The organism is Hymenobacter sp. (assembly GCF_036388155.1).
Lineage (GTDB): Bacteria > Bacteroidota > Bacteroidia > Cytophagales > Hymenobacteraceae > Hymenobacter.
In genome coordinates this window covers 57,436-108,662 of record NZ_DASVSI010000121.1, presented here as the reverse complement: position 1 = coordinate 108,662, position 51,227 = coordinate 57,436, and the positions used below count along the sequence as shown (strand labels likewise).

51 protein-coding genes and 1 pseudogene (1 of these 52 running past the window's edge) are annotated in these 51,227 nt (G+C 61.2%); 25 read left to right on the top strand and 27 right to left on the bottom strand.

Features of this window, described 5'->3' with window-relative positions; all coding sequences use genetic code 11:
- Window positions 1-973 (bottom strand): annotated as a pseudogene (locus VF629_RS16785) (hypothetical protein); the annotation flags it as partial.
- A 186-nt stretch (window positions 974-1,159) separates the two neighbouring features.
- Between VF629_RS16785 and VF629_RS16780 the strand changes: the two are divergent.
- The 3 genes from VF629_RS16780 to VF629_RS16770 all read left to right on the top strand — a co-directional run bounded on the left by VF629_RS16780 (window position 1,160) and on the right by VF629_RS16770 (window position 3,174).
- Window positions 1,160-1,411 (top strand): hypothetical protein, encoded by a 252-nt coding sequence (locus VF629_RS16780; RefSeq protein WP_331059645.1) that lies wholly within the window; start codon window positions 1,160-1,162, stop codon window positions 1,409-1,411.
- Between the two features lie 532 nt (window positions 1,412-1,943).
- Window positions 1,944-2,162 (top strand): CsbD family protein, encoded by a 219-nt coding sequence (locus VF629_RS16775; RefSeq protein ID WP_331059644.1) that lies wholly within the window; start codon window positions 1,944-1,946, stop codon window positions 2,160-2,162.
- A 178-nt stretch (window positions 2,163-2,340) separates the two neighbouring features.
- Complete coding sequence (locus VF629_RS16770; RefSeq protein ID WP_331059643.1) at window positions 2,341-3,174, top strand: DUF1206 domain-containing protein; 834 nt, start codon at window positions 2,341-2,343, stop codon at window positions 3,172-3,174.
- A 71-nt stretch (window positions 3,175-3,245) separates the two neighbouring features.
- Here the strand turns inward: VF629_RS16770 and VF629_RS16765 are convergent, their stop codons facing one another.
- Window positions 3,246-4,475, bottom strand: coding sequence for an NAD(P)-dependent oxidoreductase (locus tag VF629_RS16765; protein WP_331059642.1), 1,230 nt, complete (start codon window positions 4,473-4,475; stop codon window positions 3,246-3,248).
- A 190-nt stretch (window positions 4,476-4,665) separates the two neighbouring features.
- Here VF629_RS16765 and gcvP point away from each other — a divergent pair, with 190 nt between their 5' ends.
- Window positions 4,666-7,581, top strand: coding sequence for an aminomethyl-transferring glycine dehydrogenase (gcvP, locus tag VF629_RS16760; RefSeq protein ID WP_331059641.1), 2,916 nt, complete (start codon window positions 4,666-4,668; stop codon window positions 7,579-7,581).
- Between the two features lie 81 nt (window positions 7,582-7,662).
- Here the strand turns inward: gcvP and VF629_RS16755 are convergent, their stop codons facing one another.
- Entirely contained in the window at window positions 7,663-7,971 is a 309-nt protein-coding gene (locus tag VF629_RS16755) for a hypothetical protein (protein ID WP_331059640.1), read from the bottom strand.
- A gap of 230 nt (window positions 7,972-8,201) precedes the next feature.
- Here VF629_RS16755 and VF629_RS16750 point away from each other — a divergent pair, with 230 nt between their 5' ends.
- Window positions 8,202-8,798: a DUF4136 domain-containing protein gene (locus tag VF629_RS16750; RefSeq protein WP_331059639.1), complete on the top strand. Its 597-nt coding sequence runs from the start codon at window positions 8,202-8,204 to the stop codon at window positions 8,796-8,798.
- Window positions 8,799-9,029: 231 nt separating this feature from the next.
- Here the strand turns inward: VF629_RS16750 and VF629_RS25890 are convergent, their stop codons facing one another.
- From VF629_RS25890 to VF629_RS16740, 3 genes are all read right to left on the bottom strand, one after another.
- Window positions 9,030-9,260: a DUF805 domain-containing protein gene (locus VF629_RS25890; RefSeq protein WP_422653717.1), complete on the bottom strand. Its 231-nt coding sequence runs from the start codon at window positions 9,258-9,260 to the stop codon at window positions 9,030-9,032.
- A gap of 31 nt (window positions 9,261-9,291) precedes the next feature.
- On the bottom strand, window positions 9,292-10,185 hold the full coding sequence (lipA, locus tag VF629_RS16745; protein ID WP_331059638.1) for a lipoyl synthase: 894 nt from the start codon (window positions 10,183-10,185) through the stop codon (window positions 9,292-9,294).
- Between the two features lie 143 nt (window positions 10,186-10,328).
- Window positions 10,329-11,147 (bottom strand): hypothetical protein, encoded by an 819-nt coding sequence (locus VF629_RS16740; RefSeq protein ID WP_331059637.1) that lies wholly within the window; start codon window positions 11,145-11,147, stop codon window positions 10,329-10,331.
- A gap of 105 nt (window positions 11,148-11,252) precedes the next feature.
- On the opposite strand from VF629_RS16740, the gene VF629_RS16735 reads away from it, so the two are divergent.
- A complete protein-coding gene (locus tag VF629_RS16735; protein WP_331059636.1) occupies window positions 11,253-11,660 on the top strand; it encodes an OsmC family protein in 408 nt (135 codons plus the stop codon).
- Between the two features lie 103 nt (window positions 11,661-11,763).
- Here the strand turns inward: VF629_RS16735 and ytxJ are convergent, their stop codons facing one another.
- From ytxJ to VF629_RS16705, 6 genes are all read right to left on the bottom strand, one after another.
- On the bottom strand, window positions 11,764-12,105 hold the full coding sequence (ytxJ, locus tag VF629_RS16730) for a bacillithiol system redox-active protein YtxJ (protein ID WP_331059635.1): 342 nt from the start codon (window positions 12,103-12,105) through the stop codon (window positions 11,764-11,766).
- 149 nt (window positions 12,106-12,254) lie between these two features.
- A complete protein-coding gene (locus VF629_RS16725; RefSeq protein WP_331059634.1) occupies window positions 12,255-12,596 on the bottom strand; it encodes a hypothetical protein in 342 nt (113 codons plus the stop codon).
- The gene (locus VF629_RS16720) at window positions 12,559-12,990 is read right to left on the bottom strand and encodes a hypothetical protein (protein WP_331059633.1); all 432 of its coding nucleotides are present in this window, start codon (window positions 12,988-12,990) and stop codon (window positions 12,559-12,561) included. The genes VF629_RS16725 and VF629_RS16720 overlap by 38 nt, the downstream gene beginning before the upstream one ends.
- Window positions 12,991-13,183: 193 nt before the next feature.
- Complete coding sequence (locus VF629_RS16715) at window positions 13,184-15,184, bottom strand: dehydrogenase E1 component subunit alpha/beta (protein ID WP_331059632.1); 2,001 nt, start codon at window positions 15,182-15,184, stop codon at window positions 13,184-13,186.
- Window positions 15,185-15,346: 162 nt separating this feature from the next.
- Entirely contained in the window at window positions 15,347-17,005 is a 1,659-nt protein-coding gene (locus VF629_RS16710) for an FAD-binding dehydrogenase (protein ID WP_331059631.1), read from the bottom strand.
- 301 nt (window positions 17,006-17,306) lie between these two features.
- Window positions 17,307-17,897, bottom strand: coding sequence for a hypothetical protein (locus VF629_RS16705; RefSeq protein WP_331059630.1), 591 nt, complete (start codon window positions 17,895-17,897; stop codon window positions 17,307-17,309).
- Between the two features lie 238 nt (window positions 17,898-18,135).
- Here VF629_RS16705 and VF629_RS16700 point away from each other — a divergent pair, with 238 nt between their 5' ends.
- Both VF629_RS16700 and VF629_RS16695 read left to right on the top strand, forming a co-directional pair.
- A complete protein-coding gene (locus tag VF629_RS16700) occupies window positions 18,136-19,626 on the top strand; it encodes an ArnT family glycosyltransferase (RefSeq protein ID WP_331059629.1) in 1,491 nt (496 codons plus the stop codon).
- 84 nt (window positions 19,627-19,710) lie between these two features.
- Window positions 19,711-20,946 (top strand): pitrilysin family protein, encoded by a 1,236-nt coding sequence (locus VF629_RS16695; RefSeq protein ID WP_331059628.1) that lies wholly within the window; start codon window positions 19,711-19,713, stop codon window positions 20,944-20,946.
- A gap of 13 nt (window positions 20,947-20,959) precedes the next feature.
- Here the strand turns inward: VF629_RS16695 and VF629_RS16690 are convergent, their stop codons facing one another.
- The 3 genes from VF629_RS16690 to VF629_RS16680 all read right to left on the bottom strand — a co-directional run bounded on the left by VF629_RS16690 (window position 20,960) and on the right by VF629_RS16680 (window position 22,786).
- Window positions 20,960-21,331 carry a hypothetical protein gene (locus tag VF629_RS16690; RefSeq protein WP_331059627.1) on the bottom strand — a complete coding sequence of 124 codons (372 nt, stop codon included), beginning with the start codon at window positions 21,329-21,331 and terminating at the stop codon, window positions 20,960-20,962.
- A 197-nt stretch (window positions 21,332-21,528) separates the two neighbouring features.
- Window positions 21,529-21,960 carry a hypothetical protein gene (locus VF629_RS16685; protein WP_331059626.1) on the bottom strand — a complete coding sequence of 144 codons (432 nt, stop codon included), beginning with the start codon at window positions 21,958-21,960 and terminating at the stop codon, window positions 21,529-21,531.
- 211 nt (window positions 21,961-22,171) lie between these two features.
- Window positions 22,172-22,786 (bottom strand): hypothetical protein, encoded by a 615-nt coding sequence (locus tag VF629_RS16680; protein ID WP_331059625.1) that lies wholly within the window; start codon window positions 22,784-22,786, stop codon window positions 22,172-22,174.
- A gap of 96 nt (window positions 22,787-22,882) precedes the next feature.
- Here VF629_RS16680 and pheS point away from each other — a divergent pair, with 96 nt between their 5' ends.
- The 8 genes from pheS to VF629_RS16640 all read left to right on the top strand — a co-directional run bounded on the left by pheS (window position 22,883) and on the right by VF629_RS16640 (window position 31,230).
- Window positions 22,883-23,962, top strand: a complete 1,080-nt coding sequence (pheS, locus tag VF629_RS16675; protein ID WP_414653898.1) for a phenylalanine--tRNA ligase subunit alpha — start codon at window positions 22,883-22,885, stop codon at window positions 23,960-23,962.
- Between the two features lie 178 nt (window positions 23,963-24,140).
- A complete protein-coding gene (locus VF629_RS16670) occupies window positions 24,141-25,298 on the top strand; it encodes an acyltransferase family protein (protein WP_331059623.1) in 1,158 nt (385 codons plus the stop codon).
- Window positions 25,299-25,427: 129 nt separating this feature from the next.
- Entirely contained in the window at window positions 25,428-26,741 is a 1,314-nt protein-coding gene (rimO, locus tag VF629_RS16665; RefSeq protein ID WP_331059622.1) for a 30S ribosomal protein S12 methylthiotransferase RimO, read from the top strand.
- A 206-nt stretch (window positions 26,742-26,947) separates the two neighbouring features.
- Window positions 26,948-28,540, top strand: a complete 1,593-nt coding sequence (gene bshC / locus VF629_RS16660; protein ID WP_331059621.1) for a bacillithiol biosynthesis cysteine-adding enzyme BshC — start codon at window positions 26,948-26,950, stop codon at window positions 28,538-28,540.
- 22 nt (window positions 28,541-28,562) lie between these two features.
- Complete coding sequence (locus VF629_RS16655; RefSeq protein ID WP_331059620.1) at window positions 28,563-28,973, top strand: Imm50 family immunity protein; 411 nt, start codon at window positions 28,563-28,565, stop codon at window positions 28,971-28,973.
- The gene (locus VF629_RS16650) at window positions 28,966-29,556 is read left to right on the top strand and encodes a 5-formyltetrahydrofolate cyclo-ligase (protein WP_331059619.1); all 591 of its coding nucleotides are present in this window, start codon (window positions 28,966-28,968) and stop codon (window positions 29,554-29,556) included. Before VF629_RS16655 ends, VF629_RS16650 begins: the two co-directional genes overlap by 8 nt.
- 307 nt (window positions 29,557-29,863) lie before the next feature.
- Window positions 29,864-30,391 (top strand): biopolymer transporter ExbD, encoded by a 528-nt coding sequence (locus VF629_RS16645; RefSeq protein WP_331059618.1) that lies wholly within the window; start codon window positions 29,864-29,866, stop codon window positions 30,389-30,391.
- Window positions 30,388-31,230 (top strand): energy transducer TonB, encoded by an 843-nt coding sequence (locus VF629_RS16640; protein WP_331059617.1) that lies wholly within the window; start codon window positions 30,388-30,390, stop codon window positions 31,228-31,230. Before VF629_RS16645 ends, VF629_RS16640 begins: the two co-directional genes overlap by 4 nt.
- A 219-nt stretch (window positions 31,231-31,449) precedes the next feature.
- On the opposite strand, the gene VF629_RS16635 is transcribed toward VF629_RS16640, so the two are convergent.
- The 3 genes from VF629_RS16635 to mnmD all read right to left on the bottom strand — a co-directional run bounded on the left by VF629_RS16635 (window position 31,450) and on the right by mnmD (window position 34,350).
- Entirely contained in the window at window positions 31,450-32,016 is a 567-nt protein-coding gene (locus VF629_RS16635) for a GDYXXLXY domain-containing protein (protein WP_331059616.1), read from the bottom strand.
- Window positions 32,009-33,292 carry a DUF2157 domain-containing protein gene (locus tag VF629_RS16630; protein ID WP_331059615.1) on the bottom strand — a complete coding sequence of 428 codons (1,284 nt, stop codon included), beginning with the start codon at window positions 33,290-33,292 and terminating at the stop codon, window positions 32,009-32,011. Before VF629_RS16630 ends, VF629_RS16635 begins: the two co-directional genes overlap by 8 nt.
- A 347-nt stretch (window positions 33,293-33,639) precedes the next feature.
- Complete coding sequence (gene mnmD / locus VF629_RS16625) at window positions 33,640-34,350, bottom strand: tRNA (5-methylaminomethyl-2-thiouridine)(34)-methyltransferase MnmD (protein ID WP_331059614.1); 711 nt, start codon at window positions 34,348-34,350, stop codon at window positions 33,640-33,642.
- A gap of 21 nt (window positions 34,351-34,371) precedes the next feature.
- Between mnmD and VF629_RS16620 the strand changes: the two genes are divergently transcribed.
- Window positions 34,372-34,800 (top strand): thioesterase family protein, encoded by a 429-nt coding sequence (locus VF629_RS16620; protein WP_331059613.1) that lies wholly within the window; start codon window positions 34,372-34,374, stop codon window positions 34,798-34,800.
- Here VF629_RS16620 and VF629_RS16615 read toward each other — a convergent pair.
- Entirely contained in the window at window positions 34,789-35,352 is a 564-nt protein-coding gene (locus tag VF629_RS16615; RefSeq protein WP_331059612.1) for a hypothetical protein, read from the bottom strand. The genes VF629_RS16620 and VF629_RS16615 overlap by 12 nt on opposite strands.
- Window positions 35,353-35,467: 115 nt before the next feature.
- Here VF629_RS16615 and rlmN point away from each other — a divergent pair, with 115 nt between their 5' ends.
- Entirely contained in the window at window positions 35,468-36,547 is a 1,080-nt protein-coding gene (rlmN, locus tag VF629_RS16610) for a 23S rRNA (adenine(2503)-C(2))-methyltransferase RlmN (RefSeq protein ID WP_331059611.1), read from the top strand.
- A 69-nt stretch (window positions 36,548-36,616) separates the two neighbouring features.
- On the opposite strand, the gene VF629_RS16605 is transcribed toward rlmN, so the two are convergent.
- Window positions 36,617-37,780, bottom strand: a complete 1,164-nt coding sequence (locus VF629_RS16605) for a hypothetical protein (protein ID WP_331059610.1) — start codon at window positions 37,778-37,780, stop codon at window positions 36,617-36,619.
- A gap of 470 nt (window positions 37,781-38,250) precedes the next feature.
- Here VF629_RS16605 and VF629_RS16600 point away from each other — a divergent pair, with 470 nt between their 5' ends.
- Together VF629_RS16600 and VF629_RS16595 are read left to right on the top strand one after the other, a co-directional pair.
- Entirely contained in the window at window positions 38,251-38,850 is a 600-nt protein-coding gene (locus VF629_RS16600; protein WP_331059609.1) for a DUF3575 domain-containing protein, read from the top strand.
- A gap of 93 nt (window positions 38,851-38,943) precedes the next feature.
- On the top strand, window positions 38,944-39,513 hold the full coding sequence (locus VF629_RS16595) for a DUF3575 domain-containing protein (protein ID WP_331059608.1): 570 nt from the start codon (window positions 38,944-38,946) through the stop codon (window positions 39,511-39,513).
- A 97-nt stretch (window positions 39,514-39,610) separates the two neighbouring features.
- Here VF629_RS16595 and VF629_RS16590 read toward each other — a convergent pair whose 3' ends face one another.
- Entirely contained in the window at window positions 39,611-40,579 is a 969-nt protein-coding gene (locus VF629_RS16590; protein ID WP_331059607.1) for a YihY/virulence factor BrkB family protein, read from the bottom strand.
- Window positions 40,580-40,821: 242 nt separating this feature from the next.
- Here VF629_RS16590 and VF629_RS16585 point away from each other — a divergent pair, with 242 nt between their 5' ends.
- A complete protein-coding gene (locus VF629_RS16585) occupies window positions 40,822-41,661 on the top strand; it encodes a hypothetical protein (protein ID WP_331059606.1) in 840 nt (279 codons plus the stop codon).
- Between the two features lie 9 nt (window positions 41,662-41,670).
- Here the strand turns inward: VF629_RS16585 and VF629_RS16580 are convergent, their stop codons facing one another.
- From VF629_RS16580 to VF629_RS16565, 4 genes are all read right to left on the bottom strand, one after another.
- A complete protein-coding gene (locus VF629_RS16580; protein ID WP_331059605.1) occupies window positions 41,671-42,408 on the bottom strand; it encodes a DUF3891 family protein in 738 nt (245 codons plus the stop codon).
- 184 nt (window positions 42,409-42,592) lie between these two features.
- A complete protein-coding gene (locus tag VF629_RS16575; protein ID WP_331059604.1) occupies window positions 42,593-43,150 on the bottom strand; it encodes a hypothetical protein in 558 nt (185 codons plus the stop codon).
- A gap of 19 nt (window positions 43,151-43,169) precedes the next feature.
- Complete coding sequence (locus tag VF629_RS16570; RefSeq protein WP_331059603.1) at window positions 43,170-44,144, bottom strand: AAA family ATPase; 975 nt, start codon at window positions 44,142-44,144, stop codon at window positions 43,170-43,172.
- Window positions 44,116-44,448 carry an AAA family ATPase gene (locus tag VF629_RS16565; RefSeq protein WP_331059602.1) on the bottom strand — a complete coding sequence of 111 codons (333 nt, stop codon included), beginning with the start codon at window positions 44,446-44,448 and terminating at the stop codon, window positions 44,116-44,118. Before VF629_RS16565 ends, VF629_RS16570 begins: the two co-directional genes overlap by 29 nt.
- 89 nt (window positions 44,449-44,537) lie before the next feature.
- Between VF629_RS16565 and VF629_RS16560 the strand changes: the two genes are divergently transcribed.
- Window positions 44,538-45,455, top strand: coding sequence for an alpha/beta hydrolase (locus VF629_RS16560; RefSeq protein WP_331059601.1), 918 nt, complete (start codon window positions 44,538-44,540; stop codon window positions 45,453-45,455).
- A 269-nt stretch (window positions 45,456-45,724) separates the two neighbouring features.
- The gene (locus tag VF629_RS16555; protein WP_331059600.1) at window positions 45,725-46,528 is read left to right on the top strand and encodes a TerC family protein; all 804 of its coding nucleotides are present in this window, start codon (window positions 45,725-45,727) and stop codon (window positions 46,526-46,528) included.
- Window positions 46,529-46,697: 169 nt separating this feature from the next.
- On the opposite strand, the gene VF629_RS16550 is transcribed toward VF629_RS16555, so the two are convergent.
- Window positions 46,698-48,431: an alkaline phosphatase D family protein gene (locus tag VF629_RS16550; protein ID WP_331059599.1), complete on the bottom strand. Its 1,734-nt coding sequence runs from the start codon at window positions 48,429-48,431 to the stop codon at window positions 46,698-46,700.
- Between the two features lie 192 nt (window positions 48,432-48,623).
- Between VF629_RS16550 and VF629_RS16545 the strand changes: the two genes are divergently transcribed.
- Complete coding sequence (locus VF629_RS16545; protein ID WP_331059598.1) at window positions 48,624-49,631, top strand: bestrophin family protein; 1,008 nt, start codon at window positions 48,624-48,626, stop codon at window positions 49,629-49,631.
- A gap of 224 nt (window positions 49,632-49,855) precedes the next feature.
- Here the strand turns inward: VF629_RS16545 and VF629_RS16540 are convergent, their stop codons facing one another.
- Window positions 49,856-50,851 (bottom strand): NAD-dependent epimerase/dehydratase family protein, encoded by a 996-nt coding sequence (locus tag VF629_RS16540; RefSeq protein WP_331059597.1) that lies wholly within the window; start codon window positions 50,849-50,851, stop codon window positions 49,856-49,858.
- Between the two features lie 149 nt (window positions 50,852-51,000).
- On the opposite strand from VF629_RS16540, the gene VF629_RS16535 reads away from it, so the two are divergent.
- Window positions 51,001-51,227, top strand: partial view of a patatin-like phospholipase family protein gene (locus VF629_RS16535; RefSeq protein WP_331059596.1) — the 5' end (the start) only. The gene runs 880 nt beyond the window's last position; 227 of the gene's 1,107 nt are visible here — the first part of the coding sequence; the start codon lies at window positions 51,001-51,003; its stop codon lies off the right edge, out of view.

The window sequence follows — 51,227 nt, the reverse complement described above, 5'->3', positions numbered from 1 at the left end:
GAAAGGCAAAGTTGGCGGCCAGCAGGAAAGTAAACCGCGGGCCAAACTCGCTGAATTTGCGGCCAGACGCGGCCTGAATAAGCGCCCGCCCCTGCTCCAGGTACGCCACCGACTGCGCAAAATGCCGCGAGCGGTACAGCGCGTGCGCCAGCATATAAAGCAGGCGCAACTGGTAGCTGCGCTGGGCCGGCGCAAACCTGTGGCGCCGCTCCATGAGCCGGTAGCAGCGCTCTATAAACACTGCAAACGAGGCAAAGTCGCGGCGCACGAGCATGGCACTGCGCGCAATGGACATGAGCCGGCACAGCAGCGAGGGCGAGCGGGCAAAGGCCTCCTGCAAGTCGTACTCCACCAAAATTTCCTGCATCAGGGCGTCGAGCGGGGCGCCGGCGCGGCCTTTTTTGCGGGCCTCGCCCAGGCGCTGGCGCAACAAGCTGTCGGCAATATTGGCGCGCTCCTCTTCGTCAGCAGCTTTTTTGTTGACGTGGCGCCGGGCAATGATTTCGGCCAGCGGCTCGGCGTGCGGCGAGTTGGCGTACTGAATCTGGAGGTTGTACACCGCGTTCAGGGGCTCGTACTGCTCGTTGTCGTGCGCCAGCTTTTCGGCTTTGCGCAGCGTGCTCCACGCCAGGCGCGGTATGCCGGCCTCGAATAGGTACTGAGCCAGGGTGAGCTGCCCCCGCACCGAGGCCGCGGCAGTGGTATCGAGCTGGCGCTGGCGCAGCAGCAGGTAGTCGGTGAGGTGGCGCAGCAGGCGCTTGCGGAGCGCATAATAGGCCACGGGGTTGGGCTCGTCGGGGTAGAGCTTGGCAATGAGTTGGGCGCCGGTCAGTTCCTTGGGCTGCACCAGCAGCTCGTAGAGGCGGGAGTCTTGCCGGCCCGCCACCTTGCGCCGCTGCCGCTGAATGAACACCCCGAAGTCTCGCCGCTCGTCAGAGCTTAGGGTTAAAAGCGTGGTGCGCAGGTCGTCCATGGCGCCAAATTACGGTGCGAGCACCGGCTGTGCGCTACGCGTTTACCTGGCAGGCAGGCATTTTTCCTGCGCTTCCCAAGCGCTACGGGTTGTTGGCGCCGGCAGGCTGGCGCTAGCTGGCGGGTTACCTTTTCGGTTTTTGCTCATTAACCAAAGATTTTCAACCATCCTTTTCTTTCCAACATCATGAAAACCTCCTTTAAAACCCTGCTCGTGCTGGCTGCCTTCGGTGCTTTCGCCACCACTTCTTGCTCCGAAAAACAGGCTGAAAACGCCGCTACGACCACCGAAAACGCCGCCGAAAACGCAGGCACCGCCATGGACGGCGCCGTTGACAGCGCCAAGGCAGACTTGGCCCGCGAACCCGGTGACACCGCCGTTGTGCGCGACCAGCCCGCCGACAAAGTAGTGGAAGAAACTCCTGCCACGCAGAAGTAAGCTTCACCCTTTTTGCATTACGCAAAGCCCCGCTGCGAAAGTAGCGGGGCTTTCTGTTTACAAGCGGCCGTTTGCAGCGTTGCAGGCAGTTATACATGATATTGCTAATTTATATCACAAAACTATCTTAATCAATATCTTACATACAGTGCTTACGCTTTCAGGAAGTAGGGGCATGAACAAAATGCGCTGGTACTTGAGGTTGCGGGCTTCCACCTTTACCGGATGGTTTCACCTCACTCCCATTCACTTATTTACTCCTTGCATTGCAAACGGCGCGAATTTTCCCCTCAATCTAACCGTGGTGCCGGGCAAAGAGGGCGTGCGCGCAAGCTTGGCTGCTGCTTGGCTTCAACGCCCGCTGGCGGTAAGGGTGCGTTGTGGGCGAAAGTACTCGGACTGGCGGGAGCGTGTACAACATTCCGGCATTATGGCCGGGGTTTCGGCGCCGCGGTCTGCATGGGCGTACAAGCCCAACTATTTGACCCTCCCCACCCACATTTCCTTTCCCTTTCATTTAAACAACTGCGTCATGGACCTCAATCAGAATAACCTGAACGACCAGACCGAGCTCAAAGCTCGCGGCAACTGGAACGAGCTCAAAGGCGAAGCCAAGCAGAAGTGGGGCAACCTCACCGACGACGACTTGACCTACGAAGACGGCAGGCAGGACGAGTGGTTCGGCCGCTTGCAAGAGAAAACCGGCCACGCTGTCGACGACATCAAAGCTTGGTTCAACCGCACGTTCTAAGAACAATATCCTTCCCCTGACGAGGAAACGCGCCTTCCAATCCACACGCGCTACTTGTCAATAGAAAGCCCCTTCTGGCAACAGGAGGGGCTTTTTTATGGCAGCGCCTACGGCTAGCTCAACCTTCACCACTGCTTCACGTGTAAGTAGCCTTTCCTTCCTCCTTCATCCTACTGCTATGACTGCTGCTGATACCCTCCGTTCCGCCGTTCCCACTTCCCCGTCGTCTGGCATCAAAACGATGGCCCGGCTGGGCTTTGCTGCCATTGGGGTAGTGTATTTGCTCATGGGAATTCTGGCCCTGCTGGCCGCCACGGGCCAAAGCGAAGGTGCCCGCGCCGACAAAGAAGAAGCCGTGCAGCGCGTCCAGGACTTGCCTGGGGGCAGCATTCTGCTGGGGCTCATCGCCTTTGGGCTGCTGGGCTACATCATCTGGCGCTTCACCCAGGCCATCCGCGACACTGAGAGCAAGGGCTCTGATGCCAAAGGCGTGGGCAAGCGCATTTGGTACATCATCAGCGGGTTGTTTTACAGCGGCCTTGCGCTCTACGCCGGCCGCTTGGCGTTGAACGGCAGCGCCCAAAAAAGCGGCGACAACGCCTCCCAAACCCTCACCGCCAAGGTGCTGAGCTGGCCCGGCGGCAACTGGATAATCATGCTGGTGGGCCTCATCATCATCGGTGTCGGGTTTTACCAGATTTACCGCGCCTATTCCGGCCGCTTCCAAAAAGACGTCAACGCCAGCAGCTTGCCGGCCGGCCAGCAGAACCTGGTGTATCGCGCGGGTCAGGTGGGCTTCACGGCCCGGGCCGTGGTGCTGGGCATCACCGGCTACTTTTTCCTGCAGGCGGGGCAGCAGTCACGCGCCGGCGCCGTGGGCAGCACCGGCGAAGCTTTCGACTTCCTGGCCGCGATGGGCCCTTTGGTGCTCGGCATTGTAGCGGCCGGCCTGGTAGCCTACGGCTTCTACATGCTGGTGCAAGCCAAGTACCCGGTGCTGCGCGGCATCTAGGTTAGTAGCAAGTAGCGGGTAGCAAGTAGCGGGTAGCAAGACTGTGCTACTTGCTACTTGCTACCCGCTACTTAACTACAGACCGGTACTTCCTCCGCCACGTAATCAGCCAAATATTGATAGCGCGGCATCAGTTCGCCGCCTTTGGCAATGGTGGCGCGGGCCACTACGCCTTCCGTGTCACCGCTGAGCAGGTGCGGCAGCACGTTGTCGAGCAGTTGCCGGCCAAAGTCCCGGCTAGCATTGCGCGGCAGCTCGCAGGGCAGGTTGTCTACGGCCATCACTGTGATGTTGCTGGGGCGCGAATACGGTGGTTCCAATTCTCCCGTTTGGCAGTTGTAGTCGAAGGCTGGCGCCGTGATGCTGCTGGCGCGCTTGGTGGTTGGCACCGAGCCGTTCACGTCGCAGGTCACGTCGGCAATGGTGTTGATGCGGAAGTCCGAGCGCTGGGTGTCGGCTTCTTCGAAAAGCCTGGGTGCCGCCGGGTGCCAATAGGCGCAGGCAATGAGCAAGTCGGTGACGGGCAGAAAAATGCCGAAGGTTGACTCGTACTCCTGCGGGTTGTTGTGGAAGTCGACGGTGTCCCACACGCGGCCATCACGGCGGCGGTTATAGTCGGAGCTGCGCAGTTGGGTGTACACCGGCTCGTTAAAATCGAGGTAGAGGTAGTCATACACACTCACGCGCCGAATGCTCATGCGGTCAAGTACTTCCAGCGCACCCTGCGCTACCCGGCCCGAGCCCGTCACCACCATTTTGATGGGCGGCAGCTTTTTTACCTTGAAAAACTCCTCCTGCATGTCGTCCATGTCGAGGCATTGGTAAGCGGGCTTCAGGTCGTAGAGCCCGTGCTTGCGGCCGTAGGTCAGCAGGCCGTTGTAGGCGCCCACAATGCCTGCGTAGCGCCCAAAAGCCACAATTCGCTCGCTGCGGGCGTTGGTAAGTAGCTCGTAGTCGATGAGGGTGATGTTCTTTTTCAGCACGGCGCGCAGCAGGTTGCGGTTGGCGGGCTGCTTTTTAACGGTGTGCGAAAAAATGAGGTAGGTTTTGTTCGGAATGAGCTGTTCTACCGGTACCTCCTTCACGCCCATCAGCACGTCGCAGTCCGCGAGGTCGTCGCCTACCTCCACGCCTAAATCGCGGTACTCCTGGTCCGAATAGCTCCGCACGGGGCTGCTTTGCACCAGCAGGCGCAGGTTGGGAAAAGTGCTGAGGGCTTCCACGCATTTCTTGGGGGTGAGCGGGACGCGCTTATCGGGCGGAACTTTGCCCTCGCAAATGAGGCCGATGGTGATGGACATGGGTGGGAAGGGGTGGGAGTGAACTAAGCCGTGCGCCGACGCATTTTCTCAGCAGTAACCGACGCCTCGCCGGCCAAAATTACGGTTTTAACGGCAGGACGCCGGGCCTTTTCGGCCGTACCTTTGTTACGGTATCTGAACCTGAAAATCAACACGTCAAAACCGCTTCTATCCCATCATCCCCGCTTTTATGACGCTGAAACCACAGCTTGCCGACGTTTTTGAAGACCGCCACAACGCGCCGGGTGCCGACGAACAGGCCGCCATGCTCCGCGCCATCGGCGTAAGCAGCATCGAGCAGCTTATCGACGAAACTGTGCCGCCTGCCATCCGTCTCAAGCGCCCCTTGGAGCTGCCCGCAGCCCTGAGCGAGCGCGCCTTCCTGGCCAAGTTCAAGCAGATTGCCAGCCAGAACCAGGTGTTCAAGAGCTACATCGGCCTGGGCTACCACGACACCACCCTTCCCCCCGTTATCCAGCGCAACATTCTGGAAAACCCCGGCTGGTACACTGCCTACACCCCCTACCAGGCTGAAATTGCCCAAGGCCGCCTCGAAGCCCTCATCAATTATCAGACGATGATAATTGACCTCACGGGCCTCGAAATTGCCAACGCCAGCTTGCTGGACGAAGGCACCGCCGCCGCCGAAGCCATGCACATGCTGCACAGCCAGACCAAGAAGAAAGGTGCCCACCAGTACTTCGTGTCGGAGCAGGTACTGCCCCAAACCATTGACTTGCTGCGCACTCGCGCCACGCCGGTGGGCATTGAGTTGGTAGTAGGCGACCACCGCCAGATTGACTTGAGCGGCGAAGGTTTCTTCGGCGCCATGGTGCAGTACCCGGCCGCCGACGGTGAGGTGTTCGACTACAAAGACTTCATCGCGCAAGCCCGTCAACACAACGTGTTTGTGGTGATGGGCGCCGACCTGTTGGCCCTCACGCTGCTCACCTCGCCCGGCGAACTGGGCGCCGACGTGTGCGTGGGCAACTCGCAGCGCTTCGGCGTGCCGATGGGTTACGGCGGCCCGCACGCGGGCTTCTTCTCCTGCAAAGACCAGTTCAAGCGCGTGATTCCCGGCCGCCTCATCGGTCAGAGCATCGACGCGGCCGGCAACAAGGCCTACCGCATGGCCCTGCAAACCCGCGAGCAGCACATCCGCCGCGAAAAAGCCACGTCCAACATCTGCACCGCCCAGGTGCTGCTGAGCGTGTTGGCTGGCATGTACACCGTGTACCACGGCCCGCAGCGCATCCAGCAGTTTGCCGTGAACACCCACAGCCTGGCCCAAACCCTGGAAGCCGGCCTGAAGAAGCTGGGCGTGGAGCAAACCAACGAGAACTACTTCGACACTCTGAACCTGCGCCTGGAAAGCGCCGAGCTGCAGCAGGCACTTCGCAAGGAGGCTGAAGCTGCTCGCATCAACTTCCGCTATTTTGACGAGGTGCGTGTGGGCATTTCGCTCAACCAGAACACCGAGCTGCACGATGTCAATGACATTCTGGACGTCTTCGCGAAAGTGTTGGGCAAGGAAGCCGACGCGGTTGAGTTGGCCCAGGAGCTGGAGCTGACTTGGCCGAAGAGCCTGATTCGCACCAGCGAATACCTCACGCACCCCATCTTCAACACGCACCACGCCGAGCACGAGATGCTGCGCTACATGAAGCAGCTCGAGAACAAAGACCTCAGCCTGGCGCACAGCATGATTCCGCTGGGTTCGTGCACCATGAAGCTGAACGCCACCACCGAAATGATTCCGGTGACCTGGGCTGAAATCGGTGGGCTCCACCCCTTTGCCCCCGTGGAACAAGCCCAAGGCTACCAGCAGATTTTCTCGGACCTGCAGGCGTGGTTGTGCGAGGTGACCGGCTTTGCCGCCGTTAGCCTGCAGCCAAATTCCGGCGCGCAGGGCGAATACGCCGGCTTGCTGGCCATCAAAGGCTACCACGACGCCCGTGGCGACCACCATCGTAACGTGGCTTTGATTCCGGCTTCGGCCCACGGCACCAACCCTGCTTCGGCCGTGATGGCCGGCATGCAGGTAGTGGTCGTGAAGAGCACCGAAGACGGCAACATCGACGTGGCCGACCTCAAAGCGCAGACCGTAAAGCACGCCGCCAACCTGAGCTGCCTGATGGTGACGTACCCCAGCACGCACGGCGTGTACGAGGAGACCATCATCGACATCTGCAACCTGATTCACGAGCACGGCGGCCGCGTGTACATGGACGGTGCTAACATGAACGCCCAGGTAGGCCTCACTTCGCCCGCCAACATCGGCGCCGACGTGTGCCACCTCAACCTGCACAAAACCTTCTGCATTCCGCACGGCGGCGGCGGCCCCGGCGTGGGCCCCATCGGTGTAGTAGCTGACTTGGCCCCCTACCTGCCCGGCCACGCCGTGGTGCCCGTGGAAGGCCGCACCGAAGGTTCGGTATCGGCTGCGCCGTGGGGTTCGGCCAGCATCCTGCCCATCAGCTACGCCTACATTTCGATGATGGGCGGCGACGGCCTGAAGCGCGCCACCGAAATTGCCATTCTCAACGCCAACTACATCAAGGCCCGCCTGGAGGCGCACTACCCGGTGCTCTACACCGGCAGCCACGGCCGTTGCGCCCACGAAATGATTCTCGACTGCCGCCACTTCAAGAAGGCCGGCATTGAGGTAGAAGACATTGCCAAACGCCTGATGGATTACGGCTTCCACGCCCCCACCGTGTCGTTCCCCGTGGCCGGCACGCTGATGGTGGAGCCCACCGAAAGCGAAAGCAAGGACGAGCTGGACCGTTTCTGCGACGCCATGATTTCCATCCGCAAGGAAATTGCCGCCGTGGAGTCAGGTCAGGCCGATGCGAAGGACAACCTGTTGAAGCACGCGCCCCACACCGCCGCCACCGTGCTCACCAACGAGTGGACTCGCCCCTACACCCGCGAGCAGGCCGTGTACCCCATGGAGTACGTGCGCGCCAACAAGTTCTGGCCCACCGTGAGCCGCATCGACTCGGCTTATGGCGACCGCAACCTCATCTGCAGCTGCACGCCCATTGAGCAGTACGCCGACCAGGAGGAGGAGCTGGTGCAGGCCGACAAAGGCCCGTCATACTAGTAGTTGAGGATTAAAAGCAAAAAGGCCCGTCTGATAAATCAGACGGGCCTTTTTGCTATAAGCAGCTTAGGTGCTCCTACCTTACTTATCACCTCGCAAGCCGAAGCAGCGGCGGTCCATGTAGCCGGTGCGGGTCAGGCCATCCTTCTCGAGCCGTACGCGCACAAAATAGGCGTTGATGGTGTCCAGAACCTGGACTTCGTTGCCGGCTGTGGTTTGCACGAGGACGGTGGAAGATTTTTTCATGCCATCGTACACGGGGCAGTTGACGATGGTGTTGTGTGGTACCGGCACACTATTCGACGAGGTTTGGCGCATTTCGTCGCGGGTGGTGGTGCAAGCCGACAGCAGGCCTACTGCTGCCGAAACCAACAAGACGGTACTTTTCATTGACGAAGCAGGAATCATGTAATGGGAATTCGAGGGTAAGGTAGGACAAAATCCGGTTATCCCAATAATTTACCGTAGCGCTAAACAATAATTGCGAGTAGTTTCGCGCTAAGAAAAGTGGAACGTCGGGCGTGGGTTTTTCGTTAGTAAGTCAGCCCCCTAAACTGCTTAGTTTGTCCCGAGAAACAGCGTTTTAGGTCCCTCTTTTTATCTCGTCTATTTTCGCTCATATGAACCGCATCACCCGATTATTGGCCCGTCCGGTTGCTTTAGCGGCCGCTGGCCTTATGCTACTGCTGGGCCCCAGTGCCTGCACCACCGCCGCGCGCGTGGGCGTCACCAACGATTTTGACCACGCCGTGAACTTCCGGGCCTACAAAACCTGGGCATGGTACCCGCAGCAGCCCAAAGACACCGAGGGCGGCCCAGCCAAAGGCTACCAGTCGTTTCTGGACAAGCGCATGCGCGCTGCCGTAACTGCTGAGATGACCAGAAAAGGCCTCACCGAAACCACCACCGCTCCCGACATCTACGTGGCTTACAGCGCCCGCGTGGAAGACAAGCAGCAAGTGAATAATGCCGGCTTCGGCTATCCGTATGGCTACGGCTACGGCGGCTTCTACGGCCGCGGCTTCCCGGCCGTGACGCAGTACAAAGCCGGCACTGTGGTGATTGACATCATCGACGCCCGCCGCAAAGAGTTGGCGTGGCGCGGCTCGGGCCAGGCCCAGGTAGACCAGAACACCATTAACGAAGCCGAAACCTTGCGCATCGTAAATGGCATCCTGAGCACCTACCCGCCTCAGGACAACAACGCCCGTCGCTAAGCAGCTAGCGCATTTGGCGCCACCATTAAAAAGCCCCGCCAAGTTGGCGGGGCTTTTTGTTTATAACTCAATTTCAGGGGTTGGAGGCGTGGGCGCCGCGGTTACGGCGGCTGGCAGCAGCAAGGGCCGCTTGGGGTCGAGTCCGAAGCGGTTTGGGCCAATGGTGCCTTGCACGAACTGCAAGCCTGCCCCGAGAACATAGCCCGACAGGGGTAGCAGGGCAACCAGGGCTCACCATGCCCGGATGTTGAGGTCGTGCAAACGCAGAAGCATTTGCACTACTAGTAAGTACCACACCAGTATCATTACCGCGAAAGCCGCTAGCTCAACGGAGGCAGGAATTTCGGCGGCGTACAGGCCACCGGGCGCGGCATAAACGAGGACACCCAGGGCATATAGCCCGATGACTCTGAGTAAATATGTGCGGCGACGCAAACGTCCCTTTGCGGTAAAAAAGGCCATAATAGAAATTTAGGCCTAATGTACGGCCGAGCTACACTGGCACGTTCACGTGGCGCTCGGCGTGGTAGGAGCTGCGCACGAGCGGGCCGCTCTCCACATACTTCAGGCCGCGGCGCAGGCCTTCTTCGCGGAAGTGGGCAAACTGGTCCGGGGTGATGAACTCGGCCACGTCGAGGTGGCGCTTGGTGGGCTGCAGGTATTGGCCGAGGGTCAGGATGTCGAGGCCATTGGCCACGAGGTCGTCCATGGCTTGGTACAATTCGTCGGGCTTCTCGCCCAGGCCCAGCATGATGCCCGACTTGGTGCGGTGGCCGGCCAGCTTGGTGCGGCGAATCTGCTCCAGGCTGCGGTCGTAGCGAGCCTGCGGGCGCACGAGGCGGTAGAGGCTGCCCACCGTCTCAATGTTATGAGAAATCACCTCCTGGCCGCCCGAAATCATCACGTCCAGGGCATCCCAATTGGCTTTCACGTCTGGAATCAAGGTTTCGATGGTGGTGCCGGGGCTGAGTTGCTTCGTGAACACCACGGTGTCGCGCCACACGCTGGCGCCGCGGTCCTTGAGCTCGTCGCGGTTCACGGACGTGATGACGGCGTGCTTCACCTTCATCAGGGCAATAGCCTCGGCCACGCGGCGGGGCTCGTCGAGGTCGTACTCGGTGGGGCGGCCGGTGGCCACGGCGCAAAACGAGCACGACCGGGTGCAGATGTTGCCCAGAATCATGAACGTGGCCGTGCCTGCGCCCCAGCACTCGCCCATGTTGGGGCAGTTGCCGCTTTCGCAGATGGTGTGCAGCTTGTGCTCGTCGACGAGACGGCGCACGGCCGCGTATTCTTCGCCCACGGGCAGCTTCACGCGCAGCCAATCGGGCTTGCGGGGACGAGCAGGCGCAGCCGTTTCGGGCTGAATAACGGGCAAATCAATCATTAGCAATGAGGAATGAAGAACCGGAGAAAGGCGTAGCCCATGAGCAATCAGGAATTACCGCTAGCCCATTCTGTACAAGACACCAACAAATTTACGGCGCAATTGATGCGCCGTAACTCCTCAACTCTCCAGTGAGTGCAGCGCTAGGAGCGCTGCCCAAAAAACAAGGTCAGGTACACCGAAGGGAAGAACTGACGGTTTACGTCAACTTCCGAAGCATACGGACTGATAATCAGCATGCGCTTCGTGAAGGCTTCCACCAAAAAGCCTGCCTCCAGGCCCGTCACGGCGTCGCGGTAGCGGCCGTACTCGAAGCTGAGGCCCCCACGTAGGTGAAACCCGGGTACGACCTTCGTCTCGCCGATGCCGCTGAACAGCGGGCCGCGGTCGATGATGGCGTAGGGATTGGTGTGCACCAACGGGTCGTACTGCTCGTTGACGATGTCGTCGGTGCTCACGTTGATGACGATGGGCGTCGTATTGGCCGCGGTGCGGTCGTAGCTGATGTAGTACGGCATGAGCAAGCCCAACGAAGGCCCGACGCTGACCAGGCCGTTCACTTGCACGCCGGCGTCGGCGGCTTTGCGAAACAGGATGCGCTGCAAGCCGATTGAAGGACGCAGCACAAAGGCGTAGTTTGTTTTGCGGTCGATGTAGCTGCCGCCCACTATCGTGTTAACGGTCTGCTCTTTGGCGTTGTTTTTCAACATCACGCCCTCTAAGCTCCAGAAGCGCAACATCCGCTCGTCGAGCACGCGCGACGACCGCACCGAGACGCCGCCCAGCAGGCCGGCCTGGGTATTAAAATTGACGCCGTAAACGAACTCTTTGCGGTAAGAGGCTTCGTCGGAGGGAGCGGCGGGCACTGCGCCCGAGCGCAAAGGCGCCTGCGCCTGCGCCTGCGCAGCGGCCAATAAACCAACGGCCAGCAGGCCAAAACAACGAGGAATGAGGGGTAGCATAGTCAACCGGAAATGAGCTCGACCAAGTGCCACGAGCACGGCGCGTAAAGTAATACGTAAATTAGCTACTGAAGAACAATTTTGTAAAGGTAACTTCCTGACTAAATGAACACCGCCACCGCCCGCTACGCCGGCGACCTCCGCACCGAAGCCACTCACGTTGCTTCCGGCAACATTATTCAAACCGATGCGCCCAAGGACAACCACGGCCGCGGCGAAGCATTTTCGCCCACCGACCTGGTGAGCACCGCCCTCGGCTCGTGCATGATGACAGTGATGGGCATCGTGGCCGCTCGCCACGAGCTCGATTTGGCGAACAGCGAGTTCGCCATCGTGAAGCACATGAGCACCGAGACGCCGCGCCGCATTGCGCAAATCGATGTGACGCTGACGCTGCCGGCTGCGCTGGCCCCCAATGACCGGGCCCTGCTCGAGCGCACCGCTCTTACCTGCCCCGTGGCCCTGAGCCTGCACCCCGACATCAAGCAAAACGTGACGTTTGAATACCGGTAATGGGTGAAGTGGTGAGCTAGTGAAATGGTGAGGTGGTGAGCTTGATGTTGTACTTGAGCTAACTGCGCAACTGGAACATCAAACTCACCACCTCACCATTTCACTAGTTCACCACTGATTTAACGTCGCTGAGGCGAATGCCCATGTGCGAGGCGTCATAGCGGCATTCTCCGTCTTGGATGAGCAGCAGCTGCGGCGATTCGTGCCGGATGCCAAACTGCTCGGCAATTTGGGCCGAAAGGGGCCGAAAGCGCAGCAAGTCGAGGTAGTAGATGGGAAGGTCGAGGCCACTGTCGGCCCACTGGCGCTCAATCTTGCTTTTGGCCGCGGCGCTGATGGAACACGTCGTGCTGTGCTTAAAAATAAGCACGGGCTGTTCGTGCGAGGCCCGAGCCAAGTCGGTCAGCTGTTCGGGTTGGGTGAGGGGAAGCCAGGGAGTCGACATAGGAGACAATAGGGGGAAGAGGGCTGCGCAACTTGCAAGGCCACACCTGGCCATACGCAAGACCGCAGCGCTGGGGTAATACAACAGTTGCCTTGCACTTGATTCCCTGAAGGGTAGTCAATTTTTGGCGCGGCGACGTCGTCAGGGCTTTAGGACTTCTTTTTTCGGCGCGCGCCCAGCAATCCTTCCGAGCTGCCTTTAGGCGCGGCACCGGTTTGGTACTGCATCTCCTCGCCTAATTCGGGGCGGGGCTGCGCGCTCTGGCCGCGCTTGAGGCGCTCCGGCTTCACGGTGAGGTGGGTGTCCTTGTACGGCGCCTCGGTGCGCTCGGCATCGCGCAGGGCGCGCCGGTTGGCAGCCTTCACCTGGCCCGGCTTCTTGTGCACGATTTGCGCTTCGACGCGGTGGCTGCCCAGTGTAGCCAGCGCCGCCAGCAACAGCCCGGCCAGCAGGCTACGGCTTAGTCGGGGGCTCGGCGTCGGGAGCGGCATCGGGCGCAGCGACTGGCGCAGCAGGCCGGTGGTCGGGGCTATAATTGGGTTTGGCACGGAGGTCATACTTAAAAAAATGACGGATAGATTTCCAGGGACGGAAAGGCATGGGGGCAGGCTTGTTGCGGCGTCGGCGCATGAGCTTGGGCTTGTTTTTCATCAAGCCCTGCTTGTCGTAGTGCACAGTGGCCCGCTCGGGCAAGGTGCGGGCCTCGGGCGTGTTGGCCACCGAGGCCATCGGTCCCCTCATGGGCGTGGACACGTCGGTGGCCGCTTCTTCGTCGACGGGGTCCGGCTTTTTCTTGAAAAGAGAATTGTCTTCCCGCTTTTTGCGGGCGCTGGCCGCCGCTTTCTGCTGCGCCTGAAACTCGGGCGAGGGCTTGGGCGTGGGCATGCGGTAGGGGTGAAAAATGCTACAGCTGCCCAGGGCCAGCAACAACACCCCCCATGCGCAACGACCGAGCCCCGAAAGTAAATAGTGTTTCAATGTAGGACGTGGGTATAAAAAGTAGAATATCCGATATAACAGTCGAAAGATAAGGCACCTGCGCGCGAAAACCGCGCCAGAAAGCACGGCTTTCGCGCGGCTAGTAGCTGCGCAGGGCTTCGACTTGCTCGCGCAGGCGCTGCTGGGGCAGAAAGGCCGCTTCGAGCGGCGGCGCGAAGGGAATGGCCGTGTCGAGCGAGGCCACCCGGCGCACCGGCGCGTCGAGGTGCTCGAAGCAGTTTTCGGCAATCCAGGCCGCTATTTCGCCGCCGATGCCGCCGGTTAGGGTATCCTCGTGCAGGATGAGGACGCGGCCGTTTTTCTCCACCGTTTGCCGCACGGCCTCCTGGTCCCAGGGCAACAGGGTGCGCAGGTCGAGGATGTCGGCCGCCACGCCCAGGTCCTGGCACACCTGCAGGGCCCAGCGCACGCCCATGCCGTAGGTGATGATGCTCAGCTCGTCGCCGATGGCGGCCAGCGTGGCCTGCCCAATGGGCGTGGTGTAGTAGGCTTCGGGCACGGGGCCACTCAGGCTGCGGTACAGCATTTTGTGCTCGAAGTAGAGCACGGGGTTGGGGTCTTCAAAGGCGGCGCACAGCAGGCCTTTGGCGTCGTGCGGGTTGCTGGGGTACACCACTTTCAAGCCGGGCACGTGCGTAAACCACGCCTCGTTGCTTTGGCTGTGGAAGGGGCCAGCGGCGCTGCCGGCGCCGGTGGGCATGCGCACCACCACGTCGGCGTTTTGGCCCCAGCGGTAGTGGCTCTTGGCCAGGTTATTCACAATCTGGTTGAAGCCACAGGTCACAAAGTCGGCAAACTGCATCTCGACCATGCTCTTCTTCCCCTTGATGCTCAGGCCCAAGCCCGCGCCCACAATGGCCGACTCGCACAAGGGCGTGTTGCGCACGCGCTCCTTGCCAAATTCGGCCACGAAGCCTTCCGTGATTTTGAACACGCCGCCGTAGTCGGCAATGTCTTGGCCCATGAGCACGAGGTCGGGGTAGCGCTGCATGCTCTGGCGCAGGCCTTCCTGGATGGCGTCGATGAAACGCTTTTCGGGCGCGGCACCGCCAGCCGGCGCCTCGTTGAGCGGCGCGTCGAAAGGCCGGTACATGTCGGCCAACTCTTCGTCCACGTCGGCCGTGGGCATGGGCTCGGCGTCGGCTTCCTGCAAGCCGGCCTCGATGGCGGCTTTGATGGTTTCGCGGATGCTGTGCTTGGCCGTTTCGTTGAGAATGCCTTCGCGCAGGAGCCACCGCTCGTAGTTGTCCACGGGGTCTTTTTGGGCCCATTCTTCCATCAAGCTCTGCGGCACGTACTTGGTGCCGCTGGCTTCCTCGTGGCCGCGCATCCGGAAGGTGAGGGCTTCTACCAGCACGGGGCGCGGGTTCTGGCGCAGGTCTTCGGCCAGGCGCTTCACCGTGGTGTATACTTCCAGCACGTTGTTGCCGTCGATTTGCACGGCCTCCATGCCGTAGGCGGGGCCTTTGTCGACGAAGGACTTGAAGCGAAACTGCTCGTTGCTGGGCGTGCTCAGGCCGTAGCCGTTGTTTTCAATCATGAAAATGACCGGCAGCTGCCACACCGCGGCCACGTTCAGGGCCTCGTGGAAGTCGCCTTCGGAGGCGCCGCCGTCGCCGCTATAGGTCAGGGTCACTTTGGGCTTTTTGTCGAGCACGTCGGCCAGGGCAATGCCGCCGGCCACGGCCAGCTGCGGGCCCAGGTGCGAAATCATGCCCACGATGTGGTGCTCGTTGGTGCCGAAGTGGAAGCTGCGGTCGCGGCCCTTGGTGAAGCCGGTGCGCTTGCCCTGCCACTGCGCAAACAAGCGCCCCAGCGGCACCCCGCGGCCCGTGAACACGCCCAGGTTGCGGTGCAGCGGCAAGATGTACTCGTCGGCTTCCAGCGCCAGGGTGCTGCCCACCGAAATGGCCTCCTGCCCGATGCCCGAAAACCACTTGCTCACCTTGCCCTGACGCAGCAAAATCAGCATTTTCTCCTCAATCAGCCGGGGGCGCAACAGGTGCTGGTAGAGGTGCAGCAGGGTTTCGTTGGAGTGGTCGTGGCGGTCGAATTGCAGGGCGGTGGCAACTGGGCTCATAAAAGCAAAAAGGTGGGGTGGGAAGGGCAAAGGTAGCGGCCCTGCCGGTCCCGCCTCAACCTTGGCGGTTGGAGCAGCAGCGCATGGTAGCGCAAGCTTGTGGCCCACGTTCTCACATCGGTTCAATGAGGCGTTCTAAGCCGAGAACTGCAAGCTCGCGCGCTACACTGCCCCCACCGCCGCACGCCCCGCCGCCCGGCCCGAGAAGATGCAGCCGCCCAAAAACGTGCCTTCCAGGGCACGGTAGCCGTGCATGCCGCCGCCCCCGAACCCCGCCACCTCGCCCGCGGCGAACAGCCCGGCAATGGGCTGGCCGTCGGCCCCGAGCACGCGGCCTTGCAAGTCGGTGTGCAGGCCGCCCAGGGTTTTGCGGGTGATGATGTGCAGGCGCACCGCTATGAGCGGGCCGTTGGCGGGGTCGAGCAGGGCGTGCGGCTTGGCCGTGCGAATGAGGCGGTCGCCGAGGTACTGGCGGGCTCCGCGCACGGCGGTCAGCTGCGCGTCTTTGCCGAAGGGGTTGCGGAGCTGGCGGTCGCGGTTTTCAATTTCCGCCTGAATGGTGGCCAGGTCCAGCAGGGGCTCGGGAGTGAGGGCGTTCATGCCCCGCACGAGGTCGGGCAGGTTGGTGCGCACCACAAAGTCGGCGCCTTTTTCGATGAAAGCGCGTAGCGGCGGCGTGCCGCCCCCGCGCACCCGGCCCAAGGTTTGGCGGATGCTTTTGTTGGTTAAATCGGGGTTTTGCTCCGAGCCGGAGAGGGCAAATTCCTTCTCAATAATCTTTTGGGTGAGGATAAACCAGGTGTAGTCGTAGCCCGTCTGTTGAATGTGGGCCAGCGTGCCCAGCGTGTCGAAGCCGGGGTAGAGCGGGCCGGGCAGGCGCTGCCCCCGCGCATCGAACCACAACGACGACGGCCCCGGCAGAATGCGGATGCCGTGCATGGGCCAGATGGGGTCCCAGTTCTGAATACCCTCAGTGTAGTGCCACATGCGGTCGGAATTGATAAGCTGGCCCCCGGCCGCCTCCGTGATGCCCAGCATCCGGCCGTCGACGTGGGCCGGCACGCCCGAAATCATGTGCGGTGGGGCGGTGCCCAGCCGGGCGGGCCAGTTGCGGCGCACCAGCTCGTGGTTGCCCCCAATGCCGCCGGCCGTGACGATGACGGCCCCCGCGCTCAGCTCAAACTCGCCCGTCGCCACCCGGCTGCTGGAGGCGCCGCGCGCCACGTCGCTGGCCTCCAGCACCTCGCCGCGCGCACCCGTTACGGCGCCGTTGGTAAGCACCAGTTCGTTTACCCGGTGCCGGAATTTGAAGGTGAGCAGGCCGTTGGCTTCGGCCGCGCGGGCCTGGGCAATAAAGGGCGCCACCACACCCGGCCCGGTGCCCCAGGTCACGTGGAAGCGCGGCACCGAGTTGCCAGGCCCCCCGGCACCCGCCCCGCCGCGCTCGGCCCAGCCCACCACGGGGAAGAAGCGCATGCCGCGCTCGCGCAGCCAAGCGCGCTTTTCGCCGGCCGCCCATTGCACATAAGCCTCGGCCCAGCGGCGAGGCCAATGGTCCTCGGGACGGTCGAACCCGGCCGTGGCCAGCCAGTCGTTCCAGGCCAGGTCGTGGCTGTCGCGGATGCCCAGGCGGCGCTGTTCGGGTGAGTTTACCAGGAAAATGCCCCCGAACGACCAGAAGGCCTGGCCGCCCAGATTCTGCTCGGGCTCTTGGTCGAGCACCAGCACTTTTTTGCCGGCCGCAGTGGCTTCGGCGGCAGCCACGAGGCCCGCCAGCCCAGCCCCGATAATGAGAACGTCGGCGGAATGAGGAGTTTCCATGCGGAAATATAGTAGGCAAGCCGAGTATTTTCCGTGAGGCCACCGCATCAGGGAATGGAACGGGAGCCCATCAGGTCACACTTTGTCGTGAAACACTCGCGCGGAAGTGACCGAATAAAAAAGCTCGTCATGCTGAGCGCAGCCGAAGCATCTCTCCCGCGCAACTAATCAGGTTTAGTGTTGCGGGAGAGATGCTTCGGCTGCGCTCAGCATGACGGCCTTTTCCGTGCGATGCATCCTTACGCCCCGCCCTTCAACGGCACACCCGCGCGAAACCCGAACAGCCCGGCCAGCCAGCCTCCTACCGACGGTTCAGCTGGATGTCGAACCGGCCTGCGGTGATGCGCAATTCGGCCGGAAACTCGGCGCTGCGGCTGGCGCCGCGGGACACCGCGCGCAGCTCGAAGCGGCCGGCGACCACGGGCCGGGCGCCGGTCGTGTCGAGCCGCGTGACGGTGAGCGTGCCCACGCGCAGGGTATCGGCCACGTAGCCATACTCCCGGCTCAGGGTTTCCAGCCGGGCACTGCGGCCCTGGCGCAGCGCGTACACCCCCGGCCCGGTCACGCGGGTGGCGGTGAAGTAGAAATTCGTCACGGGACCGTCCACTTGCAGCCGTCGAAACGCATCGATGCGCAGCTCGCCGTGGTGGTACGTGGCGTTGGGGGTGAGCACGTTGCCGGCCAGGGTGGTGGCGTTGTTGGCTTCCCACACCTGCCCATTTACCAGGCAGCCAAAAGTGTTGGCCCCGGCCTTGGTTTCGGCGGGCAGCTGCACCGGCTGGGGCTGCGGGTAGAGCTGGTCGGCCACGTCGTCGCAGCTGGCCAGCAGCGGCAGGAGCAGCAGAAAGCGCAGGTTTTTCAGCGCGAAAGTGAACGGTAGCGTCAGCTGCATGATGCGGGTGGGTGGCTGGCTTGGTACGAGCCCCGACGAAAGATAGGTAGCAGGAACATATTTCGGTTCGAGCGGCCTGCGAGCCCGCTTTTCTTGACTTCCGTTTAGGCTCCGCCCAGCGGTTATGGAAGCTTCTGAGCCGGCTCCAACGTACCTGCGACATGGTGCGGAGCTGTCTGCAAATTGTTACCTTGGTCCTCTTAAATCTCTCCCACCTTTTATTCTTTCGGCTATATCCATGCCGCTCACTCCCACCCGAACTTTATACTGGCGCATTGGACAGGTCTTAGTGGTTATTTTACTGGCTTACCTGCCGCTGTTCTGGCTGCTGACCAGCCACCCGGTGCAGCAATGGGACGAAGCCCGCACGGGCCTGAACGGGCTCAACATCCTGCGCAACCGCGAATGGCTGATACTGCGCGAAAGCCAGCAGGAACCCGACCTCTGGAACTGCAAACCCCCGCTGTGGCCCTGGCTGCTGGCCCTGAGCTTCCGGCTGCTGGGGCCTGGCGAGCTGGGCCTGCGCCTGCCGGCGGCCCTGGCGGCGCTGGCCACTACGCTGGCGGTCTTTCAGGCCGGGCGCCGCTGGCTTGGGGGCTGGGAGGGCGGCTTGCTGGCGGCGCTGATTCTGCTCACCTCGGCCGGCTACGTCAGCCTACACGTGACGCGCACCGGCGACTTTGACGCCCTGCTCACGCTCTGGACCACGCTGGGCACGCTGGCCTGGCTGCGCTACCTGGCCGAAGGACGCGCGCGCCAGGCCTGGCTGGCGGGGGGCTTTTTCTTCCTGGCAGCTTTCACCAAAGGCGTGGCCGGGCTGCTGTTTGGGCCGGGGCTGGTGGTGGCCACGTTTGCCGTGGGCCAAGGCCAGCGGCTGCGCCGGCCGGCCCCGTGGCTGGCAGTGGGGGTCCTGTTGGGGGGCATGGCCACGTGGTACGTGGTGCGGGAAAGCGCATTGCCGGGCTATTGGCAGGCCGTGTGGGATTTCGAGCTGGGCGGCCCGGCCCTGAATCAACTCGAAGGGCACAACACGCGCTGGTGGTACTACCTCACGGCCTGGGCCGAAATAAAATTCAAGCACTGGACGGTGCCCGTGCTGCTGGGCGGGCTGCTGGGCTGGCGGCTGCCCACCGGGAGCCCGGGGTGGTACTTGACCCGGTTGGTGGTGTCGGTGGCGGGCTCTTTCATGGTGGTGCTGGCCCTAACCCAAAACCGGCTGGAGTGGTACGACGCGCCCATGTACCCGCTCCTGGCCTTGCTGGCCGCGGGGGGCATCCTCCAAACGGTGCGCGCCGTGGCCACCCAGCAGGGCTGGCAGCTGAGCGCGGCGGCCCGCGTGGCCATCCTGGCCGTGGTGGTGGCGCAGCCCTACTGGGTGCAGTGCCGGGCCCTGGCGCGGATATACGACCTGCGCTACTCCAGGCCGTCGTTGCGGCTGGGCAACCACCTCAACCACCAGGTTCAGGTCCTGCCGGAGCTGCGCCGGTACAGCTTTGCCGAAGACACGCTGCTCAACGACAGCCCGATGTTTTACCGCACGGCCACGGAAATGCGCCACGGCCACGTCATTGAGCGGGTGCCCGTGCCCAAAATGCGCGAAACGGCGACTGGCGAGTTTGTGGTGGTGTGCGGCGCGGCCCTGCGCCGCCGCTGGGAAAGGCACTACCGAACCAGCGTGGTGCTGCGAACCGATTCCTGCGTGACGCTGCTACTCGAGGCCCGCCGGTAACTTTCGGCCCGGCCGCGGTGTAGTGCTAGCGGACCGCGCCCGAAGAGTTGTTCCCGGGGCCTCCCTCCTCTCATCTTTGCTTTCATGATTCACTTCACCGAATTCACCCTCGATAACGGCCTGCGCTGCATCGTTCACGAAGATTTTTCCACCCCCATGGCCGTACTCAACGTGATGTACGACGTGGGCTCGCGCGACGAAGACCCCGGCCACACCGGCTTCGCGCACTTGTTTGAGCACCTCATGTTTTCGGGCTCGGTCAACATCCCCAGCTACGACGAGCCGCTGCAGCGCGTGGGCGGCGAAAACAACGCCTTCACCAGCTCCGACGTCACCAACTACTACCTCTCGCTGCCGGCCGCCAACCTCGAAACTGGCTTCTGGCTGGAGAGCGACCGCATGCTCAACCTCGCTTTCTCCGAAAACGGCCTGGAAGTGCAGCGCAAAGTGGTGGTGGAAGAGTTCAAGCAGAGCTACCTCAACCAGCCCTACGGCGACGTGTGGCTCAAGCTCAAGCCCCTGGCCTACCACACCCACCCGTACCAGTGGAACACGATTGGCAAGGAAATTTCGCACATCGAGAATGCCGTAATGGACGACGTGCGCGGCTTTTTCCAGAAGCACTACGCGCCCCAAAACGCCATTCTGGTAGTGGCCGGTGCCGTGAGCGCGGCCGAAGTGCGCCGCTTGGCCGAGAAGTGGTTTGGCCCCATCTCCGGCGGCCCGGCTTACCAGCGCCAGCTGCCCGCCGAGCCGGCCCAGCAGGAAGCCCGGCAGCTGCGCGCCTCCGCGCCGGTGCCCCTGAGCGCCCTCTACAAAGCCTACCACATGCCCGCCCGCGGCGACGCCCGCTACTACGCCGTGGACCTGCTGAGCGACGTGCTGGGCCACGGAAAGTCGGCCCGCCTGCACCAGCGGCTGGTCAAAGAACAAGCGCTGTTCAACAACATCTCCGCTTCGCTCACCGGCTCGCTCGACCCCGGCCTGCTCGTCATCAGTGGCAAGCTGAATGCGGGGGTTGACCTGCAAGCCGCCGATGCCGCCGTGGAAGCGGTGGTGGCCGAGTTCCTGGCCGAAGACGTGGACGCGCAGGAGCTGGAAAAAGTAAAAAACCAGGCCGAAAGCAGCCTGGTTTTTGGAGAAATCGACTTGTTGAACCGCGCCCTGAACCTGGCTTACAGCAAACTGCAGGGCGACGCCAACTTGGTGAACGACGAAAGCCGCCGCATTCAGGCCGTGACCGTGGCCGACGTGCGCCAGGCCGCCGAGTCGGTGCTGCGGCCCGAGAACTGCAGCACCTTGTACTACGAAGCCGTGTAGCGCGGCCTCCGGCTTACTTCCGGGTGGTTTTCTTGGCGGCGGGTGCGGGCGCGTTGGCATCGCGCGACAGCGAGCTGTTGGCGGGCTTGGTGTAGCGCGGGCGCGGCGTGCGGTTGTCGTTGTAGCCGCCGTTGTTGGTGTAGCCTTCCTGCTTGCGCATGGGCATGCCGGGCGCCAGGTAGGCCGTGCCGTCCTTCAGGTCTTGCGATACACCGGCGCCGTAGGGCTTGCCGGTGTGAGGATTAATCTTCACGGCTGGCTTTTTGGGGCCGCGGCTGGAGTAGGGCGCAATTTTTTTGCGGGCCGCGCGGGTCGTGGTTTGTGCGTTGGCGTCAGCGGCCGTGAAGGCAAGCAGAACTAGTGAGGCGAGGAGGTAGCGTAGCATTCGTCAGTAGTAAAATAAATGTGAGGTGGCGGGGGAGTGGGCGGCGAAGCCGGCCTTGGCTGGTTCAGCAAAGCTGAAAGCTCATCGGCTCCCAACCATACGCGCATTGGGTCAACAAAGTGACGGCGCGGATGGCGGGAGCCGATGAACTGGGAACCAGACTCGTTGAGTTGAGCCGTGTCCCGGTCAGACCGGGATTAGTTGCCGGGCGTGAGCGTGGTTTGGGCAGCAGGCTTGCGGGGAGGCCGCACGCTGTAGGGCACCATGCCGTTGCTCGTGCGCACGTGGATGGGCATGCCCGGAGCGGCGTGCACGTTCTGGTTGTCGATTTCGCCGCGCGAGGTGCTGGCAGCGGCGGCCGGTGCCTCGGTGCCCCAGCCGTTGTCGGCAGTCGTGGCCGATGCTACGGCACTCGTCTCATCCAGGGGAGGCCAGCCGTCGTTCAGGGGAGCGGCAGGGGCGCTTTTAACGGCCACGCGGCGAGCTTTTTTGGCAGTGCGGGCGGCGGTGCGAGCCGAGGCCTTGGCCGATTTCGTTTTGGTGGTAGTGGCAGCGGCCGGAGCGGTTTGAGCGCTGGCTTCAGCCAACATGAACACCGAGAGAGCGAGGGTAAACAGGGAACGTAGCATAGCTGAAGCGAGAAGTTTGTGAATGGATGTAAGGGACAATTACAAAACCGTGCCGATTCTCCATTCGCCGAGCTTACCTCAAGCAAAAAAGCCTCAAAAACCCGTTAAAACGGGTTTTTGAGGCTTAAAATATTTTTTTATAACTCTCGAATTTCGATAATTCGAGAGTTAAGCGGGAGCGTTTGGCTCCCGATACCAAGCGAAAGTCAGCCTACCAGCCCGAGGGGGCGGGGGCAGCCTTCTTTGTAGTCTTGGGTTTGGTAGTCTTGGGGGCGGCAGCTGGCTGGGCGGCGCCAGCGTTGCTGCTCGTGCCCACAGCAGTGCCCTCGGCGCCCATTGCGGGGGCTGGAGCGGGCGCGGCGGGCGCAGGCTGCTCAACCACGGCGGGGGCAGCAGCGGGTGCAGCAGCCGGGCGGCCGGCCCGGTGCTTGAGGCGCCGCTCGCGGGCGGCGGCGGCGTCGTTGGCCAATACGTTGCGGCCACTCTGCATCATCACCGGCGTGCCGGGCGCGGCCGACATGCCCATGCTGGAGGAAGCGTTGCTGCTGCCACCCGCCGCACCGCCGAAGCCGCCACCGGCGGCCGCACTGCCTGCGCTGGCATCGGGTTGAGTTGCGGCTGGTTCGGGCTGGGGAGCCACGGGAGCGGCGGCGGCCGGAGCCGCTTTTTGCTGGCCTGCGGCCTGGGACTTACCGGAAGTGGCGGCCTTTTTGGGGGTCGACTTCTTGGGGGCGCCCCACCCGTCGGAGGAACCCCATCCGTCCTGGGCTGATGCGCCGGTGGCCACGGCCACGGTCAAAATGAGAGAGAAGAGAGTGGATTTCATTTCGGCAGGAAAAGTTGATGGCGAGACTGACTAACCCCTGGCATACGCGAAACGTTCGGCCAGGGTGGGCCCCTTGCCGTAACTTTGTGGCCTATGATGCAGGAATCCATTGCCAGCCTTGCGGCCGAAATTACGACAGCCGACCTTAGCACCACCGCCCACCTCGATGCCTTTCGCATCAGCTACCTCGGCCGCAAGGGCCGTTTGGCCGATTTGTTCGACCAGCTCAAGGCCGTGCCCGCCGAAGAGAAGCGCGCCGTGGGCCAGCAGCTCAACGCCCTGAAGCAGCAGGCCCAGGCCCGTTTCGACGAGGCCCAGCAAGCCGCCGAAGCCGCCGCCGACAACGCCCCCGCCCACCCCGATTTCGACTACACCCTGCCCCCCGTGCCCAACGCCCTGGGCACCCGCCACCCGCTGAGCCTGGTGCGCGAGGAAATGCTGCGCGTGTTTGCCCGCATCGGGTTCGCCGTGGCCGAAGGCCCCGAAATTGAGGACGACTGGCACAACTTCACCGCCCTCAACTTCCCCGAAAACCACCCGGCGCGCGACATGCAGGACACGTTCTTCGTGGAAAGCCGGGACTCGGGGACTTCGGGACTTGGGAACTTGGCTGAGAGCGAGAGCCAAGACCCCAAGCCCCACCTGCTACGCACCCACACCTCTACCGTGCAAGTGCGGGTGATGGAAACCGAGCCGCTGCCCATCCGCCGGGTTATGCCGGGCCGGGTGTTTCGCAACGAGGCCATTTCGGCGCGGGCCCACATGATGTTTCACCAAGTGGAGGGCATTTTCATTGACGAAGGCGTGAGCTTCGCCGACCTCAAGCAGACGGTGTACTACTTTGTGCAGGAGCTGTTCGGGCAGGACATCAACATCCGTTTCCGGCCCAGCTTCTTCCCGTTCACCGAGCCCAGCGCCGAGATTGACATTACGTGCCTCATCTGCAAGGGCGCGGGCTGCAACATCTGCAAGTACTCGGGCTGGGTCGAAATCGGCGGGTGCGGCATGGTGGACCCCGCCGTGCTCGAAAACGCCAAAATTGACCCTGAGAAATACTCCGGCTACGCCTGGGGCATGGGCATCGAGCGCATCGCCATGCTCAAGTACCAAATTAAGGACCTGCGCCTGTTCACGGAAAACGACATGCGCTTCCTGCGGCAATTCGAGGCGCTGTAATAGAAGGTTGTAGAGACGCATACTTGCGTCTCAGCGTTGAACGATTAGACCTGTATTTGCCCATTGGCGCGGCCCCGGAGACGCGAAGGGTCGCGTCTCTACAATCATTCAACCCCTTTAGAGCAGCGGGAAACGGTTGGCTAACCAACCGTTTCCCGCTTTTTTGCATCTTGGAGGCATGCCACTCTCCCATACCGTCCCCTCTCCTACTCGCCTCGACCCTTTTCTTAGTCAGAAGCTGCGATTCTGGTCGCTGGTGTCCATGGTGCTGCTGGTTTATGTGCACGCTTACAACTTGCACCCGCGCTACCTGCAGCCCTTCACGCCGGTAGACGAACCGCTGACGGCCGGCACCTGGCTGCAATATTTTCTGGCCAACGGGGTGCTGCGCTTCCGCATTCCGATTTTGTTTGCCATTTCGGGCTACCTCTTTGCGCGGCGCGAAGGCGACGCCCCGCACGGCCAACGCGTCCGGCGCCGCTTGCGCACCCTAGGCCTGCCTTATCTGCTGTGGAGCCTGCTGTGGCTGGCGGCGCTGTGGGCGCTGGAGCAGTTTGCCGTGCCCCGCCAAGCCATTGTAGACGCCGAAATCAGTCCGTTCTGGCCCCGGCAGCTGCTCAGCCAATACTCGGTGGGCGAGCTGGTGCAGCGCTGGCTAGTGATGCCGGCAGCGTTTCAACTTTGGTTTTTGCGGAGTTTGCTGATTTACAACCTGGCGTACCCGTGGCTGCGCGTGGCTGTTCTGCGGCGGCCAGCCATTTACTTCAGCATCACCGGCCTGCTGTGGTTTTTGATGATAGACCTGCCTTTTCTGGAGGGCGGCGGGCTGCTGTTTTTTGGGTTGGGCATGTGGCTGGCCCTGCGCCAGAAGGATGTGCTCACGCCACCTGGCTGGTTTCGGCTGGGGCTGTTTGCGGCGGTGTGGCTGGGCAGCGTCGCGCTGAAAACCTGGCTGGCGTTCCAGGTGGGGCCGCCGTTTTCGCTGCCCTTGGCCCTCAGCATGCTGGCGCTGCACAAGGTGGGCGAAGCCAGCGGCATGCTGGTGGCGTGGTTTGGGCTGAACGGCCTCGTGCGCTGGTGCATGGCCCGGGCCTGGTTTCAGTGGCTGACGGGCTTTGCGTTCATGATTTACGTGCTGCACGTGCCGCTGGTGAACTATACCACCGAGCTGGCGTTGCGCTATGGACGGGCCGTTCCGCACATCCACTTGCTCACGTATTTGGTGCTGCCGCTGCTCATCATTGGGCTAAGCGTGGGCTTGGGCGCGCTGCTGCGGCGCGTGCTGCCAAGCACTTATGCAGTGCTCACTGGTGGGCGGGGACTGGCTACGTCGTAATTTTGGGGTTCGGCTGAAAAGCAAACTATCCTATTCGCGCTGGCAGCCCCTTTTCCGCGGAGCTACTGGCGCACCGGCCATCAGTACCGCGCCCGCGACATCACGGGTAATCCGTTTAAATCAGAGATTGTGAAGGTTAGAAATCAGACCCAGAATAAAGTTAACGTCATCACCCTCGGCTGCTCGAAAAACATCGTGGACAGCGAAGTCCTGATGGGCCAGCTGCAAGCCAACGACTTCGACGTGACGCACGAGGCCGAGAAATCCGACGCCAACATCGTCATCATCAACACTTGCGGCTTCATCGACAACGCCAAGCAGGAAAGCATCGACACCATCCTGCGCTACGCGGACGAGAAAGAGGCCGGCCGCCTCGACAAGCTGTATGTGACGGGCTGCCTCTCGCAGCGCTACAAGGACGAGCTGGAAGTAGAAATCCCGCAGGTAGACGCCTATTTCGGCACCCTGGAGCTGCCCCAGATGCTGAAGGTGCTCAACGCCGACTACAAGCACGAGCTCATCGGCGAGCGCCTCATTACCACGCCCAAGCACTACGCCTACTTTAAGATTGCGGAAGGCTGCAACCGCCCCTGCTCGTTCTGCGCCATCCCGCTGATGCGCGGCAAGCACGTGGACCGGCCCATTGAGGACCTGGTGAAGGAAGCCAAGCGCCTGGCCAGCATGGGCACCAAGGAGTTGATTTTGATTGCCCAGGATTTGACGTATTACGGCCTGCAACACTACGGCGAGCGCAAGCTGGCCGACCTGCTCCGCAACCTGTCCGACGTGAACGGCATCGACTGGATTCGCCTGCAGTACGCTTACCCCTCGCAGTTTCCGCTGGATGCGCTGGACGTGATGGCCGAGCGTGAAAACATCTGCAAGTACCTCGACATGCCCTTGCAGCACGGCTCCGACAACATGCTAAAGAGCATGCGCCGCGGCATCACCAAGCGCCGCACCATCGAGCTAGTGGATACCATTCGGCAGCGCGTGCCGGGCATTGCCCTGCGCACCACGCTCATCAGCGGCCACCCTGGCGAAACCGAGCAGGACTTCCAGGAGATGTACGATTTCGTGGAGCAGACGCGCTTCGAGCGCCTGGGCATCTTCACCTACTCGCACGAAGAAAACACCCACTCGCACACGCTGGTGGACAACGTGCCGGCCGAAGTGAAGCAGGAGCGCGCCGATGCCATCATGGAGCTGCAGCAGGGCATTTCGATGGAGCTGAACGAAGCCCGCGTGGGCCAGACCTACAAGGTGCTGTTCGACCGCAAGGAAAGCGGCCACTTCGTGGGCCGCACCGAGTTCGACTCGCCCGAAGTGGACAACGAAGTGCTGGTGCCCGTGGAGCGCGACACCTTTGTGCGTCTCGGCGACTTTGCAAACGTAAAGATTGATGCCGCTTCGGACTTCGACCTTTACGGGCATTTGGTGTAGAGACGCATATTTCTGTCTCGTCGTTGAACAAATTGCCCTGAACAATGGCGTGCGAATTATAATCAATAGGCCCAAACGCAGAGACGCAAGTATGCGTCTCTACCTCGTTATGGCACTAAAAGCAACTTTTCGGCCGGGGCCGGGTTTTGTGCGGACTTTTGCCCTTGGCGAAGGTTCACACTGAACCCGGCCCCGCTCGTTTTCCCATGCCCACTCGCTGTACCACGCTGCCCTACGCCGAAACCGGCGCCTTTTCCAGCCTCCTGACCGACTACTTAGCCCAAAAGCCGGCGCTGGCTCCCTTCTACAACCGGTTTCCGGCACTGGAAAACTTCGCTGCTCAAATGGAGGAAAAGCAAGCCGCCTACACGCCCGAAGCCCGCGAGCGGCTGGTAAGCGCCCTGCGCGAACAGTACGGCACGGCCCCCACCGCCATTGAGGCGAACCTGCAGCTGCTGGCCCAGCCCACCACCTTCACGGTCACCACGGGGCACCAGCTCAATTTGCTGACCGGGCCGCTGTATTTCATCTACAAAATCGTGTCGGCCATCAAGCTGAGCCGGCAACTGAAGGAAGCGCACCCGCAACACGATTTCGTGCCGGTGTACTGGATGGCCACCGAAGACCACGACTTTGCCGAAATCAACCATTTCTCACTGTTTGGCAAAACCTACGCTTGGGATGCAGCCAACCCCGGCGGTCCCGTTGGCCGGCTGCCGCTCGACGGCTTTGCCGACCAACTGCTGAGCCAACTGCCACCCGAAGTGCCGGCGGCTTTTCATGAGGCTTATGCCGATTCAAAAACCTTGGCCGAAGCCACGCGCAAGCTGGCCGACTCGCTGTTTGGCGAGTTTGGCCTGGTCACCATCGACGCCGACCGGCCGGCGCTGAAACAGGCCTTTGTGCCGGTGCTGGAGAAGGAAATCAAAGAACAGGTGTCCAACGCGGCCGTGCAGGCCACCAATGCCCGCCTTGCCGCGGCAGGCTACAAGCCGCAGGTGTATTCGCGGCCCATCAACCTGTTTTTCATCACCGACGAAGGCAAGCGCGAGCGCCTCGAACCCGACGCCAACGGCGCCGACTGCGTGGAAGTGACCGTGCGCAACACCGCCCGCTGCCACAACCAGGAGGAATTGCTGGCCCTGGCCCGCCAACATCCCGAGCAGTTCAGCCCCAACGTGGTGCTGCGGCCGGTGTACCAGGAGGTGCTGCTCCCCAACCTAGTATACATCGGCGGGGCGGCGGAAGTGGCGTACTGGTTTCAGCTGAAGGACGTGTTTGCGGCCTTCGGCGTGCCTTACCCCATGGTGCTGCCACGCAACTCGGCCGAATACATCAGCCGGGCCAACAGCGGCAAGTTGAAGAAGCTGGGCCTGGACGGACGCGAGATTTTCCGGCCCCTGCCCGAGTTGAAAAAGCAGGTGGGCACCGCGCTGGGCCAGGAAGAAATCAGCCTGAAAGAGCAGCAGCAGGCCCTGGCCGCGGCTTTCCAGCAAGTGCAGGACCTGGCCCAGCGCCTCGACCCTACGTTGGTAAAAACCGTGGCCGCCGAAGCTCAAAAAGCTGCTGCCGGCCTTGCGGGACTAGAAAAGCGTCTCAGCAAAGCCTCCGAGGCCAAGCACGAAACTGCCTACGCCCAGCTCACGGCGTTGAAGGAGAAACTATTTCCCGGCGGCGGCTTGCAGGAACGCAGCGAGAACGTGCTCAGCATCTTGATTAACAACCCTGGGTTTATTGAGCAATTGCTGGACGCCTTTGAGCCGCTGGCACTGGAGTTCACGGTGCTGGAAGAAGAGTAAACAACTCCGTTCACGTCCAACCATGGAATCCGTTGTCATCGAGAATGAAGAGTTGGTCATTTCGCAGCTTGGGAAGTGGCCGGCTTTCCATGACGCGGAGATAGTAAGCGTGCTTTTTGAGCGTGCCGAGCCTGGTTACTGGCCAGTGATTACGCTGCAGGTGTTCACGGTGAGTGGATTTGATAAAGCCACCTCCAGTCCATCCAAGCATTGCTTAATCGAGTTGCAATTCATCGGAGTGCAAGACCATGAACTCACAGGTTTCAACCATCAAAACGTCGTTTTCAGTCTTGGCTTTACCCGTAAAGACAAGTTGATTATCTGTGACGTTGAACCATCCTATGGCGTGAGTGGCTACATTGAGGCAGAGCGGGTAATCGTAAAAAGTGTCACATTACTGGACGGTGACCTCCAGCGGCCTTCGCATGACTAAAGCCGACCTACGCCGCACCGCTCTCGCCCGTCGCATGGCGCTGGATGCCGGCGAAGTGGCCCGCCGCAGCGACAAGCTCCGCGAGAGCCTATTTCGCCAGTTTCCGGTGGCCGACTGGCAGTGGCTGCACCTGTTTCTGCCGTTACAAAAGCGAAACGAGCCCAATACTTGGGAGGTGATAAGATGGGTGTGGGGCGAGGACTTGCCCCTGCAGTTGGCCGTGCCCGTGGTACAGCCCGACGGCGAGTCGCTGCGGCATTGCGAACTGCGGCCGGACACCCAACTCACCCACAACCGCTGGGGCATTGAAGAGCCAGTGCCCGACCCCGTGACTGCGCCCGAGGTGTTGCCGGCCGTGCTCGACGCCGTGCTGGTGCCGCTGCTGGCCGTGGACCGCACCGGGCAGCGCGTGGGGTACGGCGGCGGGTTCTACGACCGGTTTCTGGCGCAGTGCCGGCCGGGCACGCAGTTCATCGGCCTCAACCTGCTGAACGAGCCGCCCATCCGGCGCATCGCCGACGTGCTGGCCACCGACGTGCCGCTCACGGCCTACATCACGCCGGGCCGGGTGTGGCGCTTTTAGCCCGTGTGGACCATAAGCCATAAGCCCGTCATGCTGAGCGCAGCCGAAGCATCTCTACTGCGCAAGTAATCATATGCTATTACGAGCGAGATGCTTCGGCTGCGCTCAGCATGACGGGCTTTCAGCAGGACCGTTTTTTCACTGCTTTTGCTTACGCCCCACACACGCCAGGGCATCCGCAGGAAACGGCACTTATTGCCATATTAGTATGCTGTTAAAAATTTATTTTTCGGCCGTAACATCCTAGCAATAAGTTATTCAAGGACCGCGTTGGTCGGGCATCTCTCACCTCAAATTGATAGAACCCATGGCCGAAATTCAGCAGAATGCGGCCGGCCCACCCAAGGCCGGCAAACGACGAGCAAAGAAGATGTCGACGCGCGTCGACATGACGCCAATGGTGGACCTGGCGTTTCTGCTGCTCACCTTTTTCATGCTCACCACCACCTTCGCCAAGCCCTACGCAATGGACTTGCAGATGCCGGTGAAGGATGACTCGCGGACGCCCGTAGCCATGAGCAAGTCCATGACCATCATCTTGGGCAAGGGCCACCAAGTGCACTACTTCTTCGGCCTGAATGCGCCGCAGGACAAGACGGTGCCCGCCGCAGAGTTGAAGACAACCACCTTCGCCGCCAGCGGCATTCGGCAGGCCATCCTGACCAAACAACAACAGCAAGCCGGCCTGGTGGTGCTTATCAAGCCCGGCGCCGATGCCAAATACCAGGACATGGTGGACATCCTGGACGAGATGAGCATCACCAATCAAAAAAAGTACGCCTTGGTCAAAATGACTCAGGATGACATCAACCTTGTTAAAACCGCAACATTATGATGACCAACTCTCAGCTGGCCACGGCTAGCCTCAACGACATCGTGTTCGATGGTCGCAACCGGCACTACGGAGCCTATCAGCTTCGTGCCCTCTACCAGCGCCACGTGACACGCGCGCTGGTCATCGCCACCGCCATTTTTGCGTTGCTGATAGCGTCTCCAATTGTGGCACGGATGCTGGAGGATAATGTACCGCCGGTCGCCGTGCCTAAAGCTCCATCGAACCCAATCATAGTTGATTTTGTAGAACCAAAAATCATTCCTCCACCCCCTGCTGCGGTAGAGCCAGAGCCTGCGGCAAAGCCCCCACAGCAGCAGCCCACAATCAAAGATGTGGTGCCGGTGGTTGTAGAGGATAAGCTGGTTACTGAAACGGATGCGGTGCCAGACCGTGATAAACTACTGAAGACAGCAGGAGGCCTGAAAACTGTCGAAGGCGATTCTAGTGTTGGCCCAAATGAACCTCCTACTCTCACGCCTGGAAATGGCAACAGTGTGATAGGAAAGCCAGAAACTTCGGCCCCATACACTTATGTGGAACAAATGCCTGAGCTACAAGGTGGCGGCGGAATGGTTGCAATTGTGGCAGCCATTCAGAAGCAGGTGAAATATCCTAGCTTGGCCTTACGCAACGGGGTTGAAGGACGTGTGTACGCCAGCTTCACGGTGAATACGAACGGGGAAGTCGTGGACGTAAAAATCGTGAAAGGCTTGGGCTCGGGCTTGGACGAAGAAACCATGCGGGCCATCGCTGCCTTGCCTAAGTTTATTCCTGGCAGGCAAAACGGGCGTGATGTGAACGTGTCCTTCACAGTTCCCGTCACTTACAAAATCCAGTAAACTGCTCGGTAACTGTCATTGCGAGCGCAGCGCGGCAATCCGTCCTGTGCCAACCAGACTCCTCAAAGAAGTGACAAGCCCTACCGGGTACGACCCCGGCACTGCGCCGTGCCGGGGTCGTACCCGGTAGGGCTTTCTATTTGGCCTGTCGCACTACCTAGTTGGTCGCTCAGAACAAGACGGATTACCATGCTGCGCTCGCAATGACAGCGCGGCTTATTACTTTTTCTCCTTTCCACGTCTAGGCTCCTCCACCCGGGCAATGCGGGCCTGGCCCCAGGGCGCAATGCTGACGTGCACGCGGAGCGGGTGCAGGCGGCTGGCTTTCTCCAGGCGCAGGCCGCTGCCTTCGGGCACGTAGTAGCGCTCCAGGTTAAAACGTAGGGCAAAGGAATTGCGGTACACATTCGTCACCCAGGCCCGGAGCACGGCCTGGTTGGGGCCGGGGCGGGGCGCTCGGTCGTAGACGCCAACGGGAACACTCAGGCTGTCGGCGCCGGGGGCCAGCAGCATGAATACGCCTTGGCGGCGGCGCGGGGGCTCGGCGCCCCGCCACAGGCTAAGCGGGTTTTCGCCGATGGTGTAGCGTAGCCGCACAAAGTCGCCGTAGAGCAAATCGCGCGGGTCGATGGGCGTGGTGGCCAGCACCACGTGTTCGCCCAGCGCCGCCGTGGCGTAGCCCGCGCCGGCCACGCCCAGCACGTAGAGCACCTGCGCCGCCACGAGTATGCGCAGCAGCGGCTGCCGGCGCGCCGGGTTCGAGAACCACGTCAGCAGGTCAGTCATTGCTCGTGTGGGTTTCAGAAGGTGCGGGCGGAATGATGGGCGGAGCGCCGGCTTGCTGCGCTACCGGGGGCCCGGCCGCAGCCAGCACCTGGGCGTTGCGCCGGCGCAGGTACCAGCTCAGGCTCAGCAGCAACACGCCCCCGAGCAAGAAGAACACCGACTTGTCGAGGAAGCCCCAGGTCAGCTTGAAATACGCTACGGCCGTGGCCGCCACGAACAGCACGGCCCCAATCGTCAGTTGGTCGGGGTCCTCGTCGCGATGGGCGCGGGCCAGCACCGAGCCAGCGTGGGCGTAGAGTACCACCAGCGTGGCCACCGCCAAGGGCAGCCCGCCAGGAAGGTAGAAGCCCGGCAACAGCAGCAGCCAGTCGGGCAAGGTGCTCATGCGCTTCTGCGCCCGCTTGCCGGCCACCGACAGCGCAAACACCGCCCCTAGCGCCCCCAGATATGGCAGCAGCGGCGGCCGCAGCACGTTGGCGTAGGTATCGGTTTCGCCAAACGTGGCCAGCCCAAACATGAACAGGTAGGCCGCAATGAGCGGCGGCACCTGCAACGCCCGGCCGCCCGCGCGGTTCTGCTGCCAGTCGCCGACGGCGTAAATGGCCATGGCCGGCACAAAAAACCAGGTGATTTTGGCGTGCAGCACCGCCACCAGCAGTCCGGCTTGCCAGAGCAGGCCCGCGGCCAGCACGTGGCTACTCACCACATCGGGACGCCGCCACCAGTAGTAGCCAATGCCGGCCGCCACCAGCAGCGCCGTGGCGTAGCTAAAGCTGCCCAACGCCTCCACGCAATAGGTTTGCACGGCCGCCCCAATTAGCACCGTGAGCAGCACCAGCAGCCGCGAGCCGTAGGCGTAGCTCAGGGCCACGCCGGCTACCACCCAAGCCAGCAGGCCGCTGGCGTCGTAGCCCACCAGCTGGTAGAGCTGGCTGGTGAGAATGATGCTGGCCCCGAACAATATCAGCCCCAAGCCGATGAGGCCGTGGCCCAGGTCGGGGTTGCCGCGGCGCAGGAAATAGGCCCCGGCGGCGTAAGCGCCCACGAAGCTGCCCAGCAGCAAGGCCAGCCGTACGATTTCAGGCAAGGCTTGCCAGTTGGCCGCCACCAGGCTGAGGCCGCTGAGCCCCACCAAGATGCTGCCCAGCACCGGCAGCAGGCCCAGGGCCCGCACTTCGGTGGGGTAGCGGGCCAGCAACTGCTGCCGCTGCTGTTCGCTGATGATGCCTTCGGCCACCCACACCGGGCCTTCGGTTTCAAGAAATTTACGACTCATTTACCATGCAACATACGCCAACCGGCGTAGTAAGTGCTTCCTCAACCATTTTCGTTATGGCTTCGCTCAGGCCGTGGTACCAGTCGATGTGCGGCGAAACCTGCCCGCACCCGCCAGGCTGCGCGGGGCAACTCGTGTCGCGGTGCCGGTAGCGGCAGTGCGGGCATACGGCCGCCGTATCGAACGTGTTCCAGATATGCCCGCAATGGCACCGCCAGTGCGCGCCACCGTCGGGCTCCCACTGGCAGCGGGGACAATAAATTTCTATGGATGAGCTGGTTGGCATGACGCGTGTAGAACGGAGTGTCAGATTTTCGTAGGTACTTACCCCGCGCCCGTAGGTTTTGCTAGGCCACGCGGGCCTTCACGGCGCGCGTCATTTCGCGCTTGCCGGGCGGGCCGGGCAGCTTTTCGGTTAGCCAGCCCGCGGCCCGCAGGTTCCGCCGGAACTGGCCTTGGGCGCAGTAGCTCACCAGCACCGCGCCCGGCGCAGCGGCGGCGTAGAGCGTAGCAAAGATGGCTTCGGTCCACAGCTCGGGCTGCTTCTCGGGGGCAAAAGCGTCGAAGTAAATGACGTGGTACTGGTCGGGTGAGAAGCTGGTTCCTTGCAACGCCCCTTCGATTTTCCGCAGCGAGAAACGAGCCGTCAACGGGACGGTTTCGTTCCAGGGCGCCGCGTGTAGCCGCTCGTGAAAGGCGAGCAGCTCGGGGTTCAACACGTAGCGCTCCAGGCCGAGCTGGGCAATGATGGCGGGCGAAAGTGGGTACTTTTCCACGGTGTCGTAGCGAATGCCCACGGGCGCAGCCAGGCTCTGCTGCAGCGTGAGCAGCGCGTTGAGGCCGGTTCCGAAGCCCACCTCCAGCACCCTCACGGGGGACTGAGCACCGGCCAGCGCCGGCGCCAGCCCGGCGCCTATGTACACGTGCTGCGCCTCCTGCACGGCCCCGTGCGTGGAGTGGTAATGCTCGCCCAGCGCCGGCACGTAGAGCGTGCTCGACCCGTCGCCCGTCACGCGCACCTCTACCTTTGGCTCCCCGAATAATGCTTCATTATTCATTCTTAATTCTTCATTGAAACCATGGCCCGCGTAAAAGTAGCCCTGCCCGACACCTTCTCCTTCGCCACCGAAATCGCGGTGCGCATCACCGACCTCAACTACGGCGGCCATCTCGGCAACGACGCCTTGCTGAGCATTCTGCACGAGGCGCGGGTGCATTTCCTGCGCTCGTTGGGCCTGGAGAGCGACTACGACCCCGTGAGCAAACTCGGCCTCATCATGGTGGATGTGGCCATGGAGTACAAAGGCGAGGCCTTCCACGGCGACGTGCTACGCATCCAAATGGCCGCTGCCGACGCCAGCAAGTACGGTTTCGACGTGGTGTACCACGTGCACAACCAAGCCGGCAAAGAAATAGCCCGCGCCAAAACCGGCATGCTCTGCTTCGACTACAACGTGCGCAAGCTGCGCTTGCTGCCGGAGGCGCTGGCGGCCCGGTTAGGCAGATAACTCATCATAGTTCCACCACTCTTTGCCGTACTGTGACCGCAGCTGGGCTACTTTCTCTAAACGCTCGGTGATGGCTGGCAAGTCGCGAGCATTGCAGAAACCCAATTGTTCACGGTTCTCGATGGGGGCGCGATAGGACCCGTCTTCTTTGTGGAGTCTCCCAAACAAAGCTGGTACTTCTTCCTCGAAAGTGAGCACACAGAGATGTTTATGGCCGAGTTCAATGCTATTGAAGGGATGCAGTCCGCCCAGTAGCAAAATTGACTGTGTGAGCTCAAAATTTACCAGTTGATACTCACGAGGGCTAGCAAGGCGAAAAATGCCGTTGAATTTCTTAGGGACAATTAGGTCAGCGTAAGCACGCCCCGTAAAGATTAGCAGTTCGTTGCCTTGTCGCGTCCAGTTCACAAATCGCTCGTACCCATCTCCCTTTTTCCGGCCTTGATGCTGCCGCGTACAATCGGCCTGAAAGGTTTTTATAGCATCGTTGGTATAATACTCGTCAGTATACAAATAGCGAGCATAAGCGGGACATGCTGTTTCGGATAGCATAAACAGTTCTAGGCAGGCAATTGCCGACAGGTGGTTTCTGCAAGCTACTCATCGCTACCAATTAATGCGATGAGACGCGGGAACCCAACGCCCTGTCGTCTTGTATCTTTGTGCTATGCTGCTGGAACTGCCCCTCGCCCCCGTCATTAAAAAGCGTGACATCCGCAAAACCTCGCCCGACGAGCTCAAGGCCTTTATGGTCGAGCACGGCGAGAAGCCTTTCCGTGCCAAACAGGTACTGGAGTGGCTGTGGAAAAACACCGCCGCCACGTTTGAAGAGATGAACAACATCTCGGTGGCGACGCGTGAGCTGCTGGATAAGCACTTCGTAATAAACGGCGTGACGGTGCAGAACAAGCAGCTCAGCAGCGACGGCACCATAAAGTCGGCCTTCAAGCTCTACGACGGCAACGTGGTGGAAGGCGTGCTCATCCCGCACGATACGCGGATGACGGCCTGCATTTCGAGCCAGGTGGGCTGCTCGCTCACGTGCAAGTTTTGCGCCACGGGCTACATGGACCGCAAGCGCAACCTCGACGCGGCCGAGATTTATGACCAGGTGGTGCGCATTGGGGAGCAGTGCGAGGCCCAGTACGGCACGCCGCTTACCAACATCGTGTACATGGGCATGGGCGAGCCCCTGCTCAACTATGCCAACGTGGTGGAAAGCGTGCGCCGCATCACCGCGCCCGACGGCCTGAACATGGCCCCGCGCCGCATCACCATCAGCACGGCCGGCATTGCCAAAATGATTAAGAAGTTGGCCGACGACGACGTGAAGGCCAACCTGGCCCTGTCGCTGCACGCGCCCACCGATGCCAAGCGCAACGAAATCATGCCCATCAACGAGGCCAACTCGCTGGCGGCGCTCAAGGAAGCCCTGCAGTACTATCACCAGAAAACTGGCCGCAAAGTCACCTACGAGTACATCGTGTTCGACGGCTTCAACGACGGGCTGGACGACGCCGAGCACCTCTTCAAAATTGCGAAGTGGCTGCCCTGCAAGGTCAACCTCATCGAATACAACCCCATCGACAACGCAAGCTACCAGAACGCCGAAGCCGACAAAATCACGGCCTTCCACAAGTACCTGGCCGACCGCGGCGTGCAAACCAACATCCGTCGTTCGCGCGGCAAGGACATCGATGCTGCCTGCGGGCAGCTGGCGGTGAAGGAAAAGGCCGAGGCTGCGTAAGCGTTTTCTGAGTAAATAAAAAAGCCCGTTCTCTCGCCGGAGAACGGGCTTTTCTGTGCGTTGAGGTGGTTACTTAATTTTTCCGAAGCGGTAGGCAAACTCCGCATACGCCGGGTATATCCCCCCAATTTCGTTGCCGCTGACGTAGAGCAGGCCCAAGCTGCCGCTGACGCGCGAAGCCGCCACGCGTGCGCCAATTAGGCCCGCCAAGCCGCCGTCGACCACGTAGGTTTCGGTAACCAGCGAGAGGCGCCGGGCCACCCGCAAGTTACCGCCCACTACCACTACCGGCGAGCTGCTCACATCACCTCCACCAAAGCCGTAGCCCAGGCCCAGCGTCAGGTTATTATCGGCCGTGCCGTAGGTGGCCACGCCGTAGCCAATGCCCCCGCCGTAGCCGAAAGCGTTGGCATAGAGCACGCCCGCGCCCACGTTGAACTTGTCGTTGACCGGTACGCTGAACTTGGGGGTGATGGCGAAGACGTTCAGTCCCAAGCCCGGCAGCACGGGCACCAGCACGCCCACCGAAAAGTTATCGGTGATGCCGTAGTTGGCCCCAATCAGGAAGATGTCGATGTCCTGCACGTAGCCTTCTCCTTTGCGCAGGTTGCGGGCCGTGGGCGCAAAAAACATGCGCGTGCCGTTGCCCACGTCGTCGTAGCCGCGCCGCGCTTGCTCGGCATTGAGCAGCGCAAACGAGGCGACGTTGCTGCGCTGCACGCGCACAATGCCCAGGTCCTTGGTGTCAAACTCCAGCTCCAACGGGGTGGCCGCCCGCAAAACCCCCGTGAAGGAACTGCCCGAACTCAGCTCCACGCTGTAGGTCCGGCCGATGATTTCGGGAGTTGACCGGTTGGTGGCCGCGGGAGTCGCGCTGGGGCGGGCTGCGGGAGCGGCGCCCGATATGCCCAGCTCCTCGGCGCGGCGGGCGATGGTGGTTTGCACGGCCGCGTATTCCGCCGCCGTGTAGGGGCGCGCTACCTCGCGGCCGCCGCGCAGGCGGGTGCGCAAGGTGATGGCGCTGTCGGCGGTCAGGGCCTGTACGAAGCGGGCTTCCTGGAAATCATCGGCGGCGTAGTTGGGAAAGAGGCCAAAACGAGCTTTTTCGGCCCCGTCGATGAGCTCGCCCACGGCGGGGCTGACCACCAGTATGCGTTCGGCCGAAGATTGGGCCCAGGCGGGCAGGCTAGTCAGCGCCAGCGAGCAGCAAATGCAACGTACCAGTAGCTTCATGGAGGGGCTTAATTTTCCTCAAAGATGGCCTGCTACCCGCACATGGTTGCAATTCAATTTATAGTTATTTGGGACTTTTCAGCAAGGCTTTTGCTGGTTAGGCACCGCCTTGGGTTGAAAAACAATAAACTGATACTCAGTAGTTAATTAAAACATTACTTCTTTGCCCAAAATAGAAATCAAAGACATTATCTCTTCACCAAGGACGTTGCGCTTTGGGGAAATCCAATGGCTAATTCACCCACCCAAGCGCTGGTTTCATTCAGCCTCGACACCCAACTCGCCCATTGAGCTAGGGTGTATGGACAATGAGAATTCTTAAAAAAGGCGTCATGCAGCCTAGGGTATCCAATCAAAATTGCCGAAGCGCGTGCAACCTTGTGGCCCCGAATATCCTCATCAGTGCGCGAAGATTCTTTTTTCGTCCAAGCACGCCATACACAGCCCTCGTTTAGCTCAATCCTCAGCCAATGAAAAAATTGTTATTGCCTGCCCTTCTCCTGCTTGCCGGTGTGGCCCGCGGCCAGAATAATGCTGTGAAATTGGATATATTCCAGCCAGTGCTCAACACGCTAGCCATTTCCTTTGAGCACAAGCTAAGCGAGTCCAGCAGCTTTCAAATGAATGTTGCGGGCACGTTTGGGTACACAGACGGCGAATCTTTCGGGTTTTATGGCACTGGGTATGATGAAATCACCACCTCCGGCTTTGCCCTCACGCCCGAATACCGGCTGTACCTGTCTGAAAAGCACCCGGCGCTCGAAGGTTTCTACGTGGCGCCCTACCTGCGCTTCCAGCACCTGAGCCAGTCAGGTTCCGACTATTCCGGGCCAAACTCCGGCCGGTTCGAATCCAGTCTAAACGCCTTCGGGCTGGGCGTGACGGTCGGGCGGCACTGGATTTTCAAGCAGCGGTTTTCGCTTGATGCCTACTTCGGTCCTGGCTACGCTTTTACCGCCGTCTCGTCGGACACGCCCGGCTACACGCCACGCAAGGGCGACTTTATTGGCTACAGCAACAACTTAAACTACGACATCCGAGGCGGCCTCACCTTCGGCGTCGCTTTCTGACAACTAAAATTTTTTATATAAATCTATAGCACTGATAAGCTGAACCCATTTACCTTTGCCTGGTACATTTCAACCACTTTTTTTCTGCCTTGCATGAAAAAGCTTCTATTCTCTATGGGCCTGTTGTTGGCCGCGGGTTCCGCGTCAGCTCAGGACAACGTTATCAAGGTTAACATCTTGAGCCCAATCGTTAAAACCGGTTCGTTCTTCTTCGAACACAAGCTGAGCTCTTCGAGCAGCCTGGAACTTGGCGGCTTGTTCACGAGCTGGAACATTGGCGACACCGACATCACGGGTTTTGCCATCACGCCCGAGTATCGTTTTTACCTCTCGAGCAGCAAAGAGGCCATGGAAGGCTTCTACGTGGGCCCGTTTGTGCGCTACCAGAACCTGACGCTGAAAACCACTTACGATTCGTTTAATAACAACGGCAACCCCGTTAGCCAAACCGACGAAGCTTCGCTCAACACTTTTGGAGGCGGCGTAGTGGTGGGTCATCAGTGGATTTTCAAGCAGCGCTTCTCGCTGGATACTTTCCTCGGCCCATCGTACAACGGCGGCTCCATCACGGCCAAGTCCGGCAACGACACCGATACCTTCGACGCTGGTGCGTTCCAAGGCTTTGGCATCCGCACGGGCATCACGTTCGGCATTGCGTTCTAAGCGGTAACCTACCGCAGCCATTATTTATTTACAAACGCCCCGCTGGCCTCCGGTGGGGCGTTTGCATTGTGGGTGGTTGCCAAAAGGCGCGGCCGTCCTACGCTTTCCAGCGGCCGGTGGCGCGGGGGCGGCCGGTGGCAATTTCCTCGTCCGATTCGCCGGGGGCGTACTCTTCGAGCCGCACGCGCACGGCGTGGGCTTTGGGCTGCACTTTTTGGCCAAACGCGTCGGCAAACTCCTGGGTAAATTCGGCGCCGAAGAAGATGATGAGCGAGGAATAGTTGACCCACAGCAGCAACACGATGGCCGAGCCCGCCGCGCCAAACGCCGAGCCGGGGTCGGACTGGGCAATGTAGAAGGCGATGAGGTATTTGCCAATCACAAAAAGCAATGCTGTGATGAAGGCCCCAATGCCCACGTCGCGCCAACGGATGATGGCGTCGGGCAGAAACCGGTAGATGAGGGCAAACAGCAGCGTGGTGATGCCCAGCGACAAGGCAATGTCCACCAGCCGGATGACGATGACGCCCACTTCGGGAATCTGGCGCTGCAGCCAGCCCGTGAAAGCGCTGAGCACGGCGCTCACCACGAAGGAAATGAGCAGCAGCAGGGCCACGCTCAAAATCAACCCGAACGACAGGAAGCGCTGCTTGACGAAAGCGCCAATGCCAATGCCCGCGGTTTTTACCTTCAGGTTCCAGATGTCGTTGATGCTCTCCTGCAGCGTGACGAAAAACGTGGTGGCTGCAAAAATGAGCGTAGCCAACCCGATGGCCGTGGCAATGGGCCCGCGCTGCTGCACGGTGAACTTGGCGATGCTGTCTTGCAAGAACTTGGCCGAGTCGGGCCCGACCAAGCCCTTCAGTTGCCCGTACACCTGCCCCGTGACGGCCTCGCCGCCATAGGCCGCGCTGGCCACCGTGATGACGATGAGCAGCAGCGGCGGCAGCGAGAAAATGGTGTAGTACGACAGCGCCGCCGCGTGCCGAAACGAGTTGTTGTTGCTGAACTCTCCTGCTGAAGACTTCAGAACAGCCAGGACGTCGGAAAATTTGTAGTGAGCCATGCTGCGGAAAAGAAGCGGCGCTAAGCCAGTGCTTGCATGCTCTTAGTACGGCCAAAGCCGGACCGCGTTGGCTTGCTGGCCTGCAGTCGCCTGCATTGAGTGGGCCGCGTGGGAGCTGAAACCCGCAGATTGTCAATTGGCTGGATGCGGGACGCTTTTGCTTGGTGGCTCCAACTATAACCGGCCCAAGCCGTACTTTGCTGCTCGGGCCACACGCGGTGGCCTTGGCTCATTCTGATGTTATGACGCGTCCGTTTTCCTGGGTGCTGCGCGTGGGCGTAGCCGTTGTGTGCAGCGTGGGGCTCTTGGGCTGCCCCGCCCCTCAAGAATCTGCCAAAACCAAGGCGGCGCCCGATAACGGCTCCTATCCCACCGCAGCGGGCTTCGACAGCGTCGGCTCCGACGCAAAAGCCGTGGCCCTGGCCGACCGCGTGATGCGCGCAATGGGCGGCTACGAGGCCTTGAAAAACACCCGCTACTTTGCCTGGAGCTTCTTCGGGGGCCAGTACCAGATTTGGGACCAGAAAACGGGAGACTTTCACTGGGAAAAAGACACCCTGGTGGCCAACTACAACCTCAACAGCCAAAAAGGCCAAGTTTACAGCCGCGGCCAGGACGTGTCGGCGACAGCCGCCGGGCAGGCCGTGCTTGCCAAGCTTACCGGCATTTGGATAAACAATTCCTACTGGCTGCTCATGCCCTTCAAGCTCAAGGACTCGGGTGTGACCCTGACCTACCGGGGCCCGGGCAAAACCATGGCCGGCAAGCCCGCCGAGGTGCTGCAAATGACCTTCAAAAACGTGGGCGAAACGCCCCAAAACCGCTACGAAGTATTGGTTGACTCCGCCACCAGCCTCGTGGACGAGTGGGCGTATTTCCCCAATGCCACCGACCAACAGCCCGCCTTCCGTCGGCGCTGGAACGAGTACGCCCGCCACGGCCAATTGCTACTGGCCGCCGGCCGCGACGAGGCCACCAAGCCCGCCCGCCTCGACAACATTGCCGTGGCCCAAACCCTGCCTCCCGGCGTGATGACCAGCAAAGTACCCGTTACCAAGTTGGTGTCGGCCGCCGAGAAATAAACCTCAGGATTAGGCCCGCAGCGTCCAGCGCAGCGTTTCGACGGGCGCGGCTCGCAGGGCCGCCGCCAGCTCGGCGTCGTCGCGAAACTGCAGCTGCGTGAGCACGCTGGCCTCCACGCTCACCTCAATTTCAGGCGCGGCAAAGGGCCAGGGTGCCACCTGCACCGGGCCGCCGGGCTGCGGCTGGCGCACGGTGTAGCCCCGGTCGTCGGGCCCGCGATGGATTTCCACGGCGCGGCCCATTTCGGGCAGCTCGTCCCGGCAGAAAATGAGGGAGAGGCGGTCGCACCAGTGCAACAGGTCGTAGGCGGCTTGGGCTTCGGCTTTTTTCACCTTCAGGGCCCGGCGCCAGCGCAGCTGGCCGGCGTGCAGCTCGTCGAGGAAGGCGTCAATCTGCTTTTCCTGGCCCCGCAAGCCCTCGTACAAGCAACTGAGGTGCATGCTGGTGAGCAGGCTGCGCCACTGCCCCTGGAAGCGGGCAGCGGCCAATACGCCGGTAGCCTGCTCCAGCGAGAATTCTTTTTGGGTGAAGTTGGCGGGCGCGCCGGCGGGCGTGAGGCCGTAGTGGCCGCCGTGGCCGTGCCAGTCCTGCTGCTCGTCGTCGTGCTGCGCGGTGGCGGCCAGCAGGCCCACCCACAGGTCGGGCGGCAGCGTGGGCGGCCAGGCCCAGGCCAGCTGCGCGGCCAGCAAGGCATGTGCCTGCTGGTAAATAATTTGCCAGCCGGTGGGCGTGGAGTTGACTATCATGTGAGTAGAAAAAGGGCGTCGGCGTGGGACCGTGCCTTGCTTACGCAAGCTACTGAAGTGGAGTACGGCGAGCCGTTATAATTATCAAGCCTGCACCTGCCCTGGATGTCCTCTCCTAGCGCTGGTCGGGGTGCTTAAGGTAGTGCCTTTAGGGAATTGTAACGGCTGGTAAGCGAGTAGAAAATTACTGGTCGAAGGCCGAGAAGTAACGGCAATTGGCGAGTAAAACGTTGTAATCAACTTTACTCAACAAGTCGGCGCAATGGCCTTCGTCGTAGTGGGGCTTGCCGGGGGATGTAGCATTTTTCAGAAAGGCCGCTGGGTCCGCAATAGTCATGGGGTCGTCGGGTACGACGCAAACGCACTCGTACCGCGCGTTGAAAACCCTTATGTCGGCGGCAATCAATGCTTCCATCGCCTGCACATGAAGCAAATACACACCTTTGCCCTCCAAACCCGAGTTTATCTTTCGAAAAAACTCGTTACGCTTGAGCCGTTGCGCTCGGTCCGATGCCGGCGCGTCTAAGTCGCGGGTAACGACGACCAAATCCGGCTTTTTAAACCGGTAATTCATCCGAATGATGTGCTGAAACTTAGGATTATCCAGCTGACTGCCCGTAATCTCGGGGCTGATAACCGTGAACTTTACCCGCTCGCTGTAGCGTGGCCCCAACAGTGCTTCCACAGAAGCCGTGTCGTTGGGCGACTCCCCTAACAGCCCCACTAGGAAGCCTTTTTTCACTACTTTCTTCGCCATTAGCCTACTCTGCGTCGGTTTCCTCCAGAAACGAATAGCGCCAATAGTCGCTCAAGAAGCCTACTTCCCGCATGTATGTCCGCGTCTGCGCTTGCTTCGCCCGGCTCAGCTTGTGGAACTGCGTGCCTTTCTTCGGGTCGAGGGTGCATACGGTGATGCGGTCCAACTCTTTTTCGGTCAGCATGTCAAGCACCTGCGGCGAGTGCGTAGTCATGATAACTTGATGCTCCTTGGAAACTTCGCGGATGAGATTCAGTAGCTTGGTGAGTTGCTTAGGGTGGATGCCGAGTTCTGGCTCTTCGAGAAAGATAATTTTTTTCAACGAAGTAATCTCAACTTCTACATCTTCTGGGGTGATGTCTACCATAAAAGCAGACTCCGCTAAAATTTCTGACAGGATATAGAAAATACGTTTAGTTCCGTCAGACAATGCAGTGAAAGGTAGCCATTGGTCATTGACAAGAAATTCCAGCACCAATCCTTTTAACAAAATTTCTTCTTGAGCCTGATTAAAATATACTTGCCATGATTCAAACCGACGAATCGATTGAACGGCAGAATAAATGCTGAGCGCAGGGATAATTTGTGCTAGCTGCTTATCGAGTAGTCGTTCCACCAATATTTTTATTCTTTCGGCAGACGTGTCACTGGATAGTGTGCGTGTATGACTTCGGGGCAATAGTTCTTCTAGCCCGTACTCAATAGTCTGACGCAATGCTTCTACAAAGCGCGAAGTATGACCAATACTAGCCCCTGTCGCTACGTCCTTTAGTCTTAAAGCTCCGCGCCTGACGAACATCATTTCCGCATTGTCGCTAACAATAGGAAGGTGAATTATCGGAACCCCATGCCCTATCGATATCACTTCATAGCTTGGGTCATAGCCAACCAGGTTTTCAATTCCATCAACTAAGTAATCAGAACTAATCATCGACTCTTTACCAGAAACCTCAACTAAGAGCGAATCGGAAGCATTCATCAAAAAGGCAATTCCTTTTCGATACTTGCTTTCTTTTATCCTTTTTCTTGAAAACAACCTTTAAGTCTTCTTTAAAATAAAGGACCAATTCGCAATTTGCTCCCTCAATCGGAGTACTAAACGGGTTGACTAATTCACTTGTTAGGGACAAAAAGTTGGTTTTTCCAGCACCATTATCGCCAATAATAATATTGAGCCCTGGCTTGAAATCCACTTTAGCATCCCGAATTGAACGGTAATCCCGTGTCCGCACCTGCTTGAGATAAGGCGACGTTTCGACCTGTTGTTTAACTGATTTGGCCATAACACAAAGGCATTTTACAGCAACGAAGGTAACCCCCTGCTGCAGATGCCACCCAAGAAACCACCGGCCCCGCCCGCCGTATCCTGGCCATGCCCGAACCCGCTGCCGGAAGCACCACGCCCCTCACCATCGAGCTGCCCGACGGGCGGCGCCTGGGCCTGACCCGTTACGGCAACCCGGCGTACCGGGCGGTGGTGTTTCACCACGGGTTTGGCTCCTCCAGCCTGGAGCTGCCGAACGACGCGGTCCTGCTGGACCGACTGCAACTTCAGATTCTGGCGTTCGACCGACCCGGCGTGGGGCAGTCCAGCGTGTACCGACGCCTCACCTTTCCTTCGTTTGCCGACGACGTGGCGGCGGGGCTGGAGGTGCTGGGAATTCGAGAAGCGGTGGGCGTGATGGGCTGGTCGGTGGGCGGCGTGCACGCGCTGGCGCTGGCGGCGCGGCACCCGGCGCGGGTGGCGGCGGTGCAGCTGCTTAGCACCTGCCTGCCGCTGGGCGAGCCCGCCGCTTACCGGCAGCTTTCGCCCGTGTGGAAGGCCCTGCACTGGGGCCAGGTCGCTTTTCCGTGGCTCAACCGCACCACTTTTTTGTGGCTGAGCCGGCAGTGGGCCCGCCACCCCGACCGCACCCTCGACTGGTTCATTCGCCTGATGCGCGCCGCCGAGGCCGACGTGACGGGCCGGCCGGGCTTCCGGGAGCTGCTGCGCGATGCGGCCGTGCAGGGCTTTGCGCACCACGGCCGGGGCGTGTATGACGACGCGCAAGCGTGGTGCCGACGGCCCGGGTTTCGCATCGAGGACGTGCGGGCGCCGGTTCGCCTCTGGCACGGCACCGCCGATGGCGTGTGGGCGCCCGGCAACATTCCTTACTTGGCCAGCCGCATGGCCAGGGCGCAGGTGCGGCTGCTGCCGGGCGAAGGCCACATGCTTTACCTCGAAAATTGGACTTCCATTTTGGAAGAGATGCACGAGTTGCTCGTGCCAGCTGTGGCCGTGGCAAAATGAGCCACCGCACTCCCCGAAGCGGGGCATTGCAGGAATGGGGCTTTCTTGCGCCGCTATTGGCTGGTTTGGCCCCGCACGTATTACCCCCCGCCGAGTGGTCAATAGGCATTAAGTAGCAAGCATGACGAGCACAACGGGTTGACAACAAGTTTTTTGCAGCCCGTCTTGCGTCTTATTACTTACGACTTACTACCATAGAGGCACCCTTCCGCGGCAACCGCCGTTGAACATGGCAGGGCCGCATTCTTTTCTTCGTTACCCTCTACTGTGTGAATCAATACGTTCAGCAAATTCTTGACAACCCGTGGGCCTCGGCAGCCATCATGGGCAATTTGGTCATCATCGAAAGCCTGCTTTCCGTCGATAATGCGGCGGTGCTGGCCACCATGGTGGGCGACCTGCCCAAGGAGCAGCGCAAAAAAGCCCTGCAATACGGCATTTTTGGGGCCTACATTTTCCGCGGGCTGTGCATTTTGTTCGCCTCCTTTCTCATCAAATTCTGGTTTTTGAAACCACTGGGCGGGCTTTACCTGCTGTACCTGGCGTACAACCAATTCAAGGCCCGCCCGGCGCACGACGACGAGGCCATCGACAAAGAGAAAAGTTGGTTTTACCGCCACACCATCGGGCTGCTGGGCAAGTTCTGGGCCACGGTGGCGCTCATCGAGCTGATGGATTTGGCCTTTTCCATCGACAACGTGTTTGCCGTGGTGGCCTTCACCGACAATTTGATTCTGATTTGCGGCGGCGTGTTCATCGGCATTCTGGCCATGCGGCTGGTGGCCCAGGCCTTCGTGCTGCTCATGGGCAAGTACCCCTTTCTGGAAACGGCCGCGTTTGTGGTCATTGGCTTGCTGGGCCTCAAGCTGATGCTGTCGCTGGTGACGCACTTCCTACCCGGCCACCCCGTGAGCGAGGCGCTGGACAGCGAAGCCGCCGACGTGGGCCTCACCGTGCTCACGGTGGCGTGCTTCCTGGTGCCGTGGGCTACGTCGATGCTGTTCAACGTGCCTCAGCAACGGCAGCCCCGGCCGGAACCAGGGCCACGGCGCGAGGCGAGCGACTCAGTTTAAGCGACAGCTAGAAGTAAATAGAACGTCATGCCGAGCGGAGCCGAGGCATCTCGCTCGGGGCAGTGATTCTTTTCTTACGATTGAATTACTACCCCACGCGAGATGCCTCGGCTGCGCTCGGCATGACCGGTTTTATACCGTTTCCGAATTGCCTGCGGGATTTGTAGCGCTACGCCTCCGTCACCGTTTTGCCGGTGGTGGTGGCGGCGTTTTCGGTTTCCAGGCCGGCCACGTAGCGGTACTGGGCCGTGGCGTTGGAGGCGGTGAACTCGGCCAGCACAAAGCCACGCTTCGAAGCGTCGAGGTACTGCAAGTCGTCAATCAGCAGCGCGTTCGACTGCTCGAACCCGGCGATGGCGGCCGCGTTGCCGGCCAGCAAGGTCTCGAAGCCCGGCGACGACACCGACGGGCAGGCAAACTCGGCGCCCACGCGCTGGCCGGTGGCGGTGGTGAGGTCGTTGTGCCAGGCGTTGTGGGTGTCGCCGGCAATGGAAATGAGCTTTTTGCCCGCGCCGGCGGCGTACACCCGCTCGCGTTCGGCGGGGTAGCCGTCCCAGGCGTCGAGGTTGTAGGGCAGCACCGTGCTCACGCGGGCGCGCTCGGCGGCCGTCACGCTGGGGTCGTTTTGCAGGATGCGCAGCTTGATGGCGCTGAGTTGCGTGGCCACGGTGCTGTACTGGGCCAGCAGCGCCGGCGTGGGGTTGCTGGCCAGTTGGGCCACCACGGGCAGCAGCTCGGCCGGGAGGTACATCTTGCCCATGAGCACCTGCGAGCCCAACACCTGCCACTTGGCGCTGCTGCTGCCCAGGGCGCCCGTCAGCCAGGTGCGTTGGTCGGCGCCGAGCATCGAGCGGTTGGGGTTCGACCAGGCCGGTACGAAAGCGGCGGCGTTGAAGGAGCCGCCGGGCCCGGTGAAGTAGTCGGCCAAGTTCAGCTGCTTGTCACGGCCCACGATGCGCGTATCGAGCATGAGCAGGTTCACGAGGTTGCCGAACTCGAAGCGGCGGTAGATTTTGGTTTTGTCGGTGGTGCGGGCCGGCAGGTACTCGTGCCACACCTGAATAGAAACCTGCTTGCGCGCCTCCCAGGAACCCTCGGTGGCCTGGTGGTTTTCGGCCCCGCCGACGTAGGCATTGTTGGCCGACTCGTGGTCGTCCCACACGCAGATGAAGGGCTTGAGCTGGTGGGCGCGCTGGAGCTGCTTGTCGGACCGGTACTGGCGGTAGCGGGTGCGGTAGTCGCTCAGGCTCACGATTTCGGTGGCCGGCAGGTGGGCGCGGTTGAGGCCGGCAGTGGCGGGGTTGGTGCCGTAGCCGCCCGCGCCGTACTCGTAGATGTAGTCGCCGAGGTGCACCACGGCGTCGGCGTCGGAAGCAGCCACGGCGCCGTACACGTTGAACAGGCCGGACTGGAAGTTGGCGCACGACACCACGGCCAGCTTCACGCTGCTGGCCTGGGCGCCAGTGGGCAGGGTTTTGGTTTCGCCCACCACCGACTCGGCCTTGGTGCGCTCGGCGCGGAAGCGGTAGTAGTACTTGGTGTTGGCCGCGAGGCCGGGCACGTCCACCACGGCGGTGTAGTCGGTGGCTTCGGTGGCGGCCACGGTGCCGCTGGCCACAAGGGGGCTGAAGGCGCTGCTGGTGGCCACTTCCCAGCGCAGGTTCGCGTCGCCGGACTCGTTGTCGGCGTTGGTGTAGCGCGTCCACAGAATGACGTTGCTGGCCGAGGGGTCGAAGCTGGCCACGCCTTCGCGGAAGCCAAAATCACCGGTGTAGTTAATGTCCGGTTCGTCGTCATCGTCGCAACTCGTGAGAAAGGCGGGCAGCAGGGCTACCCCGCCGGAGAGCAGCGCCGTGTTACGAACGAATTTTCGGCGGGTTATTTTTTGGTCGTTGTCAGACATCGCACAGCAGCGTAAATGTGCGGCAAAGGTGAAACCGGCTTGTTGCCAGGGCATTAATCAAGCGTTACGAATTGGCTATGCGCAACTGGCGCGGGTTGGCCGCTATGCCGAGGCGTGAGTAGCTTGCTTTCACATCACCGCCGGGCCGCCGCATCAGCCGCTGCTTCGGGGGCATCATTCAGCCTTTTCCCCATGCATTCTGGCCACCACTACAGCCTCAAAGAAGTTTTATTCTGGACGCGCCGCGAAATCGCGGCGATACTGGTGCTCGGGCTGGTGCCCACGTTGCTTTACGTTGGGCTGGGCTGGCGCTGGCTTGCCATGCCCTGGGTGCCCATTGCACTGGTGGGCACGGCTTCGGCTTTCATCGTCGGCTTCAAAAACAACGCCACCTACGACCGCCTCTGGGAAGCCCGCCAAATCTGGGGCTCGGTGGTGAACGTCAGCCGGGCTTGGGGCGTGCTGGTGCGCGACATGGTGGACCCCGCCCCGCCCGACGGGTCCGGCTTTGCCGATGCCCGCCAGCAGCTGGTGCACCGGCACCTGGCGTGGCTCACGGCCCTGCGGTATCAGCTACGCGAGCCCCGCAGCTGGGAAACCACCACCCAGCCCGCCAACGTGGAATACAGCCGCCGCTTCCACGTGGCCGAGCGCGAAACCGCCCTGCCCGACGAACTGCAACGCTACCTCACCCCCGCCGATGCCGCCTACGTGCTCAGCAAAAAGAACCGGGCCACGCACCTGTTGGGCCTGCAGTCGCGCCAGCTCAAAGTACTGGTCGACGACGGCGCGCTCGAAATGTTTCGCTATTTTGAGCTGACGCGCTTGCTCACCGACCTGTACGAGCAGCAAGGAAAGTGCGAGCGACTCAAAAACTTTCCCTACCCGCGGCAGTTCGCCACCGTCAACTTGTTCGTGGCCCGCGTGTTTGTCTTCCTCGTGCCTTTCGGTCTATTGCAGGAATTCGACAAGCTCGGGGCGCATTTTGTGTGGCTCACCGTGCCGTTTAGCGCATTGGTTTCGTGGATTTTCCTGACCATGGAACGGGTGGGCGAGAGCACCGAAAACCCCTTCGAAGGCAGCGCCAACGACGTCCCCATCACGGCCCTGGCCCGCACCATCGAAATCGACCTGCGCGAGCTGCTCGATGAGATGGAAATACCCGCTGCCCTGCAGCCGGTGAACAACATTTTGATGTAGCGTGGCTTTGCTGAGGTCGACCGCGCTGCCCCGTTCACCTCACCCCTGCCCCCCTCTCCCGCGGAGAGGGGCACCGGTCTTGTGTAATCGACGATTACTATTTTAAGCAAAAAAGCTCGCTGTACAGCGAGCTTTTTTGCTTTAGCATCGGATAAAAACTGGTGCCCCTCTTTTTTTGAAAGGAGGTCAGGTTTCCAAGCCGCACCGTTCTCACTTCCGGCCCCTTACGCCGGCTGCAACTCTTTCAGGTGCACCAGCATGTCCTGGGTCATCTTGTCCAGGTCGAATTCGGGCGCCCAGCCCCAGTCCTGACGGGCCTTGGAGTCGTCGATGCTGGCGGGCCAGGAGTTGGCAATTTGCTGGCGGCCATCGGGCTTGTAGCTCACCTGGAAATCGGGGGCGTGCTTCTGGATGCTGGCCGTGATTTCGGCGGGCGAGAAGCTCATGGCGCCCAAGTTATAGCTGGTGCGCACTTTGATTTGCTCGGCCGGGGCGTGCATTAGGTCCAACGTCGCTTTTAGGGCGTCGGGCATGTACATCATCGGCAGGTAGGTGCCCTCTTCCAGGAAACACTCGTAGTTTTCGCCGGCCACGGCCTTGTGGTAAATGTCCACGGCGTAGTCGGTGGTGCCGCCACCAGGCAGGCTCTTGTAGCCGATGAGGCCGGGGTAGCGCAGGCTGCGCACGTCCAGCCCGTGCTTGCGGTGGTACCACTCGCACCACTGCTCGCCGGCCAGCTTGCTGATGCCGTACACCGTGTTGGGGTTCATGATGGTGACCTGCGGCGTGTGGTCGCGGGGCGTGTCGGGCCCGAACACGGCAATGGAGCTGGGCCAGTACACCTGGGCCACGCCGTGGGCCACGGCGGCTTCGAGCACAATCAGCAGGCCGTCCATGTTCAGCTGCCAGCCGAACAGCGGGTTCTTCTCGGCGGTGGCCGAAAGCAGCGCCGCGAGGTGGTAAATCTGCTTGGGCCGGTACTGGCGGATGAGCTTGTCGAGGCGGGTGCGGTCGAGCACGTCGAGCAGCTCGAAGGGGCCACCGGCCAGCATTTCGGGGTTTTTCGGGGGCCGCACGTCGGCGGCCACCACGCAGTGGGGGGCGTAGCGCTGGCGCAGGGCGGCGACTAATTCGAGACCTAATTGGCCGCACGCGCCGATGACGAGCACGGAGCCGGGTAGAACAGAGGGGGTTTCGGGGTCGCCGGAAGTGGGAGCCATGCGGAAAGTCTGGGTTGAGTGAGCGGGTGGGAATGGATGAGGGCGCAAAGATACCGGGACCGTGGCGTACGCTGGCGGTGCCGCCCGGCAACTTCCCCACTACGCCGTGGAGCTTAAAACGGCGGCCGGAGCGGCGGTATCTTTGCCGCATGTCTACCCGCCTCATTTTGCTGCGCTGCGCGTTGGGCGCCCTGCTTGGTTTTTGCACCATTGCGGCCCAGGCCCAGCAGCCCGCCCCGCGCTACCGCAACCTGGTGATGGAGGGCGGCGGCATCCGCGGCATTGCCTACGGCGGCGCCTTGCAGGAGCTGGAGCAGCAGGGCGTGCTGGGCGGCATCGAGCGGGTGGGCGGCACCTCGGCTGGCGCCATTCAGGC

Coding starts and splice junctions, on each gene's coding strand:
- VF629_RS16685 (WP_331059626.1), bottom strand. CDS start 21,960: ATGCTACGTTCCCTGTTTACCCTCGCTCTCTCGGTGTTCATGTTGGCT.
- VF629_RS16650 (WP_331059619.1), top strand. CDS start 28,966: ATGACTAAAGCCGACCTACGCCGCACCGCTCTCGCCCGTCGCATGGCG.
- VF629_RS16740 (WP_331059637.1), bottom strand. CDS start 11,147: ATGCTACCCCTCATTCCTCGTTGTTTTGGCCTGCTGGCCGTTGGTTTA.
- VF629_RS16645 (WP_331059618.1), top strand. CDS start 29,864: ATGGCCGAAATTCAGCAGAATGCGGCCGGCCCACCCAAGGCCGGCAAA.
- VF629_RS16600 (WP_331059609.1), top strand. CDS start 38,251: ATGAAAAAATTGTTATTGCCTGCCCTTCTCCTGCTTGCCGGTGTGGCC.
- VF629_RS16710 (WP_331059631.1), bottom strand. CDS start 17,005: ATGGAAACTCCTCATTCCGCCGACGTTCTCATTATCGGGGCTGGGCTG.
- VF629_RS16560 (WP_331059601.1), top strand. CDS start 44,538: ATGCCCGAACCCGCTGCCGGAAGCACCACGCCCCTCACCATCGAGCTG.
- bshC (WP_331059621.1), top strand. CDS start 26,948: ATGCCCACTCGCTGTACCACGCTGCCCTACGCCGAAACCGGCGCCTTT.
- VF629_RS16630 (WP_331059615.1), bottom strand. CDS start 33,292: ATGAGTCGTAAATTTCTTGAAACCGAAGGCCCGGTGTGGGTGGCCGAA.
- VF629_RS16565 (WP_331059602.1), bottom strand. CDS start 44,448: ATGGCCAAATCAGTTAAACAACAGGTCGAAACGTCGCCTTATCTCAAG.
- VF629_RS16700 (WP_331059629.1), top strand. CDS start 18,136: ATGCCGCTCACTCCCACCCGAACTTTATACTGGCGCATTGGACAGGTC.
- VF629_RS16670 (WP_331059623.1), top strand. CDS start 24,141: ATGCCACTCTCCCATACCGTCCCCTCTCCTACTCGCCTCGACCCTTTT.
- VF629_RS16680 (WP_331059625.1), bottom strand. CDS start 22,786: ATGAAATCCACTCTCTTCTCTCTCATTTTGACCGTGGCCGTGGCCACC.
- VF629_RS16605 (WP_331059610.1), bottom strand. CDS start 37,780: ATGAAGCTACTGGTACGTTGCATTTGCTGCTCGCTGGCGCTGACTAGC.
- VF629_RS16725 (WP_331059634.1), bottom strand. CDS start 12,596: ATGCCGCTCCCGACGCCGAGCCCCCGACTAAGCCGTAGCCTGCTGGCC.
- VF629_RS16770 (WP_331059643.1), top strand. CDS start 2,341: ATGACTGCTGCTGATACCCTCCGTTCCGCCGTTCCCACTTCCCCGTCG.
- VF629_RS16780 (WP_331059645.1), top strand. CDS start 1,160: ATGAAAACCTCCTTTAAAACCCTGCTCGTGCTGGCTGCCTTCGGTGCT.
- VF629_RS16690 (WP_331059627.1), bottom strand. CDS start 21,331: ATGCTACGCTACCTCCTCGCCTCACTAGTTCTGCTTGCCTTCACGGCC.
- VF629_RS16545 (WP_331059598.1), top strand. CDS start 48,624: ATGCATTCTGGCCACCACTACAGCCTCAAAGAAGTTTTATTCTGGACG.
- VF629_RS25890 (WP_422653717.1), bottom strand. CDS start 9,260: ATGGCCTTTTTTACCGCAAAGGGACGTTTGCGTCGCCGCACATATTTA.
- VF629_RS16715 (WP_331059632.1), bottom strand. CDS start 15,184: ATGAGCCCAGTTGCCACCGCCCTGCAATTCGACCGCCACGACCACTCC.
- lipA (WP_331059638.1), bottom strand. CDS start 10,185: ATGATTGATTTGCCCGTTATTCAGCCCGAAACGGCTGCGCCTGCTCGT.
- rlmN (WP_331059611.1), top strand. CDS start 35,468: ATGCTGCTGGAACTGCCCCTCGCCCCCGTCATTAAAAAGCGTGACATC.
- pheS (WP_414653898.1), top strand. CDS start 22,883: ATGCAGGAATCCATTGCCAGCCTTGCGGCCGAAATTACGACAGCCGAC.
- VF629_RS16750 (WP_331059639.1), top strand. CDS start 8,202: ATGAACCGCATCACCCGATTATTGGCCCGTCCGGTTGCTTTAGCGGCC.
- VF629_RS16755 (WP_331059640.1), bottom strand. CDS start 7,971: ATGAAAAGTACCGTCTTGTTGGTTTCGGCAGCAGTAGGCCTGCTGTCG.
- VF629_RS16655 (WP_331059620.1), top strand. CDS start 28,563: ATGGAATCCGTTGTCATCGAGAATGAAGAGTTGGTCATTTCGCAGCTT.
- VF629_RS16735 (WP_331059636.1), top strand. CDS start 11,253: ATGAACACCGCCACCGCCCGCTACGCCGGCGACCTCCGCACCGAAGCC.
- VF629_RS16540 (WP_331059597.1), bottom strand. CDS start 50,851: ATGGCTCCCACTTCCGGCGACCCCGAAACCCCCTCTGTTCTACCCGGC.
- VF629_RS16595 (WP_331059608.1), top strand. CDS start 38,944: ATGAAAAAGCTTCTATTCTCTATGGGCCTGTTGTTGGCCGCGGGTTCC.
- VF629_RS16615 (WP_331059612.1), bottom strand. CDS start 35,352: ATGCTATCCGAAACAGCATGTCCCGCTTATGCTCGCTATTTGTATACT.
- VF629_RS16720 (WP_331059633.1), bottom strand. CDS start 12,990: ATGCCCACGCCCAAGCCCTCGCCCGAGTTTCAGGCGCAGCAGAAAGCG.
- mnmD (WP_331059614.1), bottom strand. CDS start 34,350: ATGAATAATGAAGCATTATTCGGGGAGCCAAAGGTAGAGGTGCGCGTG.
- VF629_RS16570 (WP_331059603.1), bottom strand. CDS start 44,144: ATGAATGCTTCCGATTCGCTCTTAGTTGAGGTTTCTGGTAAAGAGTCG.
- VF629_RS16550 (WP_331059599.1), bottom strand. CDS start 48,431: ATGTCTGACAACGACCAAAAAATAACCCGCCGAAAATTCGTTCGTAAC.
- VF629_RS16585 (WP_331059606.1), top strand. CDS start 40,822: ATGACGCGTCCGTTTTCCTGGGTGCTGCGCGTGGGCGTAGCCGTTGTG.
- VF629_RS16580 (WP_331059605.1), bottom strand. CDS start 42,408: ATGATAGTCAACTCCACGCCCACCGGCTGGCAAATTATTTACCAGCAG.
- VF629_RS16620 (WP_331059613.1), top strand. CDS start 34,372: ATGGCCCGCGTAAAAGTAGCCCTGCCCGACACCTTCTCCTTCGCCACC.
- VF629_RS16635 (WP_331059616.1), bottom strand. CDS start 32,016: ATGACTGACCTGCTGACGTGGTTCTCGAACCCGGCGCGCCGGCAGCCG.
- VF629_RS16765 (WP_331059642.1), bottom strand. CDS start 4,475: ATGTCCATCACCATCGGCCTCATTTGCGAGGGCAAAGTTCCGCCCGAT.
- ytxJ (WP_331059635.1), bottom strand. CDS start 12,105: ATGTCGACTCCCTGGCTTCCCCTCACCCAACCCGAACAGCTGACCGAC.
- VF629_RS16695 (WP_331059628.1), top strand. CDS start 19,711: ATGATTCACTTCACCGAATTCACCCTCGATAACGGCCTGCGCTGCATC.
- VF629_RS16775 (WP_331059644.1), top strand. CDS start 1,944: ATGGACCTCAATCAGAATAACCTGAACGACCAGACCGAGCTCAAAGCT.
- VF629_RS16590 (WP_331059607.1), bottom strand. CDS start 40,579: ATGGCTCACTACAAATTTTCCGACGTCCTGGCTGTTCTGAAGTCTTCA.
- VF629_RS16705 (WP_331059630.1), bottom strand. CDS start 17,897: ATGCAGCTGACGCTACCGTTCACTTTCGCGCTGAAAAACCTGCGCTTT.
- VF629_RS16640 (WP_331059617.1), top strand. CDS start 30,388: ATGATGACCAACTCTCAGCTGGCCACGGCTAGCCTCAACGACATCGTG.
- gcvP (WP_331059641.1), top strand. CDS start 4,666: ATGACGCTGAAACCACAGCTTGCCGACGTTTTTGAAGACCGCCACAAC.